Source organism: Paraburkholderia sp. Tr-20389 (genome assembly GCF_017104565.1).
Classification (GTDB): domain Bacteria; phylum Pseudomonadota; class Gammaproteobacteria; order Burkholderiales; family Burkholderiaceae; genus Paraburkholderia.
On sequence record NZ_JAAGPD010000020.1, the window covers coordinates 56,703 to 114,373 of the forward strand.

Genomic DNA, 57,671 nt, shown 5'->3' on the forward strand with positions numbered 1-57,671 from the left:
AGGTGCTGCGCGGCGTCGGCCAGCAGTTCTGCGTGCCGCCCATCGTGACGATGGCGCTCGGTTCGCTGCCGCCTTCGCGGCTCAAGTCCGCGAGCGGCCTGTTCAATCTGATGCGTAACCTGGGCGGCGCAATCGGTATCGCCGTGTGCAGCACGATGCTCAACGACCGCCTGAACCTCCATTACGAACGCCTCGACGAACACGTGACGGCCGGCCGCCCCGTGATCGAAGCGATGCTGCACAACCAGGCCGCACATTTCGCAGCGGTCGGCGGGGATGTGCTCAACGGTGCGTCGGCGGGCCTTGCATCGCTGCATGCGCTGGTGATGCGCGAAGCGCTCGTGCTGACCTTCTCCGATACGTTCCTCGCGGTCTCGCTGTGTTTCGCGGTGGGACTCTTCAGCGTGCTGTTTTCGCGGCCTTTCGGCAATACCGCGCCGCCGCCCGACGCGCACTGACATGCGTGCGAACAGATCAACCATTCCGATGACTGGAAGCCTTGACATGAAATCGATCGTAGCCAGAGCGCTCGCCGTTGCCGCCGCCATGACGCTCGCGGCCTGTGCCGTGCAGCCCGAGACGCACGCGGATCTGCCTCAGACGGTGAAGACCGTCGCCCCTGACGCGTGGAGCGTCGACGCGCCGAAAGACACGGTGGACGCCGACCAGTGGTGGTCGCAATTCGGCGACCCGACGATGCACAAGCTCGTCGATCTCGTGCTCAACGACAATCTCGACGTCAAAGCAGCAGTCGAACGCGTGAAGCAGGCACAGGACGTCACAAAGCAGCAGCGCGCCGCGCTGTCGCCGCAACTCGATGCGGGCGCGACGGCCGCGTATGAAAGGCAGAACACGCCGCCGCCGCTCGGCTATGTGAAGCAGGCTGGCGCCGGCTTGACGGCTTCGTGGCAACCCGACGTATTCGGCGGCGAACGTCTTGCGGTGCTCGCAGCGCAGGCACAGGCGACGGGCCGTCAATCGGCGCTGAACGAATTGCGGCTCGCACTGGCCGCGAATACGGCAGCGGCATATATCGACTTGCGCTGGGCGCAGACGCAACTGCAGATCGTCAACGACAACGAGGAGATTCGTGCACGCGCGCTAAAGCTCACGCAACAGCGCCTGAAATACGGGCTCTCCACGCAGCTCGACGTCGCGCGTGCGCAGAACCAGTTGCAGGACCTGCAAGCGCAGATTCCGAAGATCAACTCGAACATCCAGCACGACATGAGTCTGATTGCGGTGTACTCGGGACGCACGCCGGAAAGCGTCGACAGCCTGTTGCTGAGCGACGCGCATCCGATTCCCGTGCCGTCGCAAAGCGTGCCGCTCACACTGCCTTCCGAAGCACTGCTGCGCCGCCCTGATGTGCGCACTGCTTACGCCACGGTCGAGCAGCGCGCGGCCGAAGTGGGCGTCGCGCGAGCGGACCGTTATCCGAAGTTCAATCTGAGCCTGAGCGACGGCATTCTCGCGTCATCGTACCTCGGCATGCCGACGCTGACGGACAACCTCTTCAGCGCGGCGTTGAATGCCACGGCGCCGATCTTCAATGCGGGCCGCATCACCGCGCATATCGAAGAAAACGAAAGCCGCATGCGCGAATCGCAGTTGAACCTGCAGCAGACGATGCTCAACGCGCTGAAGGATATCGAGGACACGCGCAGCGATCTCGTCAACGGCGACGCGCAGGTCGCGAAGCTCGCAGGCGCGCTCGATGCATCGGGGCATGCACTACGTCTTTCGACCGAACTGTACAAGGGCGGCGCGTCGAGCTTCCTCGATGTGCTCGATGCGCAGGAAGCGTATCTGCGCGATTCGGAGTCGTTGAATCAGGCGAAGCGCGAGCATGCGCAAGCGGCCGTCGCGCTGTATCGCTCGCTCGGCGGCGGCTGGGATGCCCCTGCTGCGAGCGATGTCGCGAAGACGAAGCCGTCGACGGATGTCGCCGCGAACTGAGAGCGCCGAAGACCACTGAAGCTGAATCAAGCGCCTTGCTGATGCGAGGCGTCTACGTGATCCTTAACCAGAGGAATAGCGATGAAAGCACGCGATATTGTGATTGCCCACCCCGTCCGTACGCCGATCGGCGCATTCGGCGGTTCATTGAAAGATGTGCCTGCCGTGCAACTCGGCGCGACGGCGGTGCGCGAAACGCTGCGGCGCAGCGGGCTCGATGCGACGACGTTGTCGTCGGTGGTGATGGGCAACGTCGTGCAGGCGGGCAACAAGATGAATCCCGCGCGGCAGGCGTCGATTGGCGGCGGTGTTCCTGTGTCGGTGCCTGCGTTGACCGTGAACCGCGTATGCGGATCGGGGGCGCAGGCGATCGTGTCGGCCGCACAGGAGATCGCGCTAGGGCTCGGCGATGTGGCCGTTGCGGGCGGCATGGAGAACATGGACCGCGCGCCATATCTGCTCGAAAGCGGCCGCTGGGGCAACCGCATGGGCAACGCGCAGGTGCATGACAGCATGTTGCGCGACGGCCTCGTCGATGCGTTTTCGAACGAGCACTCGGGCTGGCACACGGAAGACCTCGTGAGCAAGGCCGAGCTGACGCGCGCCGCTCAGGACGAATGGGCCGCTCGTTCGCAGCAGCGCTTCGTTGCCGCGCAGGAGCGAGGCGCATTCGATGCGGAACTGGTCGCCGTCGAAATCGCTGCCCGCAAGGGCACTGTGCAGTTCGCGCGCGACGAGCAGCCGCGTCCCGACACGACCATCGAAACGCTCGCGAAGCTGCGGCCCGCATTCCGTTCCGACGGCACGATCACGGCGGGCAATGCGCCCGGCCTGAACAGCGGTGCCGCGGCGATGATCGTCGCGGGGCGCGACTACGCTGAGGCGCAGGGCATCGAAGCGTCGGCGCGTCTCGCGGCATTCGGGATTGCCGCCGTCGAGCCGGGCATGTTCGGCATCGGGCCTGTGCCTGCCGTGCAGATTGCGCTCGAACGCGCGGGCTGGAAACTCAGCGATGTCGAACGTGTCGAGATCAACGAGGCCTTCGCCGCTGTGCCGCTCGCCGTTGCGCAGAAGCTCGGGCTCGCGCACGACATCATCAATGTGGAAGGCGGCGCGATCGCGCATGGTCATCCTATCGGCGCGACGGGCGCGATTCTCACGACGCGTCTGATCCATTCGATGCGCCGCGATGGTCTGAAGCGCGGCATCGTGACGTTGTGCATCGGCGGCGGGCAGGGCATTGCGCTCGCACTCGAAATCCTCTAACGCGTCTTTCACCTCACTGACGCAGCCCGCAGCGGGATCTGCAAGCCCACTGCGGGCAGCGTCGATTTACGACATACTGCGGCGCACGGGTGCAGCGTGCGCCATGCAAACAGACCAAAGGAGCAGCAATGCGAATTCTCGTAGTGGGCGCAGGTGCGACGGGCGGATACTTCGGCGGGCGTCTGGCTCAAGCGGGGCGCGACGTGACGTTTCTCGTGCGCGAGAAGCGCGCTGAAGAACTGCAACGCTCGGGGCTCGTCATCAGGAGTCCGCGCGGCGACCTGACTTTGCGTGACGTGAAGACGGTGCTCGCGTCGCGGATCACGCAGCCCTACGATCTCGTGTTGCTGAGCTGCAAGGCGTACAACCTCGACGACGCCATCGAATCGTTCGCACCCGCTGTCGGTGAAACGACGATGATCCTTCCCATGCTGAACGGCATGCGCCATATCGACGTGCTCAGGCAGCGCTTCGGCGAGTCGAAGGTGCTGGGCGGGCAGTGCGTGATTGCCGCGACGCTCAATCGCGAGCGCGAAATCGTGCATCTGAACGACATGCATTCGATCGGCTTCGGCGAATTGAATGGCGGCATCAGCCAGCGCGTGCGCAACGTGGCCTCGGCATTCGACGGCGCGGGTTTCGATTCGGCGGCGTCGGAGGACATCCTCCAGCAGATGTGGGAGAAGTGGGTGTTCCTCGCGACGCTCGCAGCCAGCACGTCGCTGCATCGGGCCGCTATCGGCGACATTCTGAAGACGCCGGACGGACGCCGCGTGATCGAGGGCATTCTCGGCGAGTGCAAGGCAGTCGCCGCGTTGAACGGCTATCCGATCGGCGACGCATCCGACGCGCGTGCACAGACCATTCTGTTTGCGGAAGGCTCGCCGCTGACGGCTTCGATGCTGCGCGATATCGAAGGGCAATCGCGGATCGAGGCGGATCATATCGTCGGCGATCTGATTGCGCGCGGCGGCGACGCGCAGAAGGACGGGGCGCTGACGTTGCTGCGCATCGCGTACAGCCATCTGAAAGCCTACGAGGCGCGGCAGGCGCGGCAGTCTGCCTGATCGCACGGACGCGTCGGGATGCGAAAAAGCTGAAGTAGAATCGACGGCACGGACTCACACGAGGTGAACCATGCCCATGCCCCAAGGATCGGTGCCGGCGCTTTGCGCGGCATCCGCGACGATGTTCTCGCTCGGCATCATCTTTCTCGGCTACTGGGGCTTGCAGGAAGGCGGCGACTGGACGCTCGCCGACAAGTTCGTCGCGGGGTTCGCGATCATCGGCTTTGCGTTTCTCGGGCTCGTGCCGTGGATGGCGACGAGTCCCGTTGCCGTCGACGAGAACGATTCGAAGGTACGTTTCGCACGATGGATGTTTTTGGTCGGTGTGATTTCGGTGTGGCTGGCGATCGTGGTGTCGGTGATATTTTGAGCGTCGTCGAACAACGGACAGCGCCTGCGAACGTTCTTCCGTTGGCAGGCGCGGAATCCGCAAAGTCCGCTTAGAACACCTTCACCGGCACATTCACAACCAGACGGTACTCCATGTTGTCCGGGTCCGAGTAGTGCGACGTCGACTTGTGATACATCGCGATGAACGTGATCTTCGTATCCTTGAAGCGGCCGCTTTGCAGCGTATAGCTCGGAATAAAGCCGATTTCGTGGTGCGTGCCGTGCACATACTCGCCGTTTCGCGTGTACGGTCCGATTGCACCTGACGCCGCGCCCGCCGATGCATCCGCACCCCAGCCCGTCACGCCCCACAGCATCGCTTTGAAGCCGGGCAGACCTGCATATTTGCCGTCGAACGTATAACGCAGCTGGAACGACTTTTCGTGCGGTGCGTTGTAGTCGACGTCCATCGAGTTCACGAGATAGATACCGTTGGTCTCGTTCACATAATCGAAGAACTGGTCGCCGAGAATCTGCTGATAACCGAGCAGCACCTGATGCGGACCATGCTGTGCCGACAGTGACAGGCTATATGCATTGTTGTCGATATGACCTTGCAGCGCGGAACCCGTCTGGTGCGTCGAATAGATGTTCGCGAGGCCGGCCCACTTGACCGTGTTCACATCGCCGATCGAATGCGAGACCGCGGCGTAGAACTGATTCCACACGTTTTCAGCTTGATCGGCGTACAGCGTGACGGTGCCGTTGGGCGAGTAGTCCCAGTTGCCGCCGAAGTAGGACAGGCGCTTGATCGTCACGCCGCCGTAGGACGACGTCAGGTCGGTCAGGTACGTGTGGCCGCGCGCGTTGACTTTCGAAAAGCTGCCTGCCTCGAGCGTGACGTTGTGGATGTCGTTGCTCACGGCCGACACACCGAGGAAGGTCGGCGGCAGCGAACGGTTGTCGTGCGGTTCCATGAACGGGTTGTTATCGACCGTCTGCAAGCCGTATTTGACGACTGTTTCGGAGATGCGCGCCTTGATGTCGTACATGCCCGGATACGCCCATGCGAGCTGATCGGAGCCGCCGCCGCCTTTCTCGACGTGCACCATGTTGCCCGCGCCGTTGCCGCCGTCGAGCTTGAGCGCTGCGAACAGCGACGCATCGAAACCGAGGCCGACTAGCCCTTGCGTATAGCCCGATTCGAAGTTCGCCTGCATGCCCTGCACCCACGCGTGACGATGTGGGCCGCCTTCGTTATCGAACACGTCGGCGTAATTGCGGAACAGCAGGTTCAGATGGCTGTCGGCGACCAGACCTTTGCTTTTCGCCTGGCTCGACAACTGCTCGGGCGGTGTCACGGACTGATCGGCTTCGGCGTTCACGAGCGCGTTGTTGGTTTCCGGCTGCACTTCCGTGGTATTCGGCGTGTGTTTCAGCTTCGGCTTGGCCGGCGTTGCCGGTGTTGCCGGCGATGCAGGTGCTGCCTGTGCCACAGCCGCGCTGGCGGCTGTGGCGGGTGCCGCTGTGTCGTCCGCAAACGCGGCGGTTGCGATCGTCAGCGCGGGCAGGCTGACCGCCAGCAACGCGAGTTTCGATGCTCCTGATGTGGATCGTTGGGTTGTCATTGCTATTCCGTTCTTCTAGTTGATGAAACAGTGGCGCGGCGGTCGGCCGTGTCACGCTTTCTCGCCCGTTCCCGATGTCGCGCGAACGAACGCCTCCCTCGGCGCAGCGGCTAGCTGCGTCGCGGAAAATAGGGCGTGTGAAGCTAAATGGATGTCAGGTCATGACGGCACGTATGCAGGCGACCTGCGTGTGGCCGGGACCCGCCGCCGTTGCGGCGGGACGCTCGTTCGCACAGGCGTCGATTGCATCCGGGCAGCGCGTGCGAAATGCGCAGCCCGAAGGCGGCTTCAGCGGCGACGGAATCTCGCCGCGCAACAACACGTGTTCGCGCGCGCGCTCCGCGATGGGATCGGGCAGCGGTACGGCGGACAGCAGCGCCCGCGTGTACGGATGCTTCGGCTCGCGGTACACGTCGCGCTTGTCGCCGAACTCCATCACGCGGCCCAGGTACATCACGAGCACGCGCTGGCTGATCGCCTTCACGACGGCGAGATCGTGCGCGACGAACAGCAGCGACAGCGACAACTCGCGTTGCAGATCGCGCAGCAGATTGACGATCTGCGCCTGAATGGACACGTCGAGCGCCGACACGGGCTCGTCGCAGATCACGAGTTGCGGCTCGCCGATCAGCGCACGCGCGATGCCCACGCGCTGACACTGGCCGCCCGAAAACTCGTGCGGATAACGCCGCAAGTGATGATTCGACAGGCCGACGCGTTCGAGCATCGTGCGTACGCGCACACGCGTTTCTTCGCGGCCGAGTTGCGGCTGATGTGTCTTCAGCGGCTCCGCGACGATCTGCTCGATGGTCATGCGCGGATCGAGCGACGCGAGCGGGTCCTGGAAAATCATCTGCACGTCGCGGCGAATCTGCGTGGTGTCGCGCTTCGCAACGCTTGCGACCGTTTCTTTCCCTTTCCACTGCACGCTGCCCGACGTCACGGGCGCAAGGCCAATGATCGCGCGTGCGAGTGTCGACTTGCCGCAGCCGGACTCGCCGACGAGGCCGACGGTCTCGCCGCGGCGCACATCGAACGACACGCCGTCGACGGCGCGCAGCGTGGCCTTCTCCGACCACGGGTAGCCGCCCTGCGCGATGCGGAAGTGCACGCTGAGCTGGTCGACCTTGAGTAACGTTTCCTGAGCGCTCATAGCACCTCCGCGATGGCTTGCACGGGGCGATGGCACGCGCGCAGCGCATCCAGTTCGCCTTCGACGGGTTCGAGGGCCGGGCGCGTCGTGCGGCACGCGTCTTCCGCGAACGTGCAGCGCGGCGCAAACGCACAGCCTTGCGACGCGACACCCGGAAGTGGCGGATTGCCCGGAATGGTCTGCAGCGGCTGATCGTCTTCATCCGTAAGACGCGGCAGTGCATTCAGCAGGCCGATCGTGTACGGATGTGTCGGCGCGGCGAACAACTGCTGCGCCGGCGCCTGCTCGACGGTTTGCCCGGCGTACATCACCATCACGTCGTCGCACAGGCCGGCCACTACGCCCATGTCGTGGGTGATCAGGATGATCGCGGTGCCGCGCTCGCGGTTCAGCTCGCGCAACAGTTCGATGATCTGCGCCTGAACGGTGACGTCGAGCGCCGTCGTCGGCTCGTCGGCAATCAGGATTTCAGGCTCGGACAGCAGCGTCATCGCGATCATCACGCGCTGCCGCATGCCGCCCGAGAATTCATGCGGATACATGCCGATGCGGCGCGCGGCATCGGGAATGCGCACACGTTCGAGCGTTTCGATCGCGCGCTGCTTCGCCTCGCGGCGCGACAGCTTGCGATGCAGTTGCAGCGTCTCCGTCATTTGTCGCTCGATCGTGAGGAACGGATTGAGCGACGTCATCGGGTCTTGAAAGATCATGCCGATGCGATCGCCGCGAATGCGGTTGAGCGCAGCGTCGTTCATCGTCAGCAGGTTCGCGCCGTTGTAGAGCGCTTCCCCGCTCACTGCACCGTTCTTCGCGAGCAGGCCGAGCAGCGCCATCACGGTCTGGCTCTTGCCCGAGCCGGATTCGCCGACGATGCCGAGCGTCTTGCCTTTTTCCAGCGAGAACGACACGCGCTGCACGGCGTCGACGGGCGCGCCGTCGCGGCGCGAGAAGCGCACGCTGAGATTGTTGACTTCGAGTAGTGCCATGTCAGCGGTCCTTCGGATCGAGTGCGTCGCGCAGGCCGTCACCGACGAAGCTCACGCTGTAGAGCGTCGCGCACAGCATGAGGGCAGGGCACAGCAGCAGCCACGGCGTCGATTCGAGCTTCTGCGCACCGTCCTGGATCAGCACACCCCAACTCGTCATCGGTTCCTGCACGCCGAGGCCGAGGAAGGACAGCACCGATTCCGTCAGCACGATGCCAGGCACCGTGACCGTCGCGTACACGACCACCACGCCGATCAGATTCGGCACGATGTGACGCGAGATGATCGAGCGCGAGCCGACGCCGATCGCCTTCGCGGCATCGATGAATTCGCGCGAGCGCAGCGACAGCGTCTGGCCGCGCACGACGCGCGCCATGTCGAGCCATGAAAACGCGCTGATCGTCAGCACGACCAGATAGAACGCGCGGCCGAACAGGGTCATCATCAGGATCGCGATCAGCATGTAGGGGATCGCGTACATCATGTCGACGATGCGCATCATCACGGCATCGACGCGGCCGCCCAGGTAGCCGGCCGTCGCACCCCACGCGACGCCGATCACGCCCGACACGAGCGTGCCGAGCAGGCCGACTTCGAGCGACACGCGACCGCCCACCAGCGTGCGCACGAGCAGGTCGCGGCCGAGTTCGTCTGTGCCGAACCAGTGCATGTTGGCGAGCGTGGGCGCGAGGCTGATCGCGGACCAGTCGCTGTCGATCGCGTTGTTCGGCGACAGCAGCGGGCCGACGAAGCACGCGAGCACGATGAGGACCAGCAACAGCAGCGCGGCGAACGCGGCGCGATTGCGCGCGAAGCGGCGCGCGGCAGTCGCGAGCGGACTGCGCGAAGGCGGCGCGTCCGTGACGGACAGGTTGATAAGTGGCGTTCCCATCGTTCTCAATAGCGGATACGCGGATCGAGCCATGCATACGCAAGGTCGACGAGCAGGTTGAACAGGACGGCGACGGCCGTCGTCAGCACGACGAGGCCGAGCACGAGCGTGTAGTCGCGATTGATTGCACCGTTGACGACGAGCTGCCCGAGGCCGGGCAGCGCAAACACCGATTCGGTGACGACGGCGGCCGTGATCGACGAGATGCACACCGAGCCGAGCAGCGACACGACGGGCATCAGCGCGGGCTTCATCGCGTGGCGCAGGACGATCGTGCGCGCGGGCAGGCCCTTCGCCCGCGCGGTGCGGATGAAGTTGCCGGACAGCACTTCGATCATGCTGCCGCGCATCACGCGTGCGATCAGCGCGACGTTGATGATCGTCAGCAGCGCGATGGGCAGCACGCGATAGCGCCACTCGCCGTCGCCCCAACTGCCCGCGGGCAACCAGCCGTGGCCGTCCGAGGTCTTCAGCAGAATGGCGAACACCCACACGAGCAACGGACCGAGCACGAACGGCGGCACCACGTTGCCGATATTGCCGAGCACCATCACGGCATGATCGATCACGCTATCGCGGCGCACGGCCGCAATCGTGCCGAGCGTGACGCCGATCACCACGGCGATCGGCACCGAGACGCCGCCGACGCCGAGACTCACGGGCAACGCCTTGAGTACCAGGTCGGTGACGGACCAGTCGGTGTAGCGGAACGACAGGCCCAGATCGCCGTGCAGCAGTCCCCACAAATAATGCAGATACTGCTTCCACAGCGGTTCGTCGAGGTGATAGCGCGCGTTCAGATTCGCGAGCGTAGCCGCCGACAACTGCTTCTCCGTGTCGAACGGGCCGCCCGGCGTGAGATGCAGCAGCAGATAGCATGCGGTGATCACGGCGAGTATCGTCGGGATCGCCCACAGCGTGCGGCGCAACGTGTATGCAAGCATGGGTGCGTTTCCTGCCGATTAGTGCTTCAGCACGTACATGTCTTGCGACGAGCGCATGTCGAGATAGTTGGTCGACGCATAGCCACCGACGTACGGCTTCACGAGACGCGCCGCCGAGTACTGGAACAGCGGGATCATCGGATAGTCGTTCATCGCGAGTTCATGCGCCTGCGTCAGCAATGCGGTGCGCTGCTTGTCGTCAGCCTGCTGGTTCGCCTGGTCGATCAGTGCGTCGACCTTCGGGTTGCAGTAGTGCTGGTCGTTCTGCACGCTGCCGCAGCGGATCAGATCGAAGTACGACATCGCGTCGTTGTAGTCGACGAACCAGCCGTCGCGCGACGCCTGCACCTTGCCGTCATGACGCTGCTTGAGCAGCACCTTGTACTCGACGTTCTCGAGTTTCGCGTTGACGCCGAGCTTCGTGCGCCATTCGGATGTGACGAAGAGGGCAACCTTCTTGTGCAGATCGTTCGTGTTGTACGTGAAGGTGAACGTGAGCGGCTTCGCATCGGAATAGCCCGCTTCCTTCAGCAGAGTGCGCGCGGTATCGACGCGCTTCGCCATCGGCCACGATGCCCACTCGGGCTTGAAGACGGCCGCGCCTTCCGTGCCCTTCGAAATCAGTCCGTACATCGGTACTTCGCCGCTCGACGTCAGCTTCGACGTGAGCAGATCTCGATCGATCACCATCGACAGCGCTTCGCGCACGCGCTTGTCCTTGAAGACGGGCTCGTCGTTATTCAGGCTGTAATAGTACGTCGCGATCTGCAAGCCCTTTTGCAGCTGCTGGCCGAACTGCTTGTCGACCTGATTGAAGATGCCCGACGGAATCGTGTACGTGTAGTCGAACTGGCCTGCCTGATACATGCGCATCGCCGTTTCGTCGCTTTCGATGGGCAGATACGTGACCTTCGAAATGGCCACCTTCGGCGCGTTCCAGTAGTTGCTGCTCTTCGAGACGACGAGGCGGTTGTTCGGCTGCCAGTCGGTGAGCGCGAACGCGCCGTTGCCGACGAAGTTCGCGGGGCGCGTCCAGTCGCTGCCGAACTTCGTCACGACGGCTTTGTCGACGGGCGCCATCGTTGCCATCGCCGCGAGTTGCGGGAAGAACGCGGCGGGCACTTCCGTCTTCACTTCGAGCGTATACGGATCGACGGCGCGTGCGCCGAGGCTCGTGACGGGCGCCTTGCCCGCGATGATCGCCTTCGCGTTTTTCACGAACTCGACGAGGATCGTGTACTTCGAACCCGTCTTCGGATCGACGACGCGCTGCCATGCGTAGACGAAGTCGGCGGCGGTGACGGGCTGGCCGTTGCTCCACTTCGCGTCGTGACGCAGCTTGAAGACCCACGTGTCGGGTGCCGTGCGCGTCCACGATTGCGCGACGCCGGGCACGATCGCGCCCGATGCGTCGATGCGCGTCAGGCCTTCGAACAGGTCGAGGCCGATCGTGTTGCCCGTCCACGATTCGATATGCGCGGGATCGAGCGATTCGGTTTCGGCGGGCACCTGGCGGGTCAGTTCCTGGCTGGCGGCGAGCGTCGCGCCGGACGGAATCGTGACAGCCGATGCGTTTTGCTGAAGTGTAAGGACGAGCGCGGTCAGCGCCGCCGTATAGACGAACGTTTTATTCATGGTTGGATTCGCAGAAAAAGTCGGGTGAGAAACGCGAGCGGCACGGACGCCGCTAACGGTTATCCGCGTGATGTGGACCGGGGTGGTCCTTGTTCGGTGTAAAGCATGCAGGATTCCTTACAATTATTATTAAAGGCATCCTACAGCCGATTTTTCTGCGCCCCCTGCGATGCGGAAGCGCTTCCAACCAGGATTGAATGCCTGCCTTCTAAAACAGCCTTGGCGTACCCACCCAGACGACGACCGATTCCTTGCGGGCCGTATTGGCCCAGCTGTGCGGCACCGTCGATTCGTAATGCGCGCTATCTCCTGCACGCAGCACGAAGGTCTTGCCTTCCAGCGTCAACGACACTTGCCCTTCGAGGACGTAGATGAACTCTTCACCAGCATGTGTCGTGACTTCGGAACGCTTTTGCCCGGATGGCATCCTCACTAGGATGGCTTCCAACTGACGGCCCCCCGACAGATTGGTCATCCGGGCGAACAGATTCGCCGAGTCTGCAAATCCAAAAAACTTCAGTTCGTTTGCTCGACACACCGAGCGCTCTTCGCTTGGCGTATCCACGAAGTACTGCACTTTGACGCCCAACGCATTCGCAATTCCCGCCAGCGACGTGATGGATGGCGACGCAAGACCGCGCTCTACCTGCGACAGAAACGGCTTCGAAATACCTGCTGCCGTTGCTGTTTCATCGAGCGTGCGCTTCAGTCTTTGCCTCAGCGCGCGGATCTTGCTCCCCAGTGCAAGTGCCGTGTCCTTCTCAAGTGTCGTGACCATAACAAAACCAAATTAGTCCGTCAAAATTAGTTTGATATAAGCGAATCTTGTTTGATGATGTGTCGCTCGTCCCCGTGCGAGCCTTGCGTGGATTGACAACTCTCCGATGCTGTTCACCCTGTTTCGATCTTTTCGAGAAAACACTCTATGTTGCCAGATCACGAAGGGAGGTCATTAGATTTGCATTGGATGCTCGGGAATGCACTAGGACGTAACGGGAGTTGAGGGATGCATGTCAGTGAATTCCCGAAGCGACAAGCGGCGATTCGATCCGCACAATCGCACCTCACGCGGGTGGGCCCAGCCGGGTCGATCTGCCGGCACTACCGTTTGCAGCGATCCTGCGACGGTCTTTTGATCGGTACGTCCCGACCGGACTGCCACCGACGCATGAAGGTGAACAGCATGTCGAATTCTTTCGCAGTCTTTCCTCACGTATTCCGCATATCGAGCACGCGTATTCCGATGCAGCCGCAAACGCGGGCCGCACGCGCGATGCTTTATCATTGAGCCTTCGTCACGCGGTTTTCGCGTCGACGGCTTCCCGCTGAAGTCCTGGTTGTTCCGTTTTCGACGCGGACCGTGCTGTCCGTCGTTCGTATCGCACTGAACCGTCGCCTCATGCCGCATTGCGCGGCGGGCACGGCAAGTCACCGACGATCTCCAGTTTTTCCAGCTTCGCCTCGTGGCATAGCGTCGGCTTGACGCGTGCGCGCGGCGGCTTTTGCATGAATACGAGGAACACATGAAATCACCCGTATCCCAGACCCGGTCGTTTTCGACCGTCTTTCTCATCGAGATGTGGGAGCGCTTTGGCTATTACGGCATGGCGGCACTGCTCGTGCTGTTCATGATCGACAAGCTCGGCTTCGACGACGGCCGAGCCAACCTGACGTGGGGCGCGTTCGCGGCGCTTGTCTATGCATCGCCGTCGATCGGCGGCTGGATCGGCGACAAGGTGCTCGGCGCGCGCCGCTCGATGGTTTTTGGCGCGCTGGTGCTCGCGGCCGGCTATCTGATGCTCGCGATGCCGAACGACAGCCTCGAGTTCATGTATGCGTCGCTGGGCGTGATCGTGGTCGGCAACGGGCTGTTCAAGTCGAATGCGGCGAATCTCGTGCGGCGCATTTACGAAGGCGACGATGCGCGTATCGACAGCGCGTTCACTATCTATTACATGGCCGTCAATATCGGCTCGACGGTGTCGATGCTTGCGACGCCGTGGATCAAGGATCACTGGGGCTGGCACACGGCGTTTGCGGTCTGCTGCGGCGGTATGTTGATCGGCGTGGTCAATTACTTCCTGATGCTGCGCACGCTGACGCACGTCGGTTCGGCGCCGGATGCGGAACCGGTGCGCTGGAAGCGCGTGCTGGCCGTCGCGCTCGGCGGGATTGCGCTCGGCACGGCGACGATGTTCGTGCTGCAGCACAAGTCGATTGCTGTCGCGTGCGTGTACACGGCGGGCGTCGCGATTCTCGCGATCTTCGCGTACATGTTGGTCAAGTGCGAGCGTTCCGAGCGTTCGGGCCTGCTCGCTGCGCTGATTCTTACGTTGCAGGTGATTCTGTTCTTCGTGTTCTATCAGCAGATGTCGACTTCGCTGACGCTGTTTGCGCTGCGCAACGTCGACCCGACGTTCTCGCTGTTCGGCACGCATCTGTTCACATGGAGCGCCGCGCAGTTCCAGGCGCTGAATCCGATCTGGATCATGCTGTTGAGCCCGTTGCTCGCGATGCTGTATACGAAGCTTGCGAAGGACGGCAAGGACGTGCCTGTCGCGGCGAAATATGCATTCGGCTTTGCGGTGGTGGCGGCGGGCTTTTTCGTCTATGCGTGGAGCGGCAGCTTTGCGGTGAACGGCCGGGTGTCGTCGTGGTGGATGGTCGGCGGTTATGGTTTGTATTCGCTGGGCGAACTGCTGGTGAGCGGCCTCGGTCTCGCGATGATTGCGCGCTACGTGCCTGCGCGTATGAGTGGTTTTATGATGGGCGCTTACTTTGTCGCGACGGGTGTGTCGCAGTATCTGGGCAGCGTTATTGCCAATCTGGCGAAGATGCCTGCTGGGGATCTTGATCCTTTGACCTCTTTGCCGCTGTATACGAAGCTCTTTGGCGAGCTTGGATGGCTGGCTGCTGCCGGCGCTGTGGTGGCTATTTTGCTGCTGCCGCTGATGGGGAGGTTGTCGCGGGTGCATCAGCAACACGCCTTGCAGGCGGGGCGTTCTGGTTCTGGTGCTGCTGCTGCCGCGCAGTAACGGTTTGTTTTGCCCCGTTCGGGGCGGTTTTGTGATGTTCTTGAAGGCGTGCCTCTATGGTGCGCCTTTTTTTTCGCCATCGGCGGTGCGGTTTGCTTTGGGTTCTTCGCTGGCATCCGCGGTTTGCCTTCGTAGTTCATGCGTTGCCCCTGTGCGGGGCGGCACTTACTTTCTTTGCCGCCGCAAAGAAAGTAAGCAAAGAAAGCGGGCTCACCCCGCCAGTGCTAGTTGTTGCCTGCGGGCCCCCAACAGTTCTTACGCTTCATGCGGCAACGCGCTTGTTTGCGTCCGTTGCCAGCGTGCTAACTCATGCATCACCCGCTTCACACTCCCGCGTCATTGATCGCGTTACCAAAAGTCGACCGCCGCCCAGGTGGCAAACTGTGTGTAGGCCGTCGCGATGGAAGTGCACCACTCCGGACGGAAAAGCGGGATCGGTGTCGTAGGATCGCCAACGCATACCGCGCGACAAGCTACACACCGTTTGCCACCTGGGCGGCGCAGACGATTCGCTGCCGCTGGCTGCACTACGGATGATTGGAGTGGGTGATGCGTGCAGTTAGCACGCTGGCAACGGACGCAAACAAGCGCGATGCCGCGTGAAGTGTAGGAACTGATGGGGGCCCGCAGGCAATCACCAGCACTGGCGGGGTTAGCCCGCTTTCTTTGCTTACTTTCTTTGCGGCGGCAAAGAAAGTAAGTGCCGCCCCGCACAGGGGCAACGCTAGAAGTACGAAGGCAAATCGCGGATGCCAGCGAAGGAGTCGAAGCCGCGGATGCCAGCAAACAACGAGGCCCAGCATCCAAAACCGCACCCACGGCGTTAAGCTACGGAGTCCCCCACGGCGTAGCCAAAAACCAAAACCAAAACCACAACATCGAACCAAATGGAAATCCACATCGCCGTAGAAGGCCGCCACGACCTGGCGGGACAAATCTACAGGCAACTGCGCGCAGGCATCATCGAAGGCCGGTTGGCAGGCGGCACTCAACTGCCTTCCACCCGTGACCTCGCGACGCAACTCGGGGTGTCCCGCAAAACGACCCTCGATGTCTTCGAGCGCCTGCTCGCCGAGGGTTTCCTGCACGCGCGCGCAGGTTCGGGCACCTTCGTCGCGGAAGGACTGCAACGTCTGCCCGCCGAGCGTCCGGCGCACGTACACTCGGCCCACGGCATATCAAATTCAATCGCGCGGGCACAGCCAATCTGGCAGACAGTCCCCGACGTCCTCGGGCCTCAACCGACTCCCGGCACACCGTTCGACTTCATCGGCGGCATCACCGACAAAACGCATTTCCCGTTCGACGCCTGGCGCCGCTGCGTCAATCACGCACTTCGCGTTCAGTCGCGCGGCCGCGGTACATATCGCGATGCCGCCGGCGAACAGGAACTTCGACTCGCGATCTCGCGTTATCTCGCGTTCAATCGCGCCGTCGCGAGCAACTGGGAGGATGTCATCGTCACGCAGGGCGCCCAGCATGCGCTCGATCTGATCGCACGCGTCACGCTGCGTCCCGGCGATATCGCCGTCGTCGAGGATCCGGGTTATCCGCCCGCGCGCGCGTGTCTGACGGCCGTGGGCGCGAAGGTCGCCGCCGTGCCCGTCGATGGCGAAGGTTTGATCGTGAGCAAGCTGCCGAAGCATGCGCGGCTCGTCTACGTGACACCTTCACATCAGTTTCCGCTCGGCATGCCGATGAGTCTCGCGCGGCGCGTCGAGTTGCTCGAATGGGCACAACAGCGCGACGCCGTCATCATCGAAGACGACTACGACTGCGAATACCGCTTCGAAGGACGGCCGATGGAACCGCTCAAAAGCCTGGACCGCGCGGGCCTCGTCGCCTACGTGGGAACGTTTTCGAAGACCATCTTTCCGGAACTTCGCGTTGGCTATATGGTGCCGCCCGCGTCGCTGTTCGACACGCTGCGCAAGGCAAGAAAGATCGGCGACTGGCACGGCTGCTCGCTGACGCAGACGGCGCTCTCCCGCTTCATGCTGAACGGCGACTTTGCCAAGCACCTGAAGCGGATGCATAAGCTTTACGCCGCGCGCCGCGCATGTCTGCTCAAGCATTTGCAAGGCGATCTCGCCCACTGGTTCGAGCCGATCGTGCCGACCGCGGGCATTCATATGGCCGCGCGCCTCAGAGCGCCCCTCACGGAAGCGGATGTGATCGAAGCGGCGCGCGCCGAATCGATTGCGTTGCACGGGCTCGCGCCTTTCCATGTGCGCGCAAAGCCGCAGCCCGGGCTCGTGTTCGGCTATGGCGGCATCGAGGCCGAGCAGATCGATGCTGCGCTGACGAAGCTCGCGAAGCTGCTGCCGCGTGTCGAATCAAGGACTTGAGTGCGTCTTCGTAGGCCTTTACATGCCGTTATGTAGGGCTTTCCCGACGCTTGCGCAGCTGATGTCGTGGTCGATATCGATGTTCGCATCGGGGTTTGCGCGGCTCGATCGGTTCGACGATTCACGCTGGACAGGTACGCCGAAATCACTTGAGGATCGCGTTTACCCCTTAAAAACAGGCTCGAAATGCGCGAGGGAGTCGGCGCCGCGCAACAAACCGTAACCGTTATACACAAAAGATTCGCGCAGAACGCGAAAGCGCTTGTAGAATCCGGCGTTGAAGCGTGTGCATATCGCGTTCGCTTCTCGCAATCACTGACCCTTAGAGGTAGGAGAAATATGGCGACTTCCGCAAAAAAGGTAGCCAAGAAGGCTGCTACGGTACCGACCAAGAAGGTTGCTGCAAAGAAAGCTGCTGCTCCCGCAAAGAAAGTCACGGCTAAGAAGGTCGCCGTGAAGGCGTCCGGCGTTCCCTCGCCGATCAAGGACACCTTCACGAAGGCCTCGCTGGCTGCACACGTTGCGGAGCGTGCTGGCGTCGAGCCGAAGTCGGCGAAGGCAGTTCTGGCTGCACTCGAAGACACGATCCTCGGTTCGGTCCACAAGAAGGGCGCAGGCGAGTTCACGCTGTCGGGTCTTCTGAAGATCGTCGTTCAAGCTGTTCCGGCGAAGAAGAAGCGCTTCGGCAAGGACCCGTTCACGGGCCAGGAGCGTTGGTTCCCGGCGAAGCCGGCAAGCGTGCGGATCAAGGCACGCGCGCTGAAGAAGCTGAAGGACGCAGCAGCAGCTTAAGCGCCTGATGGCGGCGCGAGCCGTCTTGTCTTAAGGTGATTTTTCGCGATCCCCGCATGCGGAAGTGTGCGGGGATTGTTTTTTTTTGCCTTCTCGGCGCGGGCTACGCCGTTTGATTTTCGCTCTGCGGTATCTTGGCATCCGGGTTATGCCTTCGGTAGAGATGTCTGCGCTGGCATCCGCGATTTGCTTCTGGTTTGCTAGTGTTGCCCCTGTGCGGGGCGGCACCTACTTTTCTTTGCCGCGGCAAAGAAAAGTAGGCAAAAGAAAGCCGCTCACACCGCCAGCCCGTGTGATTGCCCAGGAGCCCCAACGTCCCCGTCCTTCACACGGCAACACATCGTTTTGCACCCGTTGCCAGCGTCCTGAACAAGCGCATCACCCACTTCCATCACCCGCAGCCCAGCCAGCGACAGCGAATCGTCTGCGCCGCCCAGGTGGCAAACTGTGTGTAGCTTGTCGCACCGTACGCGCTTGCGATCCTACGACACCGATCCCGCTTTTCAGTCCGGAGTGGTGCACTTCGATCGCGATGGCCTACACACAGTTTGCCACCTGGGCGGCGGTGGGCTTCTGGTAACGCAGTCGGCGACGCGGGAATCTGAAGTGGGTGATGCGTCCATTTAGCACGCTGGCAACGAGCGCAAACGGGCGCGTTGCCGCATGAAGCGTAAGAACTGTTGGGGGCCCGCAGGCAAGAACGAGGGCTGGCGGTGTGAGCCCGCTTTCTTTGCTTACTTTCTTTGCGGCGGCAAAGAAAGTAAGTGCCGCCCCGCACAGGGGCAACGCCTGAACACCGACATGAAATCGCGGATGCCAGCGAAAGCGAAAGCAAAAGCGAAAGCAAAGGGGCGAAAGCAAAGGCAAAAAACCGAACCCAAAAAAAGCCAAACCGACAAAGCCCGCCCCGCAGGGGCCCCCATGCACCGTGTGAGCAACACCACGCACTGCAGTGGCGCACGCCACGCCAGCAAGCTACGATGAGATCGGCGGCGAAACGCCATCTCAGTGCGCGCAGCAGCACAAATCCCGCGCGCAGCGCAGAAAGACAAAAAATGGCATAACGCTTGCTTGAACGTGATCGAAAAACCGAATGCGCAGCGCATTCGCCTTCTATCCGACAAAAAGAGTGGGGCGTGACATGCGATGCTATGACGAGATGCGTCATTCCGATGACGCCGTGCGGCCGCACTATCAGCGGTTCGAACGCTGGCTCGTGCAGCAGGGCACGGAAGCAATCGCGAGAAAGCGGGCCGAAGCCGATCTTCTGTTTCGCCGCGTCGGCATCACGTTCGCCGTCAACGGCGATCTGTCCGGCACGGAGCGGCTCATCCCGTTCGACCTGATTCCGCGCATCATCCCGCGCGGCGAATGGCAGACACTCGAAGCCGGCCTCCGGCAGCGCGTCCAGGCGCTCAACCTGTTCATCCACGACGTCTATCACGAGCGCAACATCGTGCGCGCCGGTATCGTGCCCGCCGATCAGGTCTATACCAATGCGCAGTACCGCCCCGAAATGCAGGGCGTCGACGTGCCGCTCGGGGTCTATGCGCATATCGCCGGCGTCGACGTCGTGCGCGCGGGCGAAAACGGCGAGTTCTACGTGCTCGAAGACAATCTGCGCGTGCCGTCCGGCGTCTCGTACATGCTCGAAAACCGCAAGATGATGATGCGGCTCTTCCCCGAGCTGTTCGTGCAGAACCGTATCGCGCCCGTCGCGCATTACCCCGATCTGCTGCTCGACACACTGCGCTCGGTGGCGCCCGAAGGCGTCGACGATCCCGTCGTCGTCGTGCTCACGCCGGGCATGTACAACTCCGCTTACTTCGAACACACCTTCCTCGCGCAGCAGATGGGCGTGGAGCTGGTCGAAGGCAAGGATCTGTTCGTCGACGACAACTACGTGTTCATGCGCACCACGCAAGGGCCGCGTCGCGTCGACGTGATCTATCGCCGCGTCGATGACGACTTTCTCGATCCGCTCGCGTTTCGCCCCGATTCGGCGCTCGGCGTGCCGGGTCTTCTGACCGCGTATCGCGCGGGGCGCGTCGCGCTCGCGAACGCGATGGGCACGGGTATCGCCGACGACAAATCGATCTATCCATATGTACCCGACATGATCGAGTTCTATCTGGGCGAGAAGCCGATCCTGAACAACGTGCCGACCTATCAGTGCCGCAAGCCCGACGACCTCGCGTACACGCTCGCGCATCTGCCCGAACTCGTCGTCAAGGAAGTGCACGGAGCGGGAGGCTACGGGATGCTCGTAGGACCCGCGTCGACGTCGGCGGAAATCGAGGCGTTCCGTCAGCGGCTGATCGAAAAGCCGGCCGGCTATATCGCGCAGCCGACGCTTGCGCTGTCCGCATGCCCGACCTTCGTCGAAGCGGGCATTGCGCCGCGTCACATCGATCTGCGTCCGTTCGTGCTGTCGGGCAAGACCGTGACGATGTGCGCAGGCGGCCTCACGCGCGTCGCATTGCAGGAGGGCTCGCTCGTCGTGAACTCGTCGCAGGGCGGCGGCACGAAAGACACCTGGATGGTCGACTGACAACGTTTCGACCTTTGTTTCAAGACCTGGGCATCGCACGATGCCCAGGCACCAAACGGGCAACCCGGCGCTCGCGGTCATGCACCGCAGAAGCGCCCAATCAACACGGAAAGCCGACATGCTGAGCCGCACCGCCGATCATCTGTTCTGGATGGCCCGTTACATGGAGCGTGCCGAGAATACCGCACGCATGCTCGACATCAACCTGAAGGCGCAGTTGCTGCCGCAGACGCCCGAACAGGAGGAGCGCGCGCAGCGTTCGGTGCTGCGCATCTCCGAACTCGAACACGCGTTCGCGCAGCGTTTCGACGAATCCACGCGCGAAAACGTGCTCGATTTCATGATCGCCGACCCGGCGAATCCGTCGAGTATTCATTCGTGCCTGCAGGCAGCGCGCGAAAACGCGCGTGCGGTGCGCGGCACGCTGACGACGGAATGGTGGGAAACGATCAACGATACGTGGCTCGAATTCAACGAGCGCACGGCGCATGGCCAGGTGGCGAGTAATCCCGCCGCGCTGTTCGAATGGGTGAAGTTCCGCTCGCATCTGTCGCGCGGCGTGACGATCGGCACCGCGCTGCAGGACGATGCGTTCTTCTTCACGCAGCTCGGCACCTTCCTCGAACGCGCGGACAACACGGCACGCATTCTCGACGTGCGTTTCGCCGACGCCGAGCCGAATTCGCGTGAGGCCGCGCGTCAGCTCGAAGACTTCTATTACTGGACGTCGATTCTCAGTTCGGTGTCGGCGCTGGAAATCTACCGCAAGGTGTATCGCGATGTCGTGACGCCCGCGCGCGTGGTCGAGCTGATGATCCTGAACTCGCAGATGCCGCGTTCACTGCTGGCGTCGCTAGACAGTGTCTGCGAAAACCTCGCGATGCTGCGCACGCAAGGCTCGAATCAATGCGAGCGCTTTGCGGGCAAGCTGCGCGCCGAACTGCTTTACTCGGATATCCGGCAGATTTTCGAAGCCGGTCTGCATGCGTGGCTCACGCAATTCCTCGCCCGTGTGTTCGAACTCGGCAACATGGTCGCGCGTACCTATCTGATGCTGCCTGTTGCCTGACGGAGTGCCTTCCATGTTTCTGACGATCCGCCACGACACGTTCTACCGCTACGAAGCGACGGTCCATTATTCGATCCAGCAGTTGCGCCTCACGCCGTCGAGCGGTGCTTCCCAGGTCGTGCGGCGCTGGACGCTCGATGCGCCCGGCAAGCTCGACTCGACCTTCGATGCCTATGGCAACGTGCTGCATACGCTGGTGCTCAACAAGCCGCACGATGAAATCCGCGTGCACGTGTCGGGGGAAATCGACACCTTTGCGCTGATCGACGGCCGCCTCGGCGACGACGCGGGCGCGATTCCGCTCGAACACTACACCTGCGCGACGCGGCTGACGGACTGCGATCCCGCGATTCGCGAACTGGCGGCGTCGGTGCCGTCGCTCGACAAACCGGCTGCGCTGATCGCGCTGGCAGAGAAGATCGTCGATCGCGTGCAGTTCGAAACGGGCGCGACGGCTGTGTCGAGCACGGCTTCGCACGCGCTCGCGCTCGGCAAGGGCGTCTGCCAGGATCACGCGCATCTGATGCTCGCGTGCTGCCGCGCACGCGGCATTCCGGCGCGCTACGTGAGCGGCTATATCGAACCTGGCGACGTCGAGCATGCGGCGAGTCACGCGTGGGTCGACGTGTGGCTGGCGGGCATCGGCTGGGTGTCCGTCGACGTCACGCATGCGGCGTTCGCGAGCGAGATGTACTGCCGGCTCGCAGCGGCGCGCGATTACGAAGCGGCGTCACCCGTGCGCGGACGGCGCATCGGCGGCCTCGAGGAGACGCTCGATGTGTCCGTGTCGGTGAAGGCGCAGGAGCAGGTGCCGCAGTAGCGAGCGCGCGACGTTCGGCTGTGGCGCGCGAGGCGGGCGCATTACAATGGCAACGTCCCGCGGCACGCCGCGGCCCTGCCTTTTTCCGGCTTGTCCGTCCGTTCGCTCGCGGCAGCCGTCTGGATTCTGTCATGACTTACTGTGTGGCGATGTGCGTCGACGAAGGGCTCGTGTTCCTGTCGGATACGCGGACCAATGCCGGCGTCGATCACATCAGCACGGCGCGCAAGATGTCGGTGTTCGAAGAGCCCGGCGAGCGCATGCTGGTGCTGCTCGGTGCGGGCAACCTGTCGCTCACGCAGGCCGTGCTGCACGAGTTGTCCGAGCCCACCGTGCCGTCGAGGCCCACGCTCTGGACCGTGCCGACCATGGCCGATGCAGCGCGCGTTGTTGGTCAGGCAGTGCGCGACGTGCACCAGCGCGAGGCGAACGCGCTGCAGGAATTCGGCGTCGACTTCAATTGCAGCTTCATCCTCGGCGGTCAGATCGGCGAAGGCGGCGAAGGCGTCGCACAGCCACGTGCGCGTCTGTTCATGATCTACGCGGCAGGCAACTACATCGAATCGTCGCGTGTGAATCCGTACTTTCAGATCGGCGAGTCCAAGTACGGCAAGCCGATCATCGACCGCGTGCTGGTGCCGTCCACGCCGCTCGACGAGGCCGCCAAATGCGCGCTGATCTCGATGGACTCGACGTTGCGCTCGAATCTCTCGGTCGGGCTGCCGCTCGATCTGCTCGTCTATGAAAAGGACACGCTGAAGGTGACGCGCTTCGTGTCGATCGATCAGGACAACGCGTACTACCAGATGATCCATCGCACGTGGGGCGAGCGGCTGCGCCAGGTGTTCAGCGAGATTCCCGAGCCGGACTGGCGGAACACGGGCGACGTGCCGCAGAACGGGCATGTCGGCGAGATGGTGCTGTACCGGCCGCCGGGCGCGCTGCACATGGATGCCGACCGCGGCACGCCGGGCGTCGATGTGCGCGCGGCTCAGACTCTCGCACAGGCGGATAAGCCCAAAACGCGCGGCTGACGCGCGTTGCGCGGCGCCGCGACGAAGAGCGGTGCCCGTGTGCCGGATGCGTTCTCGCCAGACGTCCGCATTCTTTCCATCGCACCAATGAAAAAAGCCAGCCTTCGGCTTGCGCCTCTGGCTGGCTTCAGGGTACGGCTCGACGTCTCGAGCCGTAGGTCATGTTGTTCTATTAGAACTTGTGACGGATACCCAGGCTGACGATTTCCTGGCTGCTCGAACCGGCCTGGTAGCCGTACGAACCAACCGATGCGCCTGCGTCGACCACTGCACCGCTCGCTGCATCGCGCTGATGGCCGCTTGCGTGCTGGTATGCGCCGACCAGGTACAGGTCGGTGCGCTTCGACAGCGAGTAGTCGCCGCCCAGCGAAACCTGGTGGTAGTTCGCCGACGTGTCGCCTGCGCCGTGCGTGTAGATGTAGCCCAGGCCAACCAGCATTGCCGGCGTGACCTGATAGCCAGCGTACGCGCCAGCAACGTGATACTTCTCTTGCTCTGCGAAGCCCGAGAATGCGTCCGGCTTGTATTGCGCGAAGCTGTAGCGGACGTTGAACGTGAACGGACCCGTCACGAACTGCGCAGCTGCCGACGTGATGTCGATCTGCTTCGCCGATTGGTACGCGCCGTTGATGTTCGAACCGTCGAACGTACCGTCAGACGTCACGCCCGTGTTCCACGTGCCACCTGCGTTCGTCGGGGTCACGCCGCGGCTTGCCAGCGTGTTGGCGTTTTCCATGCGGAAGTAGCCAGCTGCGACGCTGAACGGACCGCCTGCCCACGTTGCTGCGCCTGCCCACGACTGGCCTGCGCCCGTTGCGCCTGCAACGCCGCCCAGTGCGTACATGCCTTCGAACTGGAAGCCGCTCCACACCGGCGAAACGTACTTGATTGCGTTGTTCGTACGCGAGCTGTTGTCGTTGTTGTCAACGTCGCCCGGCGTCGTGAACGTGCTGCCGAAGTAGTTGTCACCCGTCAGCGGCTGAACCAGGTCGACCAGCGGGTCGTACTGACGACCCATCGTGAACGTACCGTAGGCGTCATGCGTCAAGCCGACGTATGCCTGGCGGCCGAACAGCTTCGTGCCCGTGCCATACGAACCCATCTTGCCGTTGTTCGGGTTGAAGCCGCTTTCCAGTTGGAAGATTGCCTTCAGGCCACCGCCCAGGTCTTCCGTACCCTTCATGCCCCAGCGGCTGCCTTGCAGGTTGCCCGCTGCGAGTTGCCACAGGCTATCGTTAGCCGCATTGGCGTTGTGAACGTACTGGATCGAGTCATCGATCAAGCCATAGAGCGTCACGCTGCTTTGTGCATGTGCTGCGCCTGCAGCGCCGAGCAGTGCCAGCGAGAGCGTCGACAGTGCGATTCGTTTCATCCATTTCTCCACGCAGATGATTGGTTTTCGTTGTTGCGAACCGGAGAATAGCGCAGTGTCTCAAGGTGTAAGAACTGAAAAAAATTAAGGTGTATCGAAAATGTGACAGACCGGTAGAAGCCTTGTATTGCAAGCTTGTCAACGATTGTTTCTGTTTCAGCAATATTGAATCTTTGACTATGCATTATTGTTCTTTTTATGACAGTGATCCGTATGATCGGTATGACTTACACGCACAGTCGAAAGGAATTTGCAAGTAAGTTGTCTAGTCGATTGGTGAAATTTCCGCTTCTATATAAAGAAGGCATAAACGACGGAAGTCGTTGCCTTGACTCGGCGGGTAGACAGTTGCGGCCAGATATGGTCGTCTGGGCGCTAATTTCTGTGTAACAGACGCTTAATATCTCGATTCGTCGGGGGGCGGCGTTGCAGCGTCGTCCGAGGCGCTACGGCGTCGGGCGAACGCGGCGACGGCCATCGCGGTGCCCGCCGCGACCAGCACCGAACTCCACGGATGCCGCCTGACATACCGGTCGGCGGCGGCGGCTTTGCGGCGCGCCTCGACGAGCGTGTGCGCTGCGGCACGCGTCGCATGCATTTCGGCCTTGAGGACGGTCTTGCCGATCGTCACGGCCTTGCCGATACCCGCATCGTGCGTCGCGACGACCTTGGCTGCCAGCGATGCCCGCGGCGCCGGCGGCACGCTCGCCGTGCTGCCGGAAGAAGGCGCTGCGCCGCGTATGGAGCCGCGTTTCGCATCGGCGGCGACCGTCGATGCCGCCAGCACCGAGGCCAGCATCGCGCGGCTCCCCGGCGGCGCGGCGCGTGCGAAGCCCCACGCGCCGCGCGGATCGTGCATACGTCCGCGCGCCGCTGCGAATTCCGCGCCGAGCAGCAGCACGACAGCCGAGAAGTACAGCCACATCAGCAGCACGGCCAGCGAGCCGGCTGCGCCGAACGAGTTGGCCATGCCGGCATGCGCGAGATACAGCGCGAACAGCTTCTTGCCCGCCGAGAACAGCGCGGCCGCGACCGTGCCGCCGACCAGCGCGTCGCCCCAGCGCACGGGCGCGTCGGGCAGGAACTTGAGCAGCGCGGCGAACGCAACCCCGAGCACAAGCCAGCCGACGGCCAGTTGCAGCAGGTTGCCGATCACGACATAGGGCGAACTGCCCCAGATCCAGTTGCCGATGAAGGTGATCGCCGTGTCGAGCACCAGCGACACGATCAGCAGAAACGCGACCCCGAGCACGAGCCCGAATGAAATCAGCCGCACGCGCACCAGCGCGATCACGCTCGACGCGCGCGGCGCGACGGACGGCCAGACGATGTTGAGCGCACTGTTCAGCGACGAGAACGTCGCCGATGCGCCGACGGCGAGCAACACGAACGAGATGATCGCGGCGATGCCGCCCGCGCCGCCGCTGCGATGGGCGTTCTGCACGATCGTGGTCACGGCGGCCGCTGCATCGTTGCCGAGCACCGCGTGCACCTGTCTGAAGAGTTCGCCGCGAGCGGCTTCGGCGCCGAAGAACCAGCCCGATACGGCGATCACCATGACGAGCGTCGGCGCGAGCGAGAACGCTGCATAGAACGCGATGCTCGCCGCCATCGCGGCACAGCGGTTCTCGGAGAACTGCTTCAGGGCGCCGACGGCCCACGACGCCTGCTTCTTCGCAGCAGTCTGCAACTTATCGGTGGACAGTGAATCGAGTTCCATGACGGTCCTTCATGACCAGGGTATGACACGGCGGACGCGCAACGCATCGTCTCGCGGATTCATCGCGCATCGGCGCGCGGGGACATGCAACCGGCAATCGTATTACGCAAGCCTCATGCCCATCTATCTATGCGGATACAACAACTTCGAATCAGCGGGCATACGGCATGCGTGTGTCCTGTTCCGCTGTGCTTACGATTGCCAGGAAACGACTTATACTTTTTTCACCTCCCCACAATTAGAACGAGAGGCGATCATGTTGCAAATGTCCCGCCGCCAGTTTCTGAAGGTGACGGCGAGCACGCTAGCCGGATCGAGCCTGGCCCTGATGGGCTTCTCGCCGGAGCCTGCGCTCGCCGAAGTCCGGCAGTACAAACTGGCTCGTACTACCGAAACGCGCAACACGTGTCCTTATTGCTCCGTCGGCTGCGGCATCCTGATGTACGGCCTCGGCGACGGCGCGAAGAACGCGACAGCCAGCATCATCCATATTGAAGGCGACCCCGATCATCCGGTCAATCGCGGCACGTTGTGCCCGAAGGGGGCGAGCCTCATCGATTTCATTCACAGTCCGAGCCGTCTGAAGTATCCCGAGTATCGCGCCGCCGGTTCCGATCAGTGGCAACGCATCTCGTGGGACGATGCGCTCGACCGTATCGCGAAGCTGATGAAGGAAGATCGCGACGCGAACTTCGTCGAAAGCACGCCCGACGGCAAGAAGGTCAACCGTTGGCTGACCACGGGCATGCTCGCGGCGTCGGCGGGCAGCAACGAGGTCGGCTATCTGACGCACAAGACCGTGCGTTCGATGGGGATGCTCGCGTTCGACAACCAGGCGCGTGTCTGACATGGCCCGACGGTGGCAGGTCTTGCCCCGACGTTTGGCCGTGGAGCGATGACGAACCATTGGGTCGACATCAAGAACGCGGACGTGATTCTCGTGATGGGCGGCAATGCGGCCGAGGCGCACCCGTGCGGTTTCAAATGGGTGACCGAGGCGAAGGCGCACAACAAGGCGAAGCTGATGGTCGTCGATCCGCGCTTCACGCGCACGGCGTCCGTCGCGGACTTCTATGCGCCGATTCGCACGGGCACCGACATCGCGTTCCTTGGCGGCGTGATCAACTATCTGCTGACCAACGACAAGATCCAGCACGAGTACGTGAAGAACTACACGGACTTTTCGTTCATCGTCCGCGAAGACTTTGCGTTCAACGACGGCATTTTTTCCGGCTACGACGCGAACGCGCACAAGTACGCAGACAAATCGACGTGGGATTACGAACGCGGCGACGACGGCTTCGTGAAGGTCGACATGTCGCTGCAGAATCCGCGCTGCGTGTACAACCTGCTGAAGCAGCACTACTCGCGCTACACGCCGGAAATGGTCGAGAAGACCTGCGGCACGCCGAAGGACAAGTTCCTGCACGTGTGCGAGACGCTCGCGAGCACCGCGACGCCTGGCCGCGCGGGCACGATCCTCTATGCGCTCGGCTGGACGCATCATTCGATCGGCGCGCAGATGATCCGCACGGGCGCGATGGTGCAGCTTCTGCTGGGCAATATCGGCATCGCGGGCGGCGGCATGAACGCGTTGCGCGGGCACTCGAACATCCAGGGCCTGACGGACCTCGGCCTGATGTCGAATCTGCTGACGGGCTACATGACGCTGCCGAACGAACCCGAACAGGAGTTCGACGGTTACATCCAGAAGCGCGCGTCGCAGCCGTTGCGGCCGAACCAGTTGAGCTACTGGAAGAACTACCGCGCGTTCTTCGTCAGCATGATGAAGTCGTGGTGGGGCGACGCGGCGACGGCGGAGAACAACTGGGGCTACGACTATCTGCCGAAGCTCGACAAGCCATACGATCTGCTGCAGGCCATCGAGCTGATGAATCAGGGCAAGATGAACGGCTACATCTGCCAGGGCTTCAACCCGCTCGCGGCGGCGCCCAACAAAGGCAAGACGACCGTGGGTCTCGGCAAACTCAAGTGGCTCGTCATCATGGACCCGCTCGCCACGGAAACCTCCGAGTTCTGGAAGAACCACGGCGAGTACAACGACGTCGATTCGTCGAAGATCCAGACGGAAGTGTTCCGCCTGCCCACCACCTGCTTCGCCGAAGAGCGCGGCTCTCTCGTCAGTTCGAGCCGCGTGCTGCAATGGCACTGGCAAGGCGTGGAGGCGCCGTTCGAAGCGCGCAGCGACCTCGAGATCATGTCGGGCATCTTCCTGCGCATGCGCAAGGCGTACAAGGAGAAGGGCGGCAAGTACCCCGATCCGATCGTCAACCTGACCTGGCCTTATGCGCATCCCGACAGCCCGACGCCCGAAGAGATCGCGATGGAGTACAACGGTCGCGCGCTCGCCGATCTTCCCGACCCGAAGGACGCATCCAAAGTACTCGTGAAGAAGGGCGATCAGCTGGCCGGCTTCGCGCAACTGAAGGACGACGGCACGACGGCGAGCGGCTGCTGGATCTTCTGCGGCGCGTGGACCCAAGCGGGCAACCAGATGGGACGGCGCGACAACAGCGACCCGACGGGCATCGGTCAGACCTTGAACTGGGCGTGGGCGTGGCCTGCGAACCGGCGTGTGCTGTACAACCGCGCATCATGCGATATGAACGGCAAACCGTTCGATCCGAAACGCAAGCTGATCGCATGGAACGGCGCAAGCTGGAGCGGTCCCGACATTCCGGACTTCAAGCTCGACGAAGCGCCGGAAAACGGTATGGGTCCGTTCATCATGAACCCGGAAGGCGTCGCGCGTTTCTTTGCGCGCGACGGGATGAACGAAGGACCGTTCCCCGAGCACTATGAGCCGTTCGAAACGCCGCTCGGCTACAACACCTTCCATCCGAACAATCCGCAGGCGACGAACAACCCCGCCGCGCGCGTGTTCCCGGATGACCGCAAGGCGTTCGGCAAGGCGGCCGATTTCCCGCATACGGCGACCACCTATCGTCTGACGGAACACTTCCATTTCTGGACCAAGCACGCACGTCTCAACGCAATCGTCCAGCCACAGCAGTTCGTCGAGATCGGCGAGGATCTCGCGAAGCAGATCGGCGTAGTGGCGGGCGACCGCGTGAAGGTGTCGAGCAACCGTGGACACATCATCGCCGTGGCCGTGGTCACGAAGCGGATCAAGCCGCTGATGATCGACGGCAAGAAGGTGCAGACCGTCGGCGTGCCGCTGCATTGGGGCTTCAAGGGGCTCACCAAGCCGGGCTATATCACCAACACATTGACGCCTGTCGTGGCCGACGCGAATTCGCAGACACCGGAATTCAAGTCGTTCCTCGTGAAGGTCGAAAAGGCATAGGGGAGGCGCCATGGCATTTCAATCGCTGGATATCAAGCGCCTCTCCGCCACGACGGTGCAGCCCACGTCGGTGCGCGAGCCGGTGACGGGCTCGGTCGCGAAGCTGATCGACGTGACCAAGTGCATCGGCTGCAAGGCGTGTCAGACGGCATGCATGGAGTGGAACGACCTGCGCGACGACATCGGCACTACGACGGGCATCTACGACAACCCGCGCGATCTCGACGAGCATTCGTGGACGGTGATGCGCTACACGGAGTACGAGAACCCGAAAGGCGATCTCGAATGGCTGATCCGCAAGGACGGCTGCATGCACTGCGAAGATCCGGGCTGCCTGAAAGCGTGTCCGTCGCCGGGCGCGATCGTGCAGTACACGAACGGCATCGTCGATTTCCACGAAGAGAACTGCATCGGCTGCGGCTATTGCATCGCGGGCTGTCCGTTCAACATTCCGCGTCTGTCGAAGACGGATCATCGCGTGTACAAGTGCACGCTATGCTCGGATCGCGTGGGCGTCGGCCAGGAGCCCGCGTGCGTGAAGACGTGTCCGACGGGCGCGATCGTGTTCGGCACCAAGGTCGACATGATCCAGCACGCGGAGGAGCGCATCGCCGATTTGAAGGAACGGGGCTTCGAGAAGGCCGGGCTGTACGATCCGCAGGGCGTAGGCGGCACGCACGTGATGTATGTGCTGCATCATGCGGACAAGCCGTCGCTGTATCACGGCCTGCCCGACGATCCGCACATCAGCCCGTTCGTGAAGCTGTGGAAGGGCGTCGCGAAGCCGCTGGCCGTCGCGGCGATGGCGCTCACCGCGCTGGCGGGCTTCTTCCATTACACGCGCGTCGGCCCGAACGAGGTAACAGAAGAAGACGAGGACGCGGCCCGCAATGCAGCGCGCGATATCCGCGAACGGCGTGAGAACAAGCCCGAGGAGCCCGTCAAATGAGACATGATCCGCAAGAGAACACGGAGCTGATCGAGCGCTACACGCCGAACGAGCGGACGAATCACTGGATCACCGCAATCACGTTCGTGTTGCTCGCGCTGTCGGGGCTCGCGATGTTTCATCCGTCGATGTTCTGGTTGTCCGCGCTGTTCGGCGGAGGGCAATGGACGCGCATCCTGCATCCGTTTGTCGGCGTGGTGATGTTCGTGTCGTTCATGATTCTTGCGCTGCGCTTCTGGCATCACAACTATCTGGACGCCGATGACCGCCAGTGGCTGCGCCAGATGAACGACGTGCTCGCGAACCGCGAAGACAGGCTGCCTGAAGTGGGCCGCTACAACGCGGGGCAAAAGCTGCTGTTCTTCGTGCTCGTGCTGTGCCTGCTGCTGTTGCTGCTGAGCGGTATCGTCATCTGGCGCGCGTATTTCGCGTTTTATTTCCCGATCGAGGTCGTGCGTGTTGCGGCCGTGATTCATGCGATCAGCGCGTTCGTGCTGATCTGCAGCATCATCGTGCATATCTATGCGGCGCTGTGGGTGAAGGGCTCGATCGGTGCGATGACACGCGGCACGGTGACGTTGGGCTGGGCACGCAAGCATCATCCGAAGTGGTTCCGCGAAAGCATCAAGTGACATGTGATCCGCGTGCCGGGCGGGAGCGCGCGCGGCTCGCGTTTATCTGCTAGTGTTGACGCCATCCCTGTTCTGAATGTCAGGAACCTGAATTGGTGCAACGCATTCTGGATCCCGGCCAGATTGAATCGCTCGATCATTCGGCCATTCCGCGCCTGCGCATGCCGGAGCGCGCGACGCTTTTCTCGACGCGCGCCGCGCGTCTTCGCCAGTTGGCGGACACGAGCCCGATCGGCGGCTACGTCAGACTGATGGCTGCGCTCGCCGACGCGCAGCAGCAGACACTCGCGCAGATCAGCGCGACGATGCCTTCCGCCGAAGCTATCGCGCTCGCGCAGCAACATTCGATGCCGCTTGCGCCGGCGACCACGCCCGAACGCGACCCGCAGTGGCGCGATGTCTTGCAGCGTTTGCTCGATCGCGTCGAAGCGGCGGGACTGGTAACGCCCGTGCTCGCGAGAGTGATCGACGGCTTGCGCGTGGCAAGCGCGCAGCAACTCGACGCGCTCGCCGATGCCGTCGTCGCGCTGCGCTTCAACGAAATCGAGCCGGCCTCCGCACCGTTCGTCATGGCGGCGCTGCAGGTGGTGTGGACGGACATCGCGAGCCGCATCGACCCGCGCGCCGTGCCGTATCTCGACACGCCCGGCACGTGTCCCGTATGCGGCACGCCGCCCGTGGCGAGCATCGTGCGCGTGGGCGGTCAGTTCCAGGGCTATCGCTATCTGCAATGCGGATTGTGTTCGACGGAATGGCACGTGGTGCGCGTCAAGTGCTCGAACTGCGATTCGACAAAAGGCGTTGCGTATCACGGCATCGATGGCGGCAGCGAAGCGCTCAAGGCCGAATCGTGCGACGAGTGCCACACGTACCGCAAGATCGGCTATCAGGAGAAGGACTACGACTTCGAGCCGCTGGCGGACGATCTCGCGAGCCTCACACTCGACTTGCTGATGAATGAAGCCGGCTATCGGCGCAGCAGTCCGAATCCGCTGTTGTGGCCGGAAGTGCCGTCCGACGAGTAAACCAACGTCGTGCAACCGCACGGGGGAATGCGAGCGTGAGCGAAGTGTCGGGCAACGAAACGGGCAAGGACGTGCGTGCGCTGCTCGCGCGCGTGCCGGCTGTCGAGCGTGTGCTGTCATCGGCGGCGCAGCCTCTGATCGGCGAATACGGCCGCACGCAGGTCGTCGACGCGATACGCATGGCAGCCGATGCGCTGCGGCGCGAACTGCTCGCGGGCGCTTCGTTCGATGCATCGTTCAACTTCGAAGCGAAACTCGTCGACGACGCGGCTCGCTCGCTCGCTGCACGTGCGCGGCCTCATCTGCGTGCCGTGTTCAACCTGACGGGCACGGTCTTGCACACGAATCTCGGCCGTGCGCTGCTGCCCGACGAAGCCGTGCGCGCGGTGATCGAAGCCCTCACGCGGCCGATGAACCTCGAGTTCGATCTCGCCACCGGCAGCCGCGGCGACCGCGACGATCTGATCGACGATCTCATCTGCGAACTCACGGGTGCCGAGGCGGCGACCGTCGTCAACAACAACGCGGCCGCCGTGCTGTTGACGTTGTCGGCGCTGGCATCGAAGAAGGAAGTCGTGGTCTCGCGCGGCGAACTGGTCGAGATCGGCGGCGCGTTCCGCATTCCCGACATCATGTCGCGCGCGGGTGCGAAGCTGCGTGAAATCGGCACAACGAACCGCACGCATCTGAAGGATTACGACGAGGCGATCAACGCACGCACCGCATTGCTGATGAAGGTCCATTGCAGCAACTATGCAATCGAAGGCTTCACGAAGAGCGTGCCCGTCGATGAAGTCGCGCAGCTCGCGCATGCGCGCAGTCTGCCGATGGCCGTCGACCTCGGCAGCGGCACGCTCGTCGATCTCGCGCAATTCGGCTTGCCCACCGAGCCGACCGTGCGTGAGACCGTCGAGGCAGGCGCCGATCTCGTCACCTTCAGCGGCGACAAGTTACTGGGCGGACCGCAGGCCGGTTTGATCGTCGGGCGTGCGGAGTTGATCCGCAAGATCAAGAAGCATCCGTTGAAGCGTGCACTGCGCGTCGGCAAGCTGACACTGGCTGCGCTCGAACCCGTGTTGCAGCTTTATCGCGCGCCCGAACTGCTGCGCGAGCGGCTCACTACTTTGCGCCTCTTGACGCGTCCCGCTGCCGACATGCAGGCGCAGGCTGCGCGTGTGCAAGCTGTGTTGCAGCGAGCGCTAGGCGACGCGTACAGCGTGACGGCCGAGCCGATGATGAGCCAGATCGGCAGCGGTGCATTGCCCGTCGATCAGTTGCCGAGCTTTGGCGTTGTGATTCACAACGCCGCTGGCAAGCGCGGCGGCCGTGCACTGATGAAGCTCGAAGAAGCGCTGCGTGCGTTGCCGCGTCCCGTGATCGGACGCATTGCCGACGATGCGCTGCGCCTCGATCTGCGCTGCCTCGAAGCCGCTGACGAGCCCGCGTTCGTCGCACAATGCGCGGAGCTGCGCCTATGATCGTCGGCACGGCGGGCCACATCGATCACGGCAAGACGACGCTGGTGCGCGCACTGACGGGCGTCGACACCGACCGCCTGAAAGAAGAGAAGGCGCGCGGTATTTCGATCGAACTCGGCTATGCGTACACGCCGCTCGACAATGGCGACGTACTCGGCATGATCGACGTGCCGGGTCACGAGAAACTCGTGCACACGATGGCGGCGGGTGCGTGCGGTATCGACTATGCGTTGCTCGTGATCGCCGCCGACGATGGCGTCATGCCGCAAACGCGCGAGCATCTTGCGATTCTGCAACTGCTCGGCGTCACACGCGGTGCGATTGCACTGACAAAGATCGATCGCGTGGATCCGGCACGCGTCGCGCAGGTACGCGACGAGATTCGAGGGTGGCTTGCATCCACGCCATTCATCGACGCTCCCATCTTCGAAACGAACGCAGCCTCTTCCTACGATGCAGGCGTGAGTGCTTTGCTGCATCACTTGAGTGACGTGGCTATCGCATGGCGTGCGCGGCGCGGCGACGGTCTGTTCCGTCTCGCCGTCGACCGCGTGTTCACGCTGGCGGGGCAAGGCACGATCGTGACGGGCACTGTGTTCGCCGGACGCGTGACGGCGGGCGACACGTTGATGCTCGAACGCGCGCAGCAGCCGGTGCGTGTGCGCAGCATCCACGCGCAAAATCGTGCTGCCGATGTGGGCCGCGCAGGGCAGCGCTGCGCGCTGAATCTCGCGGGCATCGACAAGGACGCGATTTCGCGCGGCGACTGGATCGTCGATGCGCGGCTCGCGAAGTCCTGCGAACGGCTCGACGTCGAACTGACGCTGCTCGCGGACTCGGACATCACGCTGCAACATTGGGCGCCGCTGCATGTGCATATCGGAACGCTGCATCGCGTCGCGCATGTTGCGCTGCTGGACGGCGACACGCTCGCTGCGGGACACACGGCGCGCGTGCAACTGGTGTTCGATACGCCTGTTTGCGCGCTGCCCGGCGACCGCTTCATCGTGCGCAACGCGCAGGCGACGCGCACGGTTGGCGGCGGGCGCGTGCTCGATCCGTTCGGGCCGCCGCGCAAGCGCAGAACGGCCGAACGGCGTGCGTGGCTCGACGCATTGCAGAGTTGGCTCGACACTGGACGCCTGAGTCCGCTGCTCGAAGAAGCGCCGCGCGGCGTAGCGCGCTCGATGCTGATGCAGTTGACCGGTTTGCCCGCCGATGCATTGCCACTGCCCGCCGATGCCGAGACGATTCCGCTGCACGGCAAGGATGCGGGCGATGCGATCGTCGTGTTGCGCAAGCATTGGGCGCGTTTGCGTTCGAGCGTGGTCGCGGCGCTCGATCAATATCATGCACGCTCGCCCGATGAGCTGGGACCGGATGCGTCGCGTTTGCGCCGCATCGCGGCGCCGCTGGTGCCGGACGCGATGTGGCGTGCGCTGATCGATTCGCTCGTGGCCGAAGGGGCTGTCGCGCGGAGCGGACCGTGGCTGCATTTGCCGGGGCATTCGGTATCGCTCGATGCGAACGAGCAGCGTATCGCCGCGGCTTTGCTGCCGCTGCTGCAAGCGGGCCGCTTCGATCCGCCGTGGGTGCGCGATCTCGCGAAGACGACGGAGCAGCAGGAAGAGGTCGTGCGCCAGGTGCTGCGCAAGCTCGCGCGACAGGGCGATGTCTATCAGGTGGTTCGCGATCTGTTCTATGCGCGCGACGTGGTGCATGGGCTGGCGCGGCTCGTCGCCGCCATTGCCAATGGGCAGGGCGGCGCGTTGGGCGCGTCGGCGTTTCGCGATGCGACGGGTCTGGGACGCAAGCGCGCGATTCAGATTCTGGAGTTCTTCGATCGCATCGGCTATACGCGCTTTACACGCGACGTGCATTGGCTTCGGCCGGATTCGCAGTTGCATGAAGCGTTGGCGTGCGAAGCGGGTTCGTGAAGTGGGGATCGCCGGTTGTTCGTGCAACGGATGACGATGCTGTTTTGTGCTCGCTATAATCGGCTGCGATCAACGTGTTGCTGAATTGACTCTTCAACGGAAGGCATTCGTATCTGGTGGTGCGGCTGGGCTTCAAACCCAGTAGGGGGCGTCAGCCGCTCCCTGGTCGGTTCGACTCCGGCTGCCTTCCGCCATCTGGTTTTGACGGGGGGTGTGATCGGCGGCGGCGGAGGTGGCGGAGTTCCGGAAAGCTTTTCATTGGCCTTTCGTGCAAAGACCGAAGTAAGTACTCCCGCCCGGCTTCTGTCTTCCATTCTTCAATGACGACGCCGTCGTCTGTGAAATGGAGTAGATCAGGGGTATGCGGACCACGCGACCCGAGGCGATACAGACGCGCCGATTGTCCCGCGCGTTGTTCACCGCTCAACACAGGCGATAACGAATCCGACAGATCAGTCTTCATAGTCGTCTGCGCACAGGCGCGGGAGCGATTTCGAAGCAACAACTACTCTGGCATATCCGGCATCTTGACGCGTTAGTTCACTTTCATCGGCGTATTTGTTCTATCCGAAGGGCGTCCGGGCGCTGTCAAATAGAGGGGAGGTCATACGAAGCACTGCGGTTCGCAGCGTGCAGAGCGATTTCGCGGATGATGTGACGATTGGAAGGAGCGTGCATGACAAGGTCGGTACAGTATGTTTGCGCGTCGAGCCGCAGGGCAATGAATGGCAGGCTCGACGAGAGCGCAGTCTGGTTCGAATTCGATCAGGTTGCGCATCTTTTCGGCATGAGCGCTCAGCAGGCAACCAAGTTGCTCCAGCAGGCAGGCACGACCGGCGACATTGAGCCTGCGAAGGACGTGAGATCATCCGCCCTCTGCAAATGCATGTTGAGTCACCGGGCCGTCCTCGCGGTCGGATATCTGGTCAACTATGGTCGGGCAACGGCTTTCCGTCACTGGTGCGCGTCGGGGTTGGTTGTCCTGTTCCGGTAACTCTCCTTTGAGCGCGCAGTTCCAAAAAGCCGTCGAATACGTGCCTCAATGCATGAGTGCGACCATGGGTTTGAATGATGAACTCGCAGTCGTCCACGAACCCAAACATGCAGATTACAAGTAGCCGCACGTTGCTTTCCGCTTAAGCGCCACGCTAGTGTTAATCCGTAGAAACGAAAGCGGAGTTTTGACGCAGAATGTTTCTGGCGACTTTTGTCCGGGGCATTGCCGCGACGATGGAGGGAGCGGGTCGCGAGCTTTTAGAACGAATGTGAAGAAATAGGTAATCCGATGCTGTAGAAATGCCGGCTCGAATGTTCGACATTCCTCTGATCGAGGTGCTCTGTCATGAAAGTGCTCGTTTCCCTCATAGCGGCGTCCGCGCTCTGTATTGTTCCGCTCGTCGCCAATGCACAGCAAACCATCAAGATCGGCGTTTCCGCGCCGCTCACCGGGCTGGGCGCGGCCAATGGCAAGGACATCGAAAACGGCGTGCGTCTGGCAGTGGAGGAGGCGAACGCGCAACACCCCAACATCGGCGGACAGCAAATTCAGTTTGAACTCGCATCCGTCGATGATCAGGGCGATCCGCGCGTTGGCGTTCAAGTGGCGCAGAAACTTGTCGACGATGGTGTCGTGGCCGTGGTCGGTTACTACAACTCGGGTGTCGCGCTTCCCTCCTCGCCGATCTTCGCGCGCGCGGGTATCCCGCTAATCGATCCCGCGGCGACCAATCCGGCGATTACGCGCCAGGGCTTGAACAACGTGTTCCGTATCATCGCAACCGATACGCAGAACTCGGGCAACGCAGGCACGTATGCCGTGAAGGTCACGAAAGCGAAGCGGATCGCGGTGATGGACGACCGGACGGCATTCGGACAAGGCGCGGTCGAAGAATTCAAGAAGGCCGCGAAGGCGGCGGGCGGTCAGATAGTGGCCGAGGAATATACCAACGACAAAGCCGTCGAGTTCAACGCGCAACTGACAAACATCAAGTCGGCCAACGCCGACCTTCTGTACTTCGGCGGACTCGATGGTCAGGCGGGTCTGATCGTCAAGCGCATGAAGCAATTAGGCTTGCGCGCGCAGTTCGTTGGAAGCGGCGGCATTGCCGATAGCGTCTTCATCGGTAATGCCGGAGGCGCAGCCGAAGGCGCAATGGCGTGGGAATATGGCCGACCTGTCGATTCATTGCCTGAAGGCCGTGCGTTCGCGGAAAAATTCAAGAAACGCTTCGGCGCGGATACGCTGACCTATGCGCCGTTCGCCTACGACTGCGCGTGGCTCGCCATTACCGCGATGAAGCAGGCGAATTCCGTGAAGCCGGCTGTGTTCATGCAAACGCTCCGCACCATGCAATACAACGGCATCACCGGACATATCTCGTTCGATAAATACGGCGATCTGAATAATCCGACGTCGACGCTTTATCAGGTCAAGTCGATGAAATGGCAACCGGTGACGACCATTGGTGCGGAGAAATGAACGAGGTCGCGGCATATAGGCATGAATCAAGCTGCGAAGGATAAGCCCTGTTCAAAAAAGGGATCCCACACAGACCACGTCGACCTGGCAGTTGGCAAGCCGGTTTTGACCCAGAGGTTTGTGCTGTGCCCGATACCTTTCGGATGCGGATGCCGAGTGCGCGTCATGACGCTTCCGAAGCAGGGGGCACGAACCTCTGGCGGCAGTCCCAAGCCCATCACGATTCGGCGTTGACAACCCGTCGCGTCGCGGGACGCCGTACACAGCGAGGATGCTGACCATCGGCGTGTGACGACGACATCCACGCGATCTGCGACAGCGTCAGCTTCTACGGGTTTACACCTGCCCATAACCAAAAGTACCGGTTCTTTCCAAAAAAATATCGTTAGTCGCGGCATTGGCGGTTCGATATCGTTTCATACATGATGCCGCGCTTCCCGTGCTTTCCGATCGGGTTCCGCGATCGTTCAAATGCGGGCCACACCCGCCCATCTCTCTTCGCAAGTCGGATATGACGATGCCCGACCCGAAGGCACCGATTCATCCCGACCATGAGAACCGGCCGTCATGCCCGGTTCGACTCGAACACTGATATTCACGGAGACTAATATGACGGATCTGCTTTCCGCGAGCGAGTATCACCGAATCGCTCACGACCTGAAGCTGCCGACCTCTGCCATCATCGATGGTAAGCCCTGTGGCGCCTTGTCAGGCGAGACGTTCACGACCACCAATCCCGCGACGGGTGAGCGCCTCGCAGACCTGCCGGCCTGTTCGAAGGCAGATGTCGATGTGGCTGTCGCAAGCGCGCGCGCTGCATTCAATGACGGCCGCTGGTCGAAGCTGCATCCGGCTGAACGCAAGCAAGCCATTCTCCGTCTCGCGGATCTGATCGAGAAAAATGCGCTTGAGTTTGCGGTCATGGAAAGTCTCGACGCAGGCAAGACTATCTTCGACTGCCAGACGGTCGATGTCCCCGAAACCGTCCATGTGCTTCGCTGGCATGCCGAAGCCATCGACAAGATCTACGACCAGGTTTCCCCGGCGTCGGACAGTCACATCGCGATGATCGTGCGTGAACCCGTTGGTGTCGTGGGTCTGGTATTGCCGTGGAATTTCCCGCTGCTGATGCTGGCATGGAAGATCGGTCCGTCGCTCGCAGCGGGTTGCTCGCTCGTCGTGAAGCCCGCCGTGGAGACGTCTCTGACCACGATGCGAGTCGCCGAACTTGCGCTCGAGGCGGGCATTCCCGCGGGCGTTTTCAATGTCGTGACGGGAAGCGGCAGGGCGGTGGGCGAGTCCATTGGTCGTCATCCTGACATCGACATGGTGTCGTTCACCGGTTCGACGGCGACTGGACGCCGATTCCTTGCTTACTCGTCGGAAAGCAATCTCAAGGAAGTCGTGCTCGAAATGGGCGGGAAGAACCCTTGCATCGTGATGCCTGACGTAACGAATCTCGACGCGGTAGCAGGGCACATCGTCAACGGCGCGCTGTGGAACATGGGCGAGAACTGCTCGGCGATCACAAGGTTGATCGTGCATCGCGACATCAAGGCTGCGCTGCTTGACAAGATCGTGACGCTCGCTGCGGAATGGCAGGTCGGTGACCCGCTCGATCCCGCGAACCGGGTTGGACCGCTGGTTTCCAAACAGCATTACGAGAAGGTCCGTTCCTATCTCTCGGACGACATCAAGGTGCTGTTCGGCGGTCAGACTAGCGAAGGGCGCTATGTTCACCCGACTATCATCGACGTTGAAAGCAACGACGCCAAGCCTGCGCGCGAGGAAATCTTCGGGCCCATTCTGTCGGTGATCACGGTGGATAGCCTGAAGGAAGCCATCGACGTGGCCAACGATACCGAATACGGCCTCTGTGCATCCGTGTTCGCTGGCAATGGCAAGCGGGCATTGCGCGCTGCGCGTGCGCTTCGGGCTGGCACCGTGACGGTGAACTCGTTCGGCGAAGGGGATATCACCACCCCGTTCGGCGGTTACAAGCAGTCGGGCTTCGGTGGGCGCGATAACTCCCTGCACGCGCACGACCAGTACACTCAACTCAAGACCATCTGGCTTGATCTGAACGATGACGAAGCGGATGAAGTATGAGTACGTGAAAGAGATTCTTCTCTCACCGGTTATGCACGGGTATGCCCGTCAGGCTGCAAGCCAGCGACACGTCGCAAACGTTCTAGCCGACTGATCTCTGTCTGACTTCAAATAGCGGTACGGGACTAACGTCCCGTCCGATCATGAACGAGCGGTGCAGTGGAACAGACTGCATCGCAATCAACTGCCAAAGACTTCTTTCGTTCGTACGCAATCTGACTTCGACATGGGGCGAACCGATTGCTCGCGTCGGGTCGCCGAATGTCGGCATATCGAAACGAATGGAATGGAATCCATACTGATTTGATGCTGTCTGTCTGCGGACAAAAAACCATTGCTTCGCGCATTGTGAATCGAATAGAGCCCATTGCCTCGCCGAGATGATCGTGGGAGACAAAAAGGCCTTGCGTAGAGACCGTTCAGCGCTGCAGTAAGAGCGCACGGGCTGAGCATCCTCAGGTGCCGGCTGAATGAAAAATTGGAGGAGCTACTATGTCATCGAACAGCAGAACCTTGAGCGCCATCGGCGAAATCTCTCGAACAGAGACGTCCGTCGCATTCAAGCGACGTTTCATGAAAAGGCTGATTTTCGTCCTGTTGGGCGGAACGTTTCTCGACGGCTACATTCTGGGGATTGTCGGACCCGTGAGCGCCAGGTTGACTGCCGACCTTCACATTTCGGCGTTCTGGGAGGGGCTGATTGCCGCGGGCGCGTTGTTCGGCATTCTGTTCGGATCGCCGCTGGGCGGATGGGCATCCGACAAGTACGGTCGGAAGCCGCTGTTCATGGTGGATATGCTCGTGTTCGTGATTGCGTCGGCGGCACAGTTTTTCGTCGACTCACCCCTGCAGTTGTTCGTCGTACGTCTGTTAATGGGTGTCGCAATCGGGGTGGAGTATTCAGTCGGCTGGCCGCTCATGGCGGAGTTTGCCCCCGCCCGGCTACGAGGCATGCTCATGGGCGCGCTCACGATGACCTGGTATGGGGGATTCATGGTCGCCTTCATGGTGGGATACGTGTTGGACCAGTCGACACACCTGGACTGGCACGTCATCATCGGTTCGAGCACGTTTATCGCGCTGATCGTAGCGGTTGCACGGTTCGGCCTGCCCGAATCGCCACGCTGGCTGTGGAGGCAGAAACGCACGACCGAGGCACGCGCGATTGCCCGACGGTTCATAGAGAATGCCGAAGATAGAGCCGACATCGAGCACGAGCACACCCCGACGGGTGACGTGGGGCTTGGTACGCTTTTCTCCCGTAGGTACTGGCGTGCCACGTTGTTCATGTCCGGTTTCTGGTTCTGCGCCGTCACACCGTATTTCGCCATCGGCACCTTTGCGGACAGCGTGCTGCAGAAATACGGCCTGAGCGGCGGATTGGCCGGTGGCATCGGACTCTCTGCACTCGCATTGGCCGGCGTTGCGATTACGGTCCTGCTGATCGAGAAGGTAGGCCGTCGTACGCTGACCGTGCCGCCGCAGTGGCTGTGCACCGTGGTCCTCGCTGCCATTGCCCTGTGGTCGAGCGCGCCGCCCGCCGCCGTGCTGGCATTGTTCCTGATCTTCTCGTTCTTCAACGCCGGCTATAACACGCGGACGAGCGTCTATCCGGGCGAGGTCTTCCCAACGGAAGCGCGAGGCATCGGGACGGGCTTCGCGGCCGCCGTCAGTCGCGTCGGAGCGGGTCTTGGGACGTTCCTTCTGCCGTGGTCGATGAGCCACATCGGCGCGTCTGGAACCATGCTGATCGCCGCCGGCATCGCCGGTCTTGGGGCAGCATTGTCGCAATGGCTCGCACCGGAAACCAAAGGCAAGAGCCTTTCAGAGACGGCCGCTGGTTATACTCATTAGCTCGCGCTTGACGCCGGCGATGACCCAGTTGAACTTTCAAAGGAGCGGCAATTGCAACGCGAACACAGCATCGATACGAGGGGTCAGGCTTCTTCCAGTCGTGACCGGCGAGCCGAACATATCCTCAAGGCGGGCGAGACCGCTCGCAACTGGCCTTGGGCGGATGTCGGCAGGCACTACGACTGGATGGATTGCCACTTACCGTTCGAAGAAGGTCTGACCCTGAACGAAATCTGAGGGCTGTGCGGATGGTGGCGAAGGCCACGACGCCATCATCTCTTCCATAACCAGAAGTCGCGCTACGCTCCAACAAAATATCGTTGGCCGCGTAGAGTTCATTTCGATATTGTTGTGTCCATACTTCTCCAGACAGCGACGCCGCTTATCTGGAGAAGATAGCCTTCGACGAGCCGATTCTGGAGACAAGGTTTGTCGTTCTGGATGCTTTAAAAACAGTAGAAGAGCGCGAAATGGGAATGCAGAAGGTCACTTCAACGCCTGCGGATGATTCCGCGTGTGGCTGGTATCACCTTAGCCCGCCCCGCGAACCACGGCCGTCGCACTCCGGGAAAAAGAATGCTCGCTGGACGGTCGTTGGTGCCGGCTACACCGGCCTGGCCGCCGCTCGACAGCTTGCTCTGAATTTCCCTGACCAAGAGATCGTTCTCGTGGAAGCGCAGGAAGTAGGCTTCGGCACTGCCGGGCGAAATGCGGGCTTCGCAATCGATCTCCCGCACGACATCGGCGCCGACGACTATATCGGGGACATCGAGACGGCGAAGGCGACACTCCAGTTGAATCTTCTGGGGCAGTCCGTTCTCCGTAATATCGTTGAAAAGTACGGTATCGACTGTGCGATGCGTTCGTCCGGAAAGTATCAAGCGGCAGTCGAAAGCCGGGGGCTCGCCGCGCTCGATGCCTATCGTCGCGGTCTCGACAAGCTCGGTCAGCAATACGAGATGATCGAAGGACGTGACTTGCCTGGGCATATCGGCACGCACTTCTACAAACGCGCCCTTTACACGCCGGGAACGATCCTCGTGCAGCCATCCGCGCTTGTCAAAGGTCTTGCTGACAGTTTGCCGGCCAACGTGACGCTGTACGAACGCACTCCGATTACGGAAGTGGAGTACGGTGAAAAGGTCGTGTTAGGACATGCCCAAGGGCAGATAGTCACCGATAAACTCATCCTGGCTAACAACGCATTCGGCATGAGGTTCGGATTCCTCAGACGTTCCATGCTGCCGGTTTTCCTGTACGCAAGCCTCAGCAGACCATTGTCGGCGCAGGAGCAAGAGGCTTTAGGCGGCAAAGACTTCTGGGGCGTCATTCCTGCGGACCCGTTCGGAAGCACGGTGCGGCGCACGCATGACAATCGGATTCTGATCCGCAACAGCTTTAGCTTCAATCCAGATGGACGCCCGAAGCAACAGTACCTGGCGCGGATGGCGAAGCGGCATGAATTGTCCTTCCAGCGAAGATTTCCGATGCTGCCCGATGTCGGCTTCGACTACACCTGGAGCGGATCCCTGGCGCTTTCGCAAAACCACGAGGGCTTCTTTGGTCAGCTCGGCCCCAACGTGTACGGGGCGCTGTGCTGCAACGGTCTGGGGATCACGCGAGGGACGGTGACGGGAACGCTGCTCGCCGACTGGATTGCCGGAAAGCGCAATGCGCTCATCGAGCATCTGTTGAGATCGCCGGGACCAAAGGCCGCTCCGCCGGAACCATTCCTTTCGCTGGGCGTGAACGCAACGTTATGGTGGGGGCAGCAAATGGCCGGTCTTGAGAGTTGAGCGTGGTTTCTGTCAGCGACTGACGAACCGCAACGAGAAGCGCACTTATCCTTTTTTAGCAGAGGCAGGAACATGAAATTCGAAGGCATTTACACCCCCGCGATCACGCCCTTGTCGAGCGACGGAAGCATCGACAAGGCAGCGTTTGCTGAGGTCATCGAGCATCTGATTGGTTCGAAGGTGCATGGCATCATCATCGGCGGATCCACCGGCGAATACTATTCGCATACGCCTCAGGAGCGATTCGAGTTGGCATCGCATGCCAGGGAAATCATCGGTTCACGGCTGCCGCTGATTATCGGAACGGGCGCAGTCCGCACGGAAGACTCGGTCGAGTACGCAAAGGCGGCGAAGTCGATCGGGGCAGATGCGATTCTGGTCAGTTCGCCCCCTTACGCGCTGCCGACCGAGGAAGAGAATGCAATCCACGCGCTTGCGGTCGATCAGGCAGCCGGTCTGCCCGTCATGCTCTACAACTATCCCGGACGCACGAATGCGCTGATGGGGCGAAAGTTCTTTGAAACGGTCGTTTCGAAATCGAAGAACTTTATTGCGATCAAGGAGAGCTCGGGCAGTACGGGCCAGTTACACATGCTCGCGCGATACTTTCCTGGCATCAATCTCTCTTGCGGCTGGGACGATCAGGCACTCGAGTTTTTTGCGTGGGGCGCACGCAGCTGGGTATGCGCAGGCTCCAACTTCCTGCCAGACGAACATATCGCGCTGTACGAAGCGTGCGTCGTCAAGAAGGATTTCGACAAGGGCCGCCGGATCATGTCTGCGATGATGCCGTTGATGGACTTCCTCGAGGACGCCGGCAAGTTCGTTCAATCGATCAAGCAAGGATGCGAATTTGCGGGGCTGCGTACTGGCGGCTTGCGAACACCGTTGCAGCCTCTCGACGACGAGCAAAAGCAGACGCTGCAGCGGATCGTAACCGCGCTCAAAGAAGAGGTAAAAGCGGTCACTGCTGCATAGTTTTGCCGGTTGTAGAAAGAATGACTCTGCGCTAGAAAGCCACCATCTAATTTTCGGCGATTTAGAACTGGCGCAGAGTCACTTACGATGCTTAGCCCACTCGTTGCTTCTGAAGATATCGTCACAGTTGCGCATGCCGCTCGGTGTCGAAAATAGATGAGTCGGTGTCGGAAACATACTAGCCCCAGTAACGCGATTGAACTAAGGTGATGGACCGATTATTCAATCGTTTGGAGCCGACATGTCCGATTTCATAACCGTTTTGCGCGAAACCTGCCCGATTCCCGTCCTTGACGCCACCAAGTGGAAGCGTATCGGAGGCGATCCTCACACCGTGAACCTCAACGCTTACCTCTCCAAGGACGGCAGCAAGATCATGGGCACCTGGATCTGCACGCCAGGCAAGTTCGAGGTGAACTACGAGAAATGGGAGTTCTGCCATTTCCTCGACGGCTACTGCATTATCACGCCGGAAGGCGAGGAGGCGGTGCACCTGAAGGCCGGCGACGTGTTCGTGATTGAACCCGGCATGAAAGGGACTTGGGAGGTGGTGGAGACGGTGCGCAAGTACTTCGTCTTCGCCTGAGCAGACCTTTAGATTCGACTGGCGTATATCGTTGTCTGGATATGCTGCCGGTTCGGGGCCTATCTCATCCTGGCCCCGGCATGTCGCTGGGCGGTTTCGTCTGCGGACGGCAAACGCGTCCCTATCCCGCCCCTGGCGAAAGGGCGACATTGGTGGCCGCTCCCACTGGGCGGCCTCTCCAGTTGCGACGGCATACAGGCGGGTGTTGCCTCATTCCTCCTGCTGTCCGCACTTGACGTACCCCTGGCGCTATCCTCGCCAATTATCTGGAACCGAAGCACTGGAACCGACGACTCGTCCAGGGGCGGCACTCAGTGCCTGCACCGCCTTTGCAGATACAGGCCAAAAAGCGCAAGGACTACCGATGCGCCAAGTGTTGCAACTACTTCCTGGTGATGATCCGGCGCGCGAACCATAACGACAAACGCAGCCAGAATCAACAGGATGGTGATCGTCGAAAGGTAGGGATGAGCCCACATGCGAACTTTCAACGTACCTTCGCGTACGAGGTGGGAGCGCAAGAGAACCTGGCTAAGCGCGATGATGAAGTAGACCAGCAACGCGATGGCTCCCGTCGTGCTCAGCAAGGTGTCGAATACATACTTTGGTGCAATGTAGTTCGCTGCACATCCGGCGAAAGCGACCAGGGTCGAGCCGATAACCGCGTTGGCGGGAACGCCGGATTTCGTGGTCAGGGTGACGATCGATGGCGCCTGTCGCCGTGTCCCAAGAGAAAACAGCATCCGCGAGGCGGTATAGAGCGCGCTATTCAGGCAGCTTGCAACTGCAATGAGGATGAGTGAGTCGATCATCAGCTTTGCGTGCGGTACGTGAAAGACCTCGAGTACTGCCTGATAGGATCCGACGCGAAGCAGCGCAGGGTCGTTCCATGAAACGGCCGAGATGATGACGGCGATCGAACCAATATAGAAAAGTGAAATTCTCCACACAACGGATGTGATCGCTTTCGCAATCTCCTTCGCGGGGTTTTCGGATTCTGCTGCGGCAATGGTGACGACCTCGGTGCCGAGGAAGGTGAACATGGTCGTGAGCAAGGCGCCGACGACGGGCGAGAATCCGCGAGGAAGGAAACCGCCACGCTCCGTGAGATTCTCGAGCGGATGCAGATGCACATTGGGCAGGCCGCCCGCGAGCGCAATGACGCCAAGAATGACAAAGCCCGCAATCGCGACAACCTTGACGAGAGCAAACCAGAATTCCAGTTCGCCGTAGTTCTTGACACTGGCGAGGTTTGCGGCGGTGAGTAGCACGGTCACGAGAACACTGAACTGCCACACGGCTATCTGGGGAAACCAGCTGTTCAGGATGTTGGCTGCTGCAGTGGCCTCAAGCGGAACGAGCAGAACCCAGAACCACCAGTACATCCACCCGATGGTGAATCCGGCCCACGGGCCAATTGCCTTCGAAGCATACGTCGAGAAAGATCCGGAATCCGGCATTGCACACGCCATTTCACCCAGCATGCGCATGACGAGGATAACCAGGATGCTTGCGAAGATATACGCCAGAATCGCCCCTGGTCCTGCTTCGGCGATCGCATGACCCGAGCCCACGAAGAGTCCGGCGCCGATGCTGCCGCCGATCGACAGCATGACGACATGCCGCTGTCGAAGTCCGTGTCCGAGATTGCTCTCACCGGGCACGCTATTGGTCGAATCGCGCGAGCGATGAGGCTGAGTTGTCGTCGCTCTTTTTGCTGAACTGGCTTTCGTACCGCTACCTGATGAAGCTGCCATAACGGGTTGTCTCCTTTCAAGCTTCGATTTTTATGCCGTCTTTCTCAGTCCCTTCGTGGAGTGACCTATTTATTCGCTGTTGTATCGATCACCCGTGTTATCGGCGCTTGACGAAACTGGGCGTGGCGGCATCGAACGCGTGGATCAGCGTAGCGATCGGCAAATACTGTCACAAGCGAATTTATCGACTTGTGCATTCCGGCCGGGAATAAATCCCGTCGCGGCTGCCCTCGGTGAGGGGAGAGAGTTTGCCGTCGAAGAGCCGGTAATTTTCCAGATGATGACGGAGTGACGCGTGAGCGTTCTGACGGGCTTATACACGAAGGTTGGCGAAATTATCCTAGTCCATGCACTCCATGCAGCGTCATGATGTGCATTGCAAGCCGCTCTGCGACGCAGATTTTGCTTCGTGCGCCAAAGATCGAATAGATAGCCGAACGGATCATGGTTCGGCCCGTAACTCACTCCTCACGGACTGCCCATGTTTGAATATTCTTCCAGCACTGTATCGAAGGTCGACCCGGAACTCTGGCACGCAATCGAAGAGGAAAACCGTCGCCAGGAAGATCACATTGAGCTGATCGCATCGGAAAACTATACGAGTCCGGCCGTCATGGCTGCGCAAGGTTCGCAACTCACGAACAAGTACGCAGAAGGCTATCCTGGCAAGCGTTACTATGGGGGCTGCGAGTACGTCGACGTTGTCGAGCAGTTGGCTATCGACCGCGTGAAGCAACTGTTCGGAGCCGAAGCCGCCAACGTGCAACCGAATTCCGGCTCGCAGGCGAATCAGGGGGTTTTCTTCGCGATGCTTAAGCCCGGCGACACGATCATGGGTATGAGCCTTGCCGAAGGTGGTCACCTGACGCACGGTTCTCCCGTCAACATGTCCGGCAAATGGTTCAATGTCGTGAGCTACGGCTTGAACGAGGCCGAAGATATCGATTATGACAAGGCTGCAGCGCTGGCCGCTGAACACAAGCCCCGGCTGATCGTTGCGGGCGCATCGGCGTTCGCGCTGCGCATCGACTTCGAGCGCCTTGCGAAGATCGCGAAGAGCGTAGGCGCCTACCTGATGGTCGATATGGCCCACTACGCGGGCTTGATCGCGGCGGGTCTCTATCCGAATCCGGTGCCGCACGCGGACTTCGTCACCACGACGACGCACAAGAGCCTGCGTGGACCACGCGGCGGCGTGATCCTGATGAAGGCCGAGTACGAAAAGCAGATCAATTCGGCGATCTTTCCGGGAATTCAGGGTGGTCCACTGATGCATGTCATCGCTGCGAAGGCGGTTGCTTTCAAGGAAGCGTTGTCGCCTGAGTTCAAGGACTATCAGACGCGTGTCGTGGAGAACGCACGCGTGCTGGCTGAAACCTTGGTGAAGCGTGGACTGCGCATCGTGTCGGGACGCACGGAAAGCCACGTCATGCTGGTCGATCTTCGCGCAAAGAAGATCACAGGCAAGGCGGCTGAGGCTGCGCTCGGCGCCGCGCATATTACGGTCAACAAAAACGCGATTCCGAACGACCCGGAAAAGCCCTTCGTCACGAGCGGCGTGCGTCTCGGTTCGCCAGCCATGACTACGCGCGGCTTCGGTATCAAGGAAGCCGAGCTGGTCGGCAACCTCATCGCCGATGTCCTCGAGGCTCCAGAGGACGAAGAAACGCGCAATCGTGTGAAGGCCGAAGTGGCAGCGCTGACGCGCCGGTTCCCCGTCTACGGCCGCTAACTGAAATCGGGTCCAGCGATATAAGCGGTTGTGGCTGGTATGAGAGCTCGTGGCGCCGCATCGCCGATGCGGCGCCACTGGGATGATGGATAGGGCGAATGAGCACGTTCAACGCGCGACGCCTGTCAGCGCTTCCCCCGCTTGAGACGCTCATGTGCTTCGAAGCGGTGGCGCGGCTGGGGAGCTTTACCCGCGCAGCCCATGAGCTATCGATAACCCAGAGCGCGGCGAGCAAACAGATACGAACGCTCGAAACCCTTCTAGGGTGCTCGCTTTTCGAGCGGCACACCCGCGCACTCAAACTCAACGAAAGTGGTCTTCGCCTTTTCGGCGAATTGCGGCCGCTTCTTTCCAGACTTCAGCACACGATTTCGCGCGTCAGGGACGACGATGAAAGAGACGCGATATCGGTCGTCTGTACACATGCCGTTGCGCAGTATTGGCTGCTGCCGCGACTGGCGGATTTTATCGATCGCTTTCCAGCTGTCTCGATCGACGTGAAGTCAACCAACTCGATCAACGAAAAACTGTGCGCCGAGTATGCGTTTGGAATCCTCTATGGAGAGGGTGAGTGGAAGTCGCTGGAAAGCGCCAAGCTGTTTCCGGAAATCGTATATCCCGTCTACAGCGTCTCCGGGTACACGAAAGGTATTCCCGGCACGTTAGGCGAACTGGCGCAGGCGCCGCTGATCCATCTCGACTCGAGCGAATGGGACTGTCTCGACTGGAAAGACTGGTTCGCGCAGCTTTCCTTCGACTACACACCGACGCCCTCGCTTATCTTCAATCAGACCGCGCTCGTTTATGAAGCGGCACAAAGAGGCCTCGGCATCGGATTGGGCTGGGATTTCATCGTGAGCCCAGCCATTCAGGCAGGCACGCTCAGCGCGATCCCCGACATGTCGCTGATAACAGGACGGCATGACTATCTGGTGCATCCGCGCGGAAAATCGCTCAACGTGGATGAAATCAGGTTTCGCGACTGGCTGATCGAGAGCGTCTAATCGCATGGAAATAGCGCGCGGCGCGTTCGTGCAGTGCGCAGTGCAATTCAACTTTTATCAGGTGCGAGCTGATTGAAAACATGATCGCACGCAGCTTTCCATGCGGCGTACCCCCCATTTTCAATCAGTAGATCTCGTCCTCCCGCTGTGTAAGTCCCGGGAGTCGCGATGGACAGCCCCAATTCGTCGATTGGCGTCGATGACTTGTACCGCGAGTACGCAACGCAATCCTCGACACTGCTGAACACCAACGCTCTTGCGGCTTCCGGTGGCATGCCGTTTTGAGTGAGCCACTGCTGCAATTCGTGAATCAGGAAATAGAACCATCCGTTCATACACGCAGCAATCATGGCGAGTTCGAATTCGCGCTCGGTCTCCAGATTCACGACGTTTCCGAGCGGCGCAAACAACTGCGCTCCCTTGGAATTGGCGGGATGAACCGCGACCGTCGATCGATTGATCTCAGCTGCGTAGGACATCATCACACGGCTATAGTCACGGTTACCAAACAACCGCGACAGATCTTCGATCGAAACGCCCGCCACGACGGAGATCAATGGCTGAAGAGGCTTCAAGGTCACTTGCCGGGCGAGTTCCGCGAGGTGTGCCGGGCGTACGCCGACGAGCACGACGTCGGCATCATTCACGACGTCCTGGTTGCTCGCCATCACCATGCAGTCGAGATCTTTTGCTAGCGCTGCTGCCTTCCCCTCGTTTCTCGGCGAAAGAAGAAGCTGTATGGCGGCGCTGCCGTCGCGACTCAAGCCGCGAATCATCTTGTCGGTGAGGTCGCCTACGCCGAGCACGCCAAGCTTGATCATGGTTTCGCTATTCCCGCAAAAGTGGTGGTCGGTCCGTTCCCGTCAAGCCGTGCCCAGATTCCTGCGGGCGAAAAACCGCTGTAATTCCCGCTCTTCAGGTCGCACGCCTGTAAACACAGTGACGTATTCGGCGATCCGCGTCATGCGTACCGCCAACTCCTCATTCGGATGTGTCGACACGTATCCCAGTTGCGTGAAATACAGCGCCCTTGCCCGCACGTCCGCCGCAAGCGGTTGGTAGTCGAAACGCAGGAACATGTTGGTGAGGGCGGCGACACGGCGCTCGTCGTCGTCAGCGGCCTCGCGGGCGATCTCCGGCGACTGCTGCGCCCAACTCCGGATCGCGGCTTCGAATCGCGAGTCGAAGATCGTGTCGTCGAACCAGCAGTCGAACACGTTCAATACCGCTTCGCAGATGGTCTCCGCATAGGCGTCTGCGCGCTTGATCCAGTTGCCCGTGTTGGTCGACTTCCAACGGCTCAGTAGCGCGGCCAACAACTCTTCGCGGTCGGTAAAGAACCAGTAGAAACTGGTTCTCGACAGATTGAGCTTCTTCGCAAGAGGCAGGATGCGGACCGATTCGACCCCGCCTTCGAGAAGGCTTTCGTAGGCGGCATCGAGCCACATTTCGACAGAGCCGCGTACGGCATCGACGGCTTCTTCCATGAGAACAGTTCCTTTGTAACGAGTCCGGTAAGCGCGTGTCGGCTCTGGCGATTGTGCCGGAACGAAGCCAAAGAGGCATTCACACAGGGTTTACACGGGTAATGTACATCAATGTCCTTGTACTTGACACAAGTGTACAGCGGTCTTAATCTGCAATCAAACACCATAGTTGAGACGTCCCCACCTGCGACAAGAGGCACTTCCATGTCGACTGATCCGCTGCTGCAACCGTACACGCTCAAGCACGTCACTTTCCGCAATCGAATCATGACGACGTCGCACGAGCCGGCGTACGCAGAGGACGGTATGCCGAAAGAGGCGTACCGTGCGTACCACGTCGAGCGGGCGAAGGCCGGCATCGCGCTGACGATGACGGCCGGTTCGGCGGCCGTTTCGAAAGACAGTCCGCCCGTCTTCAACAACATTCTTGCCTACAAGGATGAGGTCGTTCCGTGGATGAAGGATCTCGTCGACGAATGCCACGAGCACGGCGCGAAGGTGATGATCCAGTTGACGCATCTCGGCAGGCGCACGCGATGGGACAAGGGAGACTGGCTCCCCGCCGTGTCGCCATCGCATGCGCGCGAGCCCGCGCATCGTGCGTTCCCGAAGAAGATCGAGGAATGGGATATCGACCGTATCATTCGCGACTTTGCCGATGCCGCCGAGCGCATGAAAGCGGCGGGCCTCGATGGCCTCGAAATTGAATCCTATGGTCATCTGATGGACCAGTTCTGGTCGCCGCTGACCAACACGCTCGACTCGCCTTACGGCGGCTCGCTCGACAACCGTCTGCGCTTCACTTTCGAAGTACTGAGGGCGATCCGCGAGCGGGTTGGAGACAACTTCCTGCTGGGACTCCGCTATACCGCGGACGAAATCATCGCGGGCGGTATCACCAAAACAGAAGGTATCGAGATTTCCCAGCGGTTAGCCAAAAGCGGTCTGGTCGATTATCTGAACGTGATTCGCGGACACCTCGAAACCGATGCAGGATTGACCGACATCATTCCGATCATGGGAATGAAGAGCGCTCCGCATCTGGACTTTGCAGGGGAAATCCGCGAAGCGACGGGCTTCCCGACCTTTCACGCTGCGCGTATCCAGGACGTGGCCACCGCGAGATATGCGATCGAGTCGCGCAAGATCGATATGGTGGGCATGACGCGCGCGCACATGACGGATCCGCACATCGTCAGGAAGATCATCGAGCGCAGGGAGGACGATATCCGGCCGTGCGTGGGCGCGAACTACTGTCTCGATCGAATCTATCAGGGAGGCGCGGCTTACTGCATTCACAACGCCGCGACGGGGCGCGAACTGACGATGCCCCACACGATTGCGCGAGCCGCGACGAAGCGCAAGATCGTTATCGTGGGCGCGGGTCCCGCGGGGTTGGAAGCCGCACGGGTTGCGGGCGAACGAGGCCATGATGTGCTCGTGCTCGAAGCGATGAACGATCCGGGCGGCCAGATTCGCCTGACTGCACAGAGCGAGCGCCGCAAGGAGATGCTGGGCATCATCGACTGGCGTATGTCCCAGTGCGAGCGGCTCGGCGTGCGATTCGCGTTCAACACATGGGCCGATGCCGACACCGTGAAAGCGGAGAGCCCGGACGTCGTGATCGTTGCGACGGGCGGCATGCCGCACACGGAAGTGCTGACGGAAGGCAACGAACATGTCGTCTCTTCGTGGGACGTCATTTCCGGCGACGTAAAGCCCGGCAAGAACGTGTTGATCTTCGACGATGCCGGCGACCACGCCGCCCTGCAAGCTGCCGAAACGATCGCTCAGGCAGGCGGCAGCGTGGAAGTGATGACGCCCGATCGCGCATTCTCGCCCGAGGTCATGAGCATGAATCTCGTGCCCTACATGCGTACGCTGCAAAAGCTGAAGACGAAGTTCACGGTGACTTACCGGCTCGAAGCGGTGCGCAGAGAAGGGCAGGAATTTGTCGCGGTCATCGGCAGCGATTACGGCGGCGTGCGAAATGAGCAACGCTACGATCAGATTGTCGTGAATCACGGAACCATTCCGATGGACGAACTGTATTTCGAACTGAAGCCATTGTCGAAAAATCTGGGTGCCGTGAATTACGAGAACCTGATAAACGGCAAGGTGCAGGCAGAAGAGAAGAATCCGGAAGGACTTTTCCAGCTCTTCAGAATCGGCGACGCAGTATCGGCGCGAAACACGCATGCGGCTATCTATGACGCGCTCCGTCTCGTCAAGGATCTATGACGACAAGCTTCACCTGACTTTCATGCACGAGAACGGCGATTGACCTGACGGTCTTCGCCGCTTTCACCCTCCAGATTCGCGTCCCCAGTTATATCTGGGCCGCGATGTATCCGCTATTGGCGATTAAAAAAATGAATGCAAACGCCGCGTGAAGGAACGCGGGTTGAGCGTATTACGAGCTCGCGGGTAAACACCATTTTTGACGCGTTGACAGTTGGTTCCACGTGGTACTAATCTGAATTCGCACTGGATGCCTTCTTTTCGCGCGTTCGCAGTTCTCCACAACCGCAGAACGTCAAGGAGCCGAAATGAGCACCATCAATGGGATCACCGATCTTCATCGCCATAGAGCAGAATCAAAGCTCGCCTACAGAACCGATGACGCGGTTCTCGGCTGCCGGGCTGGAGTAATCGACGGTTCACTGGTACGCGCATTTGAAGATCTCGATCGCAAATCGATGAGAGCATTCCGACTGGCGCGCCTGCGTGAGCAACTGCGTTCTCACGACTACGCCGGCATGCTGCTATGCGATCCGCTGAACATTCGCTACGCAACCGACACCAACAATCTCGGGCTGTGGGTCATGCATTCGCCGAGTCGCTATGTATTCGTCGCGACGGATGGGCCCGTGATCCTGTTCGACTTCACCAGCAGCCGGCACAACAGCGAAGGCATCGAGACAATCGACGAAATCCGTCCCGCCACGCCGTGGATCTATTTCCTTGCGGGTCCGCGCGTCGAAGAGAAGGCGGAGTTGTGGGCAAAAGAGATCGCGGATATCGTCCGCACCTATGGTTCCGGCAATCGCCGGCTGGCTGTCGACCGTTGTGATCCCTGGGGTGCCGAACGGCTCAAGCGTAACGGAATCGAATTGTTCGATGCGCAGCCTTTGACGGAGCAGGCTCGCGTCATCAAGGGGCCGCAAGAGATCGAACAGCATCGGATATCGATGGGCGTGTGCGACCTGGGCATCGCAAGAATGCGCGAGGCTCTCACGCCGGGCATCACGGAAAATCAGCTGTGGAGCGTCTTTCACGCGACCAACATCGCACACGGCGGCGAGTACGCGGAGTCCCGGTTGCTCACTTCCGGCGAGCGAACCAACCCATGGTTTCAGGACACATCGAATCGCATCATCGAGGCCGGCGATATGGTCGCGTTCGACACGGATATGGTCGGGCCAGGCGGATCGCTCTCGGATATCTCACGTAGCTTCGTCTGTCCGGGTAAGGCGGCAACTGGACATCAGCGAGATCTTTTCGGTTTTGCGGCGGATCAGATCGCGCACAACGTCAGTTTGCTGAAGGCAGGGCTGTCGTTCCGCGAGTTTGCCGAGCATTGCTGGCCCGTACCCGATCAATACGTGCACAACCGCTACATGATGATGCTGCACGGTGTTGGACTCGTCGACGAATATCCGAGCGTTGCGTATGCGGTGGATTTCGATGCCTGGGGATACGACGGCGTGTTCCAGGAGAACATGGTCGTCTCGGTTGAAAGCTATATCGGCGAACACGGCGGGAAAGAGGGCGTCAAGCTGGAAGAGCAGGTGTTGATCACCGCGACGGGTGCCGTCGTGCTTTCGAGCTGTCCGCTTCTGAACGATCTGAATGCTTGAGTCTGCAAGATAAACAGGTGCCGATTCGATGCACGCAAGCAAACTTCCGCTGTTGATCGACTCTGATGCCGTTCTGGGTGACATCCCGCCGGAGCAGATGGTCGACGCGCTCGCGCGGGGACATCTTCAGCAATACGTCTCCGCGGCGCGAGTCCATTCCCGGATAGGCCGGACATCGAGGCCGGACGCGGAAGTGCTCGTATGGGTCGCATCGCGGGAAGACGGCGGATTGGGTATGAAGTTCGTGACGCTCTCGCGTGACAACAAGGATCGATCGGAAAGTACCGCGGACACGATTCATTCGGCGATCCTGCTGTGCGATGCCGACGATGCAAGTATCAAGTGCTTTATCGTGGGCAACAGCTTCACGCGATACAAAACAGCGGCGGATTCGGCACTCGCGGCGCGATTCCTCGCGCCGCGAGAACCTCGACGCTTACTGATGATCGGTGCGGGCTCGCAAGCGCCCATTCATCTGAAAGTCATGTGCGCGGAGTTTCCGTCGCTTGAGCGAATTGAAGTGTGGAACCGCAATGCGGATCGCGCGGCAAAGGTCGTCGAGCGATCTGAGTTTTCTGGGGATACGCGGGTATCCAGAGCACTGGAGCAGAGCGTACGCGAAGCGGACATCGTCATCTGCACGACAAGCTCGACGATGCCCATATTCAAGGGGGAATGGCTGAAACCCGGCACACATGTAGATCTGGTAGGTGGCTATACGCCACAGATGCGCGAGGCCGACGACGCGGCTGTGCTCAAGGCGAGCGTCTATGTCGATCACCGAGCGCTCGTGATGGAAAACTGCGGCGACATCGTGCAACCGCTGGAAACCGGTGTGATCGACGCATCGCACGTTCGCGGAGATCTGTTCGATCTTTGCGCAAAGACAGTGGAGGGACGCCGAAGCGATCACGAGATCACGCTGTTCAAGAACGGCGGCGGTGGTCATCTCGATCTGATGTTCGCCGAATGGCTGTTTGCGAACCAGCGGCCGGACGAACAACGATTGGTCGAAGCACCAACGCGAGGATGAAACGCGATATGGAATTGAGCATGAGAAGCGCGAGCCAGGCCGACAAACGCGCGGATGCCGATGGTGACGCCGTGTCGCTCGCCGACGATGTATTCGACAAGGTCGTCATAAGGGGCCCGCTGAGCGACATGTGGCGCCTGACGTTGTGGGCGAACTGCTACTGCGAACCCATTTTCGCAGCGATGGCGCAGGAGTTCGACGTTGGGCGAGATGAGTTCAATGTACTGAGTTGCCTGGCATCTTATGGATCGATGGTTGCGAAAAACATTTGCGATGTGACGGGCCGCCCGAAGAACAGTATCAGCCGCGCCGTGAACAGTCTGATTACACGCAAGATGATCAGGCGGAAGACCAATGCTCACGATCGCCGCGAGAGTCTGCTGATGCTCAACGATAGCGGACGGCGCCTCTACGAGAAGGTGTTGCCGGTTGCCGTCGATCGCCAGACGCTGATGCTCAGGGTGCTGAACACTCAGGAGAGAGCCATGCTGGACAGCATCCTCAACAAGATGATGAGTACGCGGCACGAGTGGTGAATTCGGCCGTGTGTTAATCCGGTGTTCGGGAATATTTCGACCAGCTCAGAGTCTGGAAGTCGTTGACGGAGAGAGTTCATGAACAGCATTACATCGCCCTGGCTCGAATCAGGACCGGCACCGGAATGTGCGTCGAGATCCGATGCGCCGATTCTGTGCGTGGATGGCGTCGGTAAGATGTTCGGGGCGCATAGAGTGCTCGAAGACGTCAGTTTCCAGATGCGAACGGGCGAAGTGATTGCCATCATCGGCCCGAGCGGATCCGGCAAAAGCACGCTGCTGCGCTGTATCAATCAACTGGAACCGCCCACGGAGGGGCGCGTCACGATCGACGATATGACGATCGAAGCGGGTCACGCACCGTCCCGTCGCGAACTCGTGACGTTACGTCGACGTATCGGAATGGTTTTCCAGTCGTTCAATCTCTTTCCGCATCTGTCCGTGCTGCGGAACGTCAGCCTCGCGCAGGAACGCACGATGGGCCGCAGTCGCAAGGAGGCCGACGAGCGG

At 61.0% G+C, this 57,671-nt stretch carries 45 protein-coding genes and 1 tRNA gene (2 of these 46 cut by a window edge); 34 read left to right on the top strand and 12 right to left on the bottom strand.

Going from position 1 to position 57,671, the window contains the following annotated elements; translation table 11 throughout:
• From G3N95_RS20060 to G3N95_RS20080, 5 genes are all read left to right on the top strand, one after another.
• Positions 1-458: the 3' end of a DHA2 family efflux MFS transporter permease subunit gene (locus G3N95_RS20060; RefSeq protein ID WP_205971810.1), read on the top strand. It extends 1,123 nt beyond the left edge of the window; 458 of the gene's 1,581 nt are visible here — the last part of the coding sequence; its start codon lies beyond the left edge, outside the window; the stop codon is at positions 456-458.
• Between the two features lie 46 nt (positions 459-504).
• Positions 505-1,959: an efflux transporter outer membrane subunit gene (locus tag G3N95_RS20065; RefSeq protein WP_205971811.1), complete on the top strand. Its 1,455-nt coding sequence runs from the start codon at positions 505-507 to the stop codon at positions 1,957-1,959.
• 81 nt (positions 1,960-2,040) lie between these two features.
• The gene (locus G3N95_RS20070; RefSeq protein WP_205971812.1) at positions 2,041-3,225 is read left to right on the top strand and encodes a thiolase family protein; all 1,185 of its coding nucleotides are present in this window, start codon (positions 2,041-2,043) and stop codon (positions 3,223-3,225) included.
• Positions 3,226-3,353: 128 nt separating this feature from the next.
• A complete protein-coding gene (gene panE / locus G3N95_RS20075; RefSeq protein ID WP_205971813.1) occupies positions 3,354-4,292 on the top strand; it encodes a 2-dehydropantoate 2-reductase in 939 nt (312 codons plus the stop codon).
• A 70-nt stretch (positions 4,293-4,362) separates the two neighbouring features.
• A complete protein-coding gene (locus G3N95_RS20080) occupies positions 4,363-4,662 on the top strand; it encodes a hypothetical protein (protein ID WP_205971814.1) in 300 nt (99 codons plus the stop codon).
• A 70-nt stretch (positions 4,663-4,732) separates the two neighbouring features.
• On the opposite strand, the gene G3N95_RS20085 is transcribed toward G3N95_RS20080, so the two are convergent.
• The 7 genes from G3N95_RS20085 to G3N95_RS20115 form a co-directional block, all read right to left on the bottom strand.
• Positions 4,733-6,250, bottom strand: a complete 1,518-nt coding sequence (locus G3N95_RS20085) for an OprD family outer membrane porin (protein WP_205971815.1) — start codon at positions 6,248-6,250, stop codon at positions 4,733-4,735.
• A gap of 154 nt (positions 6,251-6,404) precedes the next feature.
• Entirely contained in the window at positions 6,405-7,403 is a 999-nt protein-coding gene (locus G3N95_RS20090) for an oligopeptide/dipeptide ABC transporter ATP-binding protein (RefSeq protein WP_205971819.1), read from the bottom strand.
• Positions 7,400-8,389: an ABC transporter ATP-binding protein gene (locus G3N95_RS20095; RefSeq protein ID WP_205971821.1), complete on the bottom strand. Its 990-nt coding sequence runs from the start codon at positions 8,387-8,389 to the stop codon at positions 7,400-7,402. The genes G3N95_RS20090 and G3N95_RS20095 overlap by 4 nt, the downstream gene beginning before the upstream one ends.
• 1 nt (position 8,390) lies before the next feature.
• Positions 8,391-9,314, bottom strand: coding sequence for an ABC transporter permease subunit (locus G3N95_RS20100; protein ID WP_205971822.1), 924 nt, complete (start codon positions 9,312-9,314; stop codon positions 8,391-8,393).
• Entirely contained in the window at positions 9,287-10,225 is a 939-nt protein-coding gene (locus G3N95_RS20105) for an ABC transporter permease subunit (RefSeq protein ID WP_205971823.1), read from the bottom strand. Before G3N95_RS20105 ends, G3N95_RS20100 begins: the two co-directional genes overlap by 28 nt.
• Positions 10,226-10,243: 18 nt before the next feature.
• Positions 10,244-11,860 carry a peptide ABC transporter substrate-binding protein gene (locus G3N95_RS20110; RefSeq protein ID WP_205971824.1) on the bottom strand — a complete coding sequence of 539 codons (1,617 nt, stop codon included), beginning with the start codon at positions 11,858-11,860 and terminating at the stop codon, positions 10,244-10,246.
• 208 nt (positions 11,861-12,068) lie between these two features.
• Positions 12,069-12,638: a cupin domain-containing protein gene (locus tag G3N95_RS20115; protein WP_205971825.1), complete on the bottom strand. Its 570-nt coding sequence runs from the start codon at positions 12,636-12,638 to the stop codon at positions 12,069-12,071.
• Between the two features lie 745 nt (positions 12,639-13,383).
• On the opposite strand from G3N95_RS20115, the gene G3N95_RS20120 reads away from it, so the two are divergent.
• The 7 genes from G3N95_RS20120 (at position 13,384) to G3N95_RS20150 (ending at position 23,509) form a co-directional block, all read left to right on the top strand.
• Entirely contained in the window at positions 13,384-14,895 is a 1,512-nt protein-coding gene (locus G3N95_RS20120; RefSeq protein WP_205971827.1) for an oligopeptide:H+ symporter, read from the top strand.
• A gap of 887 nt (positions 14,896-15,782) precedes the next feature.
• Positions 15,783-17,243, top strand: coding sequence for a PLP-dependent aminotransferase family protein (locus tag G3N95_RS20125; RefSeq protein WP_205971828.1), 1,461 nt, complete (start codon positions 15,783-15,785; stop codon positions 17,241-17,243).
• Positions 17,244-17,582: 339 nt separating this feature from the next.
• Positions 17,583-18,035, top strand: a complete 453-nt coding sequence (locus tag G3N95_RS20130; RefSeq protein WP_205971829.1) for an HU family DNA-binding protein — start codon at positions 17,583-17,585, stop codon at positions 18,033-18,035.
• 1,141 nt (positions 18,036-19,176) lie between these two features.
• Positions 19,177-20,586 (top strand): circularly permuted type 2 ATP-grasp protein, encoded by a 1,410-nt coding sequence (locus tag G3N95_RS20135; RefSeq protein ID WP_205971830.1) that lies wholly within the window; start codon positions 19,177-19,179, stop codon positions 20,584-20,586.
• 118 nt (positions 20,587-20,704) lie between these two features.
• On the top strand, positions 20,705-21,655 hold the full coding sequence (locus G3N95_RS20140) for an alpha-E domain-containing protein (RefSeq protein ID WP_205971831.1): 951 nt from the start codon (positions 20,705-20,707) through the stop codon (positions 21,653-21,655).
• A 13-nt stretch (positions 21,656-21,668) separates the two neighbouring features.
• Positions 21,669-22,475 carry a transglutaminase family protein gene (locus G3N95_RS20145; protein WP_205971832.1) on the top strand — a complete coding sequence of 269 codons (807 nt, stop codon included), beginning with the start codon at positions 21,669-21,671 and terminating at the stop codon, positions 22,473-22,475.
• Between the two features lie 131 nt (positions 22,476-22,606).
• Positions 22,607-23,509 (top strand): peptidase, encoded by a 903-nt coding sequence (locus G3N95_RS20150; RefSeq protein ID WP_205971833.1) that lies wholly within the window; start codon positions 22,607-22,609, stop codon positions 23,507-23,509.
• A gap of 172 nt (positions 23,510-23,681) precedes the next feature.
• On the opposite strand, the gene G3N95_RS20155 is transcribed toward G3N95_RS20150, so the two are convergent.
• Positions 23,682-24,881: a porin gene (locus G3N95_RS20155; RefSeq protein WP_205971834.1), complete on the bottom strand. Its 1,200-nt coding sequence runs from the start codon at positions 24,879-24,881 to the stop codon at positions 23,682-23,684.
• A 397-nt stretch (positions 24,882-25,278) separates the two neighbouring features.
• Positions 25,279-26,601 (bottom strand): YihY/virulence factor BrkB family protein, encoded by a 1,323-nt coding sequence (locus G3N95_RS20160; RefSeq protein WP_205971835.1) that lies wholly within the window; start codon positions 26,599-26,601, stop codon positions 25,279-25,281.
• A gap of 256 nt (positions 26,602-26,857) precedes the next feature.
• Here G3N95_RS20160 and fdnG point away from each other — a divergent pair, with 256 nt between their 5' ends.
• The 15 genes from fdnG (at position 26,858) to G3N95_RS20235 (ending at position 45,752) form a co-directional block, all read left to right on the top strand.
• Positions 26,858-29,929, top strand: a complete 3,072-nt coding sequence (gene fdnG / locus G3N95_RS20165) for a formate dehydrogenase-N subunit alpha (protein WP_205971836.1) — start codon at positions 26,858-26,860, stop codon at positions 29,927-29,929.
• Between the two features lie 10 nt (positions 29,930-29,939).
• On the top strand, positions 29,940-30,878 hold the full coding sequence (fdxH, locus tag G3N95_RS20170) for a formate dehydrogenase subunit beta (protein ID WP_205971837.1): 939 nt from the start codon (positions 29,940-29,942) through the stop codon (positions 30,876-30,878).
• On the top strand, positions 30,875-31,510 hold the full coding sequence (locus G3N95_RS20175; RefSeq protein WP_205971838.1) for a formate dehydrogenase subunit gamma: 636 nt from the start codon (positions 30,875-30,877) through the stop codon (positions 31,508-31,510). Before fdxH ends, G3N95_RS20175 begins: the two co-directional genes overlap by 4 nt.
• Before the next feature lie 92 nt (positions 31,511-31,602).
• Positions 31,603-32,535 carry a formate dehydrogenase accessory protein FdhE gene (gene fdhE, locus G3N95_RS20180; RefSeq protein WP_205971839.1) on the top strand — a complete coding sequence of 311 codons (933 nt, stop codon included), beginning with the start codon at positions 31,603-31,605 and terminating at the stop codon, positions 32,533-32,535.
• A gap of 35 nt (positions 32,536-32,570) precedes the next feature.
• Positions 32,571-34,013, top strand: a complete 1,443-nt coding sequence (gene selA / locus G3N95_RS20185) for an L-seryl-tRNA(Sec) selenium transferase (protein WP_205971840.1) — start codon at positions 32,571-32,573, stop codon at positions 34,011-34,013.
• Entirely contained in the window at positions 34,010-35,950 is a 1,941-nt protein-coding gene (selB, locus tag G3N95_RS20190) for a selenocysteine-specific translation elongation factor (protein WP_205971841.1), read from the top strand. Before selA ends, selB begins: the two co-directional genes overlap by 4 nt.
• 98 nt (positions 35,951-36,048) lie before the next feature.
• A tRNA-Sec gene (locus G3N95_RS20195) sits at positions 36,049-36,144 on the top strand.
• A 527-nt stretch (positions 36,145-36,671) separates the two neighbouring features.
• Positions 36,672-36,944 carry a hypothetical protein gene (locus G3N95_RS20200; RefSeq protein WP_205971842.1) on the top strand — a complete coding sequence of 91 codons (273 nt, stop codon included), beginning with the start codon at positions 36,672-36,674 and terminating at the stop codon, positions 36,942-36,944.
• A 348-nt stretch (positions 36,945-37,292) separates the two neighbouring features.
• A complete protein-coding gene (locus tag G3N95_RS20205) occupies positions 37,293-38,429 on the top strand; it encodes a branched-chain amino acid ABC transporter substrate-binding protein (protein WP_205971843.1) in 1,137 nt (378 codons plus the stop codon).
• A 609-nt stretch (positions 38,430-39,038) separates the two neighbouring features.
• Entirely contained in the window at positions 39,039-40,538 is a 1,500-nt protein-coding gene (locus G3N95_RS20210) for an aldehyde dehydrogenase (protein WP_205971844.1), read from the top strand.
• Positions 40,539-41,030: 492 nt separating this feature from the next.
• Positions 41,031-42,392: an MFS transporter gene (locus G3N95_RS20215; RefSeq protein ID WP_205971845.1), complete on the top strand. Its 1,362-nt coding sequence runs from the start codon at positions 41,031-41,033 to the stop codon at positions 42,390-42,392.
• 51 nt (positions 42,393-42,443) lie between these two features.
• Positions 42,444-42,629 carry a hypothetical protein gene (locus tag G3N95_RS20220; protein ID WP_205971846.1) on the top strand — a complete coding sequence of 62 codons (186 nt, stop codon included), beginning with the start codon at positions 42,444-42,446 and terminating at the stop codon, positions 42,627-42,629.
• A 239-nt stretch (positions 42,630-42,868) separates the two neighbouring features.
• Complete coding sequence (locus G3N95_RS20225) at positions 42,869-44,188, top strand: FAD-binding oxidoreductase (protein WP_205971847.1); 1,320 nt, start codon at positions 42,869-42,871, stop codon at positions 44,186-44,188.
• Between the two features lie 72 nt (positions 44,189-44,260).
• Entirely contained in the window at positions 44,261-45,166 is a 906-nt protein-coding gene (locus G3N95_RS20230; protein WP_205971848.1) for a dihydrodipicolinate synthase family protein, read from the top strand.
• A gap of 241 nt (positions 45,167-45,407) precedes the next feature.
• Positions 45,408-45,752: a cupin domain-containing protein gene (locus G3N95_RS20235; RefSeq protein WP_205971849.1), complete on the top strand. Its 345-nt coding sequence runs from the start codon at positions 45,408-45,410 to the stop codon at positions 45,750-45,752.
• Between the two features lie 311 nt (positions 45,753-46,063).
• Here G3N95_RS20235 and G3N95_RS20240 read toward each other — a convergent pair whose 3' ends face one another.
• Positions 46,064-47,509, bottom strand: coding sequence for an amino acid permease (locus G3N95_RS20240; protein WP_205971850.1), 1,446 nt, complete (start codon positions 47,507-47,509; stop codon positions 46,064-46,066).
• Positions 47,510-47,990: 481 nt separating this feature from the next.
• Here G3N95_RS20240 and glyA point away from each other — a divergent pair, with 481 nt between their 5' ends.
• A complete protein-coding gene (gene glyA / locus G3N95_RS20245) occupies positions 47,991-49,241 on the top strand; it encodes a serine hydroxymethyltransferase (RefSeq protein ID WP_205971851.1) in 1,251 nt (416 codons plus the stop codon).
• Between the two features lie 98 nt (positions 49,242-49,339).
• On the top strand, positions 49,340-50,245 hold the full coding sequence (locus G3N95_RS20250) for a LysR substrate-binding domain-containing protein (RefSeq protein WP_205971852.1): 906 nt from the start codon (positions 49,340-49,342) through the stop codon (positions 50,243-50,245).
• A 47-nt stretch (positions 50,246-50,292) separates the two neighbouring features.
• Here the strand turns inward: G3N95_RS20250 and G3N95_RS20255 are convergent, their stop codons facing one another.
• Both G3N95_RS20255 and G3N95_RS20260 read right to left on the bottom strand, forming a co-directional pair.
• The gene (locus G3N95_RS20255) at positions 50,293-51,066 is read right to left on the bottom strand and encodes an NAD(P)-binding domain-containing protein (protein WP_205971853.1); all 774 of its coding nucleotides are present in this window, start codon (positions 51,064-51,066) and stop codon (positions 50,293-50,295) included.
• A gap of 42 nt (positions 51,067-51,108) precedes the next feature.
• Complete coding sequence (locus G3N95_RS20260; RefSeq protein ID WP_205971854.1) at positions 51,109-51,732, bottom strand: TetR/AcrR family transcriptional regulator; 624 nt, start codon at positions 51,730-51,732, stop codon at positions 51,109-51,111.
• A gap of 204 nt (positions 51,733-51,936) precedes the next feature.
• On the opposite strand from G3N95_RS20260, the gene G3N95_RS20265 reads away from it, so the two are divergent.
• The 5 genes from G3N95_RS20265 to G3N95_RS20285 all read left to right on the top strand — a co-directional run.
• On the top strand, positions 51,937-53,973 hold the full coding sequence (locus G3N95_RS20265) for an NADH:flavin oxidoreductase (protein ID WP_205971855.1): 2,037 nt from the start codon (positions 51,937-51,939) through the stop codon (positions 53,971-53,973).
• A gap of 458 nt (positions 53,974-54,431) precedes the next feature.
• Entirely contained in the window at positions 54,432-55,592 is a 1,161-nt protein-coding gene (locus G3N95_RS20270) for a M24 family metallopeptidase (RefSeq protein WP_241018744.1), read from the top strand.
• A 235-nt stretch (positions 55,593-55,827) separates the two neighbouring features.
• Positions 55,828-56,625 carry a hypothetical protein gene (locus tag G3N95_RS20275; RefSeq protein WP_241018762.1) on the top strand — a complete coding sequence of 266 codons (798 nt, stop codon included), beginning with the start codon at positions 55,828-55,830 and terminating at the stop codon, positions 56,623-56,625.
• Positions 56,622-57,161: a MarR family winged helix-turn-helix transcriptional regulator gene (locus G3N95_RS20280; RefSeq protein WP_205971858.1), complete on the top strand. Its 540-nt coding sequence runs from the start codon at positions 56,622-56,624 to the stop codon at positions 57,159-57,161. The genes G3N95_RS20275 and G3N95_RS20280 overlap by 4 nt, the downstream gene beginning before the upstream one ends.
• A 78-nt stretch (positions 57,162-57,239) precedes the next feature.
• Positions 57,240-57,671: the 5' portion of an amino acid ABC transporter ATP-binding protein gene (locus tag G3N95_RS20285; RefSeq protein WP_277398023.1), read on the top strand. The gene runs 381 nt beyond the window's last position; the window shows 432 of its 813 coding nt (coding positions 1-432); it begins with the start codon at positions 57,240-57,242; the stop codon falls past the right edge of the window.

Excerpts from the sequence above, each read along its gene's own strand:
- G3N95_RS20065 (WP_205971811.1), top strand. The coding sequence starts at position 505 with ATGAAATCGATCGTAGCCAGAGCGCTCGCCGTTGCCGCCGCCATGACG.
- G3N95_RS20070 (WP_205971812.1), top strand. The coding sequence starts at position 2,041 with ATGAAAGCACGCGATATTGTGATTGCCCACCCCGTCCGTACGCCGATC.
- panE (WP_205971813.1), top strand. The coding sequence starts at position 3,354 with ATGCGAATTCTCGTAGTGGGCGCAGGTGCGACGGGCGGATACTTCGGC.
- G3N95_RS20080 (WP_205971814.1), top strand. The coding sequence starts at position 4,363 with ATGCCCATGCCCCAAGGATCGGTGCCGGCGCTTTGCGCGGCATCCGCG.
- G3N95_RS20085 (WP_205971815.1), bottom strand. The coding sequence starts at position 6,250 with ATGACAACCCAACGATCCACATCAGGAGCATCGAAACTCGCGTTGCTG.
- G3N95_RS20090 (WP_205971819.1), bottom strand. The coding sequence starts at position 7,403 with ATGAGCGCTCAGGAAACGTTACTCAAGGTCGACCAGCTCAGCGTGCAC.
- G3N95_RS20095 (WP_205971821.1), bottom strand. The coding sequence starts at position 8,389 with ATGGCACTACTCGAAGTCAACAATCTCAGCGTGCGCTTCTCGCGCCGC.
- G3N95_RS20100 (WP_205971822.1), bottom strand. The coding sequence starts at position 9,314 with ATGGCTCGATCCGCGTATCCGCTATTGAGAACGATGGGAACGCCACTT.
- G3N95_RS20105 (WP_205971823.1), bottom strand. The coding sequence starts at position 10,225 with ATGCTTGCATACACGTTGCGCCGCACGCTGTGGGCGATCCCGACGATA.
- G3N95_RS20110 (WP_205971824.1), bottom strand. The coding sequence starts at position 11,860 with ATGAATAAAACGTTCGTCTATACGGCGGCGCTGACCGCGCTCGTCCTT.
- G3N95_RS20115 (WP_205971825.1), bottom strand. The coding sequence starts at position 12,638 with ATGGTCACGACACTTGAGAAGGACACGGCACTTGCACTGGGGAGCAAG.
- G3N95_RS20120 (WP_205971827.1), top strand. The coding sequence starts at position 13,384 with ATGAAATCACCCGTATCCCAGACCCGGTCGTTTTCGACCGTCTTTCTC.
- G3N95_RS20125 (WP_205971828.1), top strand. The coding sequence starts at position 15,783 with ATGGAAATCCACATCGCCGTAGAAGGCCGCCACGACCTGGCGGGACAA.
- G3N95_RS20130 (WP_205971829.1), top strand. The coding sequence starts at position 17,583 with ATGGCGACTTCCGCAAAAAAGGTAGCCAAGAAGGCTGCTACGGTACCG.
- G3N95_RS20135 (WP_205971830.1), top strand. The coding sequence starts at position 19,177 with ATGCGATGCTATGACGAGATGCGTCATTCCGATGACGCCGTGCGGCCG.
- G3N95_RS20140 (WP_205971831.1), top strand. The coding sequence starts at position 20,705 with ATGCTGAGCCGCACCGCCGATCATCTGTTCTGGATGGCCCGTTACATG.
- G3N95_RS20145 (WP_205971832.1), top strand. The coding sequence starts at position 21,669 with ATGTTTCTGACGATCCGCCACGACACGTTCTACCGCTACGAAGCGACG.
- G3N95_RS20150 (WP_205971833.1), top strand. The coding sequence starts at position 22,607 with ATGACTTACTGTGTGGCGATGTGCGTCGACGAAGGGCTCGTGTTCCTG.
- G3N95_RS20155 (WP_205971834.1), bottom strand. The coding sequence starts at position 24,881 with ATGAAACGAATCGCACTGTCGACGCTCTCGCTGGCACTGCTCGGCGCT.
- G3N95_RS20160 (WP_205971835.1), bottom strand. The coding sequence starts at position 26,601 with ATGGAACTCGATTCACTGTCCACCGATAAGTTGCAGACTGCTGCGAAG.
- fdxH (WP_205971837.1), top strand. The coding sequence starts at position 29,940 with ATGGCATTTCAATCGCTGGATATCAAGCGCCTCTCCGCCACGACGGTG.
- G3N95_RS20175 (WP_205971838.1), top strand. The coding sequence starts at position 30,875 with ATGAGACATGATCCGCAAGAGAACACGGAGCTGATCGAGCGCTACACG.
- selB (WP_205971841.1), top strand. The coding sequence starts at position 34,010 with ATGATCGTCGGCACGGCGGGCCACATCGATCACGGCAAGACGACGCTG.
- G3N95_RS20200 (WP_205971842.1), top strand. The coding sequence starts at position 36,672 with ATGAATGGCAGGCTCGACGAGAGCGCAGTCTGGTTCGAATTCGATCAG.
- G3N95_RS20205 (WP_205971843.1), top strand. The coding sequence starts at position 37,293 with ATGAAAGTGCTCGTTTCCCTCATAGCGGCGTCCGCGCTCTGTATTGTT.
- G3N95_RS20210 (WP_205971844.1), top strand. The coding sequence starts at position 39,039 with ATGACGGATCTGCTTTCCGCGAGCGAGTATCACCGAATCGCTCACGAC.
- G3N95_RS20215 (WP_205971845.1), top strand. The coding sequence starts at position 41,031 with ATGTCATCGAACAGCAGAACCTTGAGCGCCATCGGCGAAATCTCTCGA.
- G3N95_RS20225 (WP_205971847.1), top strand. The coding sequence starts at position 42,869 with ATGCAGAAGGTCACTTCAACGCCTGCGGATGATTCCGCGTGTGGCTGG.
- G3N95_RS20230 (WP_205971848.1), top strand. The coding sequence starts at position 44,261 with ATGAAATTCGAAGGCATTTACACCCCCGCGATCACGCCCTTGTCGAGC.
- G3N95_RS20235 (WP_205971849.1), top strand. The coding sequence starts at position 45,408 with ATGTCCGATTTCATAACCGTTTTGCGCGAAACCTGCCCGATTCCCGTC.
- G3N95_RS20240 (WP_205971850.1), bottom strand. The coding sequence starts at position 47,509 with ATGGCAGCTTCATCAGGTAGCGGTACGAAAGCCAGTTCAGCAAAAAGA.
- glyA (WP_205971851.1), top strand. The coding sequence starts at position 47,991 with ATGTTTGAATATTCTTCCAGCACTGTATCGAAGGTCGACCCGGAACTC.
- G3N95_RS20250 (WP_205971852.1), top strand. The coding sequence starts at position 49,340 with ATGAGCACGTTCAACGCGCGACGCCTGTCAGCGCTTCCCCCGCTTGAG.
- G3N95_RS20255 (WP_205971853.1), bottom strand. The coding sequence starts at position 51,066 with ATGATCAAGCTTGGCGTGCTCGGCGTAGGCGACCTCACCGACAAGATG.
- G3N95_RS20260 (WP_205971854.1), bottom strand. The coding sequence starts at position 51,732 with ATGGAAGAAGCCGTCGATGCCGTACGCGGCTCTGTCGAAATGTGGCTC.
- G3N95_RS20265 (WP_205971855.1), top strand. The coding sequence starts at position 51,937 with ATGTCGACTGATCCGCTGCTGCAACCGTACACGCTCAAGCACGTCACT.
- G3N95_RS20270 (WP_241018744.1), top strand. The coding sequence starts at position 54,432 with ATGAGAGCATTCCGACTGGCGCGCCTGCGTGAGCAACTGCGTTCTCAC.
- G3N95_RS20275 (WP_241018762.1), top strand. The coding sequence starts at position 55,828 with ATGAAGTTCGTGACGCTCTCGCGTGACAACAAGGATCGATCGGAAAGT.
- G3N95_RS20280 (WP_205971858.1), top strand. The coding sequence starts at position 56,622 with ATGAAACGCGATATGGAATTGAGCATGAGAAGCGCGAGCCAGGCCGAC.